Origin of the sequence: Nocardiopsis sp. CNR-923, from assembly GCF_001942255.1 — a bacterium.
In the GTDB taxonomy this organism is placed as follows: Bacteria; Actinomycetota; Actinomycetes; order Streptosporangiales; family Streptosporangiaceae; genus Nocardiopsis.
Genome location: NZ_MKKC01000131.1, coordinates 1 through 57,671 on the forward strand (window position 1 = coordinate 1; position 57,671 = coordinate 57,671).

Genomic DNA, 57,671 nt, shown 5'->3' on the forward strand with positions numbered 1-57,671 from the left:
AACTGCTCGCTGCGCGGTCCATCCCCGCGTTCGCGGGGCCCACAAGTGCGGGGTGTGCAACAACCCCTACTATCACGGTCCATCCCCGCGTTCGCGGGGCCCACTCGTGGACCGCCGGTCTGCTGAGGTTCCGAGCCGGTCCATCCCCGCGTTCGCGGGGCCCACAGCAAATGACCTGCAACAACGCCAAGCGTTATCTTCCCGCAACATCAGATAGCGATGAAGGACCGCGCACCACTCGGGTTCGCCGTTGCACAGCGCGAAACTCGAACATGTGCAACGACGTTGACCCATCGTGACCAACGGGAGGACTCTATCCCCATCACCCTTTCCTGGTGACCGGGGGATCTCCACGGGGCGGGAGCCACCCTTCCGGGAAGGGTGGGAGACACCCGTCTCCCACCCCGGCTTGGGAGATTTCTGGGAGACGCGAACCTCTCCCAACGGCTCCCAACCGCCGTGAAGATCCCTCAAAGAAAGCCTCTGCACTGCACGGATACCGGTTTGCGCAGTCCGCCGCGACCCTCGAACTACCCTGACACGGTAGAGGTCACAGGTTCAAATCCTGTATCGCCCACTCGCTCGCGAGGCGGCCCTGCTCGCGCGTGACCGCGCCCGCCGACTCGCCTCGTCGTCTTCCCACGGGGTCGGCCCGAGCCTCCCGGTGCACCACTCGTCCTTCGGCCGCCGCTCTGTGCTGCACCGTCCTCGTCCCGGCCGGCGCGATCGCTTGCTGCCTCGGGGACCCACCACGTTTCACCGGTTCCGGAGGATCCGCACGTGCCCTTCGCCGTGTCCGGGTGCCCACCGGGCTCCGGGGTGCCGATCAGCCGCCGGGCGTTTCGACGCGTCGTCCGAGGAACCTCAGCCCCGCCACGACCGCCGCCCCGGACACGGCGAGCGCCGCCCACCAGGGAAGGCCGAGTCCGATGGGCAGCAGACCCAGGACGATCACCACGACGGCCACGAAGAGCGCGTAGGGCAGCTGCGTGCGCACGTGGTCGATGACGTCGCACTGCGAGGCGAGCGCGGAGATGACCGTGGTGTCGGAGATCGGCGAGCAGTGGTCGCCCCACACCGCTCCGGCCAGGATCGTCGAGACCGAGGCGAACAGGACGGGGTGGCCGTCGGGCGCGGCCAGTCCGTTGGCCTCCAGGGCGGTCCAGGCCAGCGGGACCGCCAGCGGGGTCAGGATCCCCATGGTCCCCCAGCTGGTCCCGGTGGCGAAGGCGACGGCGGCGGAGATGACGAACAGCAGCGCCGGAAGGAGGAAGGGCGGGATCGCCTCGCCGAGCGCGCCGGCGATGAACTCGGCGGTGCCCAACTGGGCGGTGAGGGCGGACAGCGCCCAGGCCAGGGTCAGGATGATGACCACGTACAGGATGGACTTGACGCCCGCGAACCAGGCGTCGACGAGTTCGCCCATCGTGAGGATCCGCTGGCCCATGCTCATCGCCCCCGCGACGATCAGGCCCAGCAGGGAGCCCCACAGCAGAGACGAGAACGGGTCCCCGTCACCGACCACCTCGATGACGCTCTCCCCCTCGCCCGTCGCGAACAGGCCGACCACGGTGGCGCCGACCAGGACCAGGATCGGGACCAGCGCGTTGACCAGCCTGCGCGGCGCCTCCTCGGCTGGCGCCAGTTCGTCGACCCCGCCCTCCCCGGCACCGAGGTGCGATCCCTCCCGCAGAACCTCGCCCGTGGTGCGCGCCCGGCGCTCGGCGGCGAGCATAGGCCCGAAGTCGCGACCGGTGAGGGCGACCGTGAAGACGAGGACGATCGCCAGGACCGGGTAGAGCGCGTACCGCAGGGACTCGACGAAGACCGCGAAGCCGTTCATGGCCAGTCCGCTCCCGGCGACGGCGTCGTCGATCAGCGCCACCTGGAATCCGATCCACGTGGACAACAGCGCCAGCGTGGCCACCGGTGCGGCCGTGGAGTCGACGATGTACGCGAGCTTCTCCCGGGACACGTTCAACCGGTCCACGATCGGGCGCATCGTGTTGCCGACCACCAGCGTGTTGGCGTAGTCGTCGAAGAACACGGCCACGCCGAGTCCCGCGGTGGCGGTCTGTCCGCCGCGCGGGGTGCTCGCCCACCGGGTCACCACGCGCACGATGCCGTCGGTGCCGCCGTTCTTGCGGATCACCCCCACCAGGCCGCCGATCATCAGGGTGAACACCACGATCATGACGTGTTGGGGATCGGCGAGCGCCTCGACGGTGTACACGCCGGCCGAGTCGAGCAGCGAGGTCAGGAGGCCGATCGGCGACAGCCCCTCCAGGAACCAGGCCCCCAGCCAGATGCCCGCGAACAGCGCGGGCAGGATCTGGCGGGTCGCGAGTGCCAGCCCGATCGCCAGCACCGGCGGCAGGATCGACCACCAGCGCCCCGTCCCCAGGCCGTCCGCCCCCTGCGCGGTGTCGGCGAGCCCGGGGGCGGCGCCCGCCGCGGAGACGAACGCGCCCAGGACGACCACCGCGACGGCCGCGGCGGCCAGGACGCCGGCCCGGCTCCACCAGCGTCCGGTGCGCGGCACCCGCGCCCGGGGCGTCGCCCTCCGTGGTCGGTCTGATCCGCGTCATGGTCGTTCCTTCTGGTGGGCAACGCGGCCCAAGTGTTCTCAGGGACCCCTTGAGAAGTCGGGGACTGCTGAGAAGTAAGGTCACCCACCGTGACACGAGGGGCACCGAACGACCGCCCGAGTTGTGCGGTTCGGGGCTGATCTTTACCTGACGCGCCCAACGTGCACGAGTTCGCTACCGACAAGTAACCGATTGGTGCCCGGATAGCGTCCTGGACTGACCAGGCTGTGCCCTCGTGAACAGACTCATCGCCCCCATGATTCTCGCCGCAATCATCCCCCTCCTCGCCACGGCCGCCCCGGCCGCGGCCGACGACGGGCAGGCACCCCGCATCGCCACCTACAACGCGTACCTGCTACCCACAGCGCTGTACCCGAACTGGGGCCAGTCGATCCGGGCCGATCTCATCGCGCGGGACGGCGTCGTGTCCGGCCAGGACGTGGTCGTCCTACAGGAACTCTTCGACAACTCCTCCGCCGCGGTCCTGCGCGGGGGGATCGCCCAGGAGTACCCGCACGGCACCCCCGTGGTCGGACGCTCGCGCGACGGCTGGGACAGGACGACCGGATACCGTCCCTTCACCACGACCAACGGCGGGGTGAGCATCCACAGCACCTGGCCGATCACCCGCCAGGAGCAGCACATCTTCTCCCGCTCCTGCGGGTCCGACTGGTTCGCCAACAAGGGCTTCGCCTACGTGGAACTCGACACCCCGGACGGCCCCCTGCACGTCCTGGGCACCCACATGCAGTCCGAGGACAGCGCCTGCTCCGACGATGAGGACGAGGAGATCCGCACCCACCAGCTGGGGCAGATCCGCGGTTTCATCGACGCCACCGTTCCCGACGACGAGCCCGTCTACCTCGCGGGCGACCTCAACATCGTCGGTGGCGGCATGGAATGGGACCAGGCGCTCAAGCGGCTCGACGCGGTCGAGCCGACCCACGCCGGCGCCCCCTTCTCCTGGGACACCGAGACCAACTCCATCGCCGAGTACAACTACCCGGACTGGTCGCCGGAGCACCTCGACCACGTTCTGCCGATCCGCAACGCCGCCGCTCCCGAGTCCTACGTCAACGAGACCCGTGACGTGCACAGCGAGCCGTGGACGGTCTGGTCGTGGGGCCGCTCCTACACCTACGACGACTACTCCGACCACTACCCCGTCTTCGGCGGCTAGCACGTACCGCCGCGGGACCGGAGCCGCGGAGGGGGCACGTACCGGAGGACTCCGCACGTCGCCCCTGTGCGCCCCGCCGACCGGTCCGGTCAGGGCCGCTTGGACCTCCGCCAGGGCATGAGTGCCTCGGCCAGCGGCCCGGACAGCGGGGCGGCGAGGTCGGCGAGCTCCGCGCAGCCGTCCGCGCCCAGCGCCGCGTAGGGCGCGAGCGCCAGGCGGTCGGTGGTCTCCTCGATCCGCTCGCGGTGCCGCCGCCCCTCGGGCGTCAGCTCCGGGTCGGACGCGCCGGTGAGCCAGCCCCTCTCCCGCAGCCGGTCCACGGCCCCGTCCCACTCCTGGTCCGACCACGCCCGGGTGGCCCTCAGCACCTTCGCCGGCGGGGCGGTCCCGGTCAGCGCGTGCGTGACCAGCGCCTCCAATCCGCTCAGGCCCTCGGTGACGAGCGCGGCGACGTGGCCGTCGCCGCGGTACTCGCGCAACCGCGTCTGCGCGTGCCACAGGACCATGTGCGGTTCCTCGGGCCAGGGCAGGGCGGCGTGGGCGGCGTAGAGCGGTCGGCCGCTGACGTCCTCCGCCACGGCCTCCGCGGCGCGGCGGGCGAGTTCGGCCGCGCGCGCCGTCTCGGGCGAGTTCACCGCCTCGCCCAGGACACGGCGCACGGTCGCGTCCACGGCCGTGTGGCGGGCGGCGAGCAGCCGCTCGGGCGGGGCGGAGTCCCAGAGCCCGAGGACGGCCGCACGGACGGCGACGGGGTTGAAGTTGTAGAAGGTGGCGACCACGACCTCGGCCGACACCGGCCCCATCGCGGCGGCCCGAGGACCGAAGTAGGCCGCCCAGTCCTTCACACCCAACTCCTCGTAGGCCGCCATGGCCTCGGGCGAGAAGTAGATCATGGCGTGGTAGGGCTCCAGGGCCTGCCAGGCGCGTCGTGCCTGGCCCGCGCCCACCGACCCCCCGGCGGTGTCGTGGTGGTTCATGGAACGCGCGTCTCCTCTCGGCACGGGCTGGGCCGCACCGGAACGCAAAATACCGACCGGCGGCTATGGCGGTCAACGGGACGAAGGACCCTCGGTGATTGGCCGGGGACGGCCCGCCTAACCGACGATCGGCCGCTCCTCGGGGAGATCGTAGCGGCGGGGGTGGCGGCGCAGCGCCAGGGCCGAGGCGAGGGTGATCGGACCGATGCGCCCCGCGAACATGAGCAGTACGAGGAGCACCTCACCGGTCGGCGGCAGCTCCGCCGTGATGCCCGTGGACAGCCCGACCGTGCCGAACGCCGACGTCACCTCGAACAGGATCTGGTCCAGTGTGAACGGGGTGATGACCGTCAGCGCCAGGGTGCAGGACAGGATCAGCCCGAGGGAGAGCAGCACCACCGTGATGGCCTGCTCGGCGACCCCCGCGCCCAGTCGCCGCCCGGCCACGTGCACGTTCGGCTCCCCGCGCACGTTGGCGTAGACCACGAAGGCCAGCAGTGCGAAGGTGGTCACCTTGATGCCGCCCGCGGTTCCGGCGCTGCCGCCCCCGATGAACATCAGGACGTCGGTGACCAGCAGCGTCGCGGTGTTCATCTCACCGAACGGGAGGCTGTTGAACCCGGCCGTGCGGGGCATGACCGCCTGGAAGAACGCCGCGAGCAGCTTCCCCCGCAGATCGAGCCCGCCCATGGTCGCCGGGTTGCGCCACTCCAGTGCCAGGAAGGAGACGAACCCGACCGCCAGGAGCACCGCGGTGGTGGTCAGCGTGATCTTGGCGTGCAGCGACCACGCCCACCGCGACCGCGCCCCGGAGCGGCGGGAGAAGCGCCACAACTCCAGCCAGACGGGGAAGCCCAGACCGCCCGCGACGACCGCGAGCGCCACGGGTACGCAGATCCAGGGATCGGCCGCGTACCTCTCCAGGCTGTCGGGGAACAGGGCGAAACCGGCGTTGTTGAAGGACGACACCGAGTGGAAGACCCCGAGGTAGGCGGCGTGGCCCAGGGACTGCCCGTAACCGATCCACCAGCGCGCCGTGAGGACGGCGGCGAGCGCGACCTCGGCCACGACCGTCACGAGGAGGATGCCCGTGGTCAGCTGCCGCACGTCGCCCAGGGTCACGGCCTTGGCCTCCGACCCGGTGCGCACGGCCATGCGCAGGCCCAGTCTCCGGCCGACCACCAGGGTCAGCACCGTGGCCAGCGCCATGATGCCGAAGCCGCCGACCTGGATCAGCGCGAGGATCACGACCTCACCGAACGTGGACCAGTGTTCGGCGGTGTCGACGACCACCAGCCCCGTCACGCAGACCGCCGACGTGGCCGTGAACAGCGCCCTGGCGAACGGGGTCGCCTCCCCCGTCTGCGAGGCGATCGGCAGGCATAGCAGGACCGTCCCGACCAGGATGGCCAGGGCGAACGCCCCGGCGGTCAGCTGGGGAGGCCTCGCCCAGCCGGACAACCCCTGGAGGAGTCGGTTCATCCGGGTGACGAGCCTTCCGCCAGCGGAGGAGGGACGCGACCGCGCCCGCCCCTCCCGCGCCTGCCTCACGCCCGACCTCCGATGGGACCCTGGGTGGCGCCGACACCACACACGCTCGGTCGATGGTACGCCCAGCCGCGGTCGGCGCGTGCCGGGCAACGCGGCTTGACCTGGAGCGCGCTCCAGCTCCTAACGTTGCCGGCATGACGACACGACAGCAGACGATCGGATCCGGGTTCGGTGCGCGCAGCACCGCGAGGGAGGTGCTGGGGGGATCGACCTCTCCGGACGGACGGCCGTGGTGACCGGCGGATACTCGGGCATCGGACTGGAGACGACCCCTGGTTCACGGGGGCTACGACCGGTGGAAGGCCTACGGCCAGGCCAAGACGGCCAACGTGCTCTTGGCCGTCGAACTCGACCGGCTGGGCGCGCCCTTCGGGGTCCGGGCCCTCTCCCTGCACCCCGGGGCGATCCTCACGCCGTTGCAGCGGCACATGACCACGGAGGAGATGGTCGCGGCCGGGTGGATCGACGAGGAGGGGAACACCGTCAACCCCGTGTCCAAGTCCCCCGAACAGGGCGCCGCCACCCAGGTGTGGGCGGCCGCCTCGCCGAGGCTGGCCGGGATGGGCGGCGTGTACTGCGAGGACTGCGAGGACTGCGACGTCTCGGTGCCCGCCGGGACCGACGACACCCGTCCCGGGGTGAAGCACCACGCTCTCGATCCCGCTCAGGCCGCGCGGCTCTGGGCCTTCTCCGCCGAACTGACGGGGGTCGACCCGTTCGCCTGAGCCCGTCCCGGTGGGAGCGTCCGCGTGCCGCGGCCACCGGGAACACCGCCGCGACGACTTTGCCGGATCGGTGACGGACTCAGGAGTCCCCGTGACCGACCCTGTTCGATGATGATCGGGGGCACGCGTCGTGCGCGCCCGGCTGTGACACCCGTGGAGCCGTGCCCGGGGTCCGACATCCGCCCGGAACGGCCGGTTAGGAGCACGCCATGCGGACGACATCCGCCAACGGCTGGCAGTTCTTCGTCGCGACGCTCATGATCGTCATCGGCGCCGTCAACATCGTGCAGGGCCTGGTCGCACTGCTGACCCCAGGTTTCTACGTGGTCACGGAGACCGGCATGCTCGTATGGGAGTACGCGGGCTGGGGAGCCCTGCTCGCGCTGTGGGGCGCCGTCCTCGTCGTGGCCGGCCTCGCCGTGCTGTCGGGCAGCACCTGGGCCCGGGTGTTCGGCGTCGTCCTGGCCTCGTTGAACGTCCTCGCCCAACTCGTCTTCCTCGTCGCCATGCCGATGTGGTCGATCGTCGCGATCGCCGTCAACGTGCTGGTGATCTACGGCCTGACCGCCGGTTGGCCGTCCGAGCGGGAGATGCTGGAGCACGAGCGGCAGGAGGCCGCCTACCGCAGCGGCTACCAGGCCGCGCACGAGGCGCCGCGCGGCGCCAAGTCGGCGCAGGGGTCGGCCGACAAGTCCAGCGGCCACGAGCAGACCACCGGTTGACCGGACACCCCCGACCGCCCGCCCGCGCACGTGCGCGGGCGGGCGGTCGCGCGGGCGGGAGTGCGGGGCGTGTGGGCGGCCGTCAGTCGCCGTGGAGCCGGTCCAGCGCGTCGCGGTGGCGCGCGACCACCACCCGGCGCCGGAGTTTGAGGGTGGGGGTCAGCTCCCCCGTCTCCGGACCCCACTCCTCCGCCAGCAGCAGGTGGCGACGGATGCGCTCGGGACGGCTGAGCCGCCCGTTGGCCGCCTCGACCGCGCGCGCCACCTCCGCGACCACCGCCGGATGCTCGGCAAGCAAGCGCACGTCGCCCCCGGAGTCGATCCCGTGCGCCCGCGCCCAGACCGGCGCGGTCTCCGCGTCCAGGACGAGCAGGGCGACCAGGTAGGGCCGGCCGTCGCCGTGCGCGAGCGCCTGTCCGACCAGGGGGTGTTCCTTCAGGGCGTTCTCGACCAGGACGGGCGACACGTTCTTGCCCCCGGAGGTGATGATCAGCTCCTTCTTTCGGTCAATGATCCACAGGTACCCGTCCTCGTCCAGAGCGCCGACGTCGCCCGTGGCGAACCACCCGTGCCCGTCCGTGGCCGCGACGACCTCTCCGTCCGCCCGGAGGTAGCCGCGGAACAGTGACTCCCCCCGGACGAGCACCTCGCCGTCCGCGGCGAGCCGGATCCGCGTACCGGGGGTCGGTCGGCCGACCGACCCCACCCGGAAGCCGGTGCGGAAGCTGTTGACGGTGGCCACGCCCGTGGTCTCGGTCAGCCCCCAGGCGTCCATGACGCACACCCCCAACCCCGCCCAGAAGCGCAGGACCTCGACGGGCATCGGGGCGGAGGCGCACGATGCCCAGGTCAGGCGATCCAGACCCACCTGGGCGAGGATCGGAGCCAGGACCTGTGCACGCGCCCGCTCGAAGCGCTCGCTCAGGTCGGCGGGGACCTCCCCGCCCCGTTCGAGTCGGTTCGCGTGCTCGACAGCCACGGCTCGCGCTCTCTCCAACTCCTCCCGCCGCTCGGCCGGCAGCCCGGACAGACCGGCGCGGACCGCCGAGGCCAGTTTCTCCCACACGCGCGGCACCCCGAAGAACTGGGGCGGACGCACCTTGCGCAGGACCGCGGGCAGGGTCGTCGGGTCCTCGCACATCCACACGTGGGAGGCCCGGAACAAGGGCAGGTACAGCCCGAGCATGCGCTCGGCGATGTGCGCGAGCGGCAGGTAGCAGATGTGGGCGGCGTGTTCGGGCGTGTCGACGATGCTGTCCAGGGCCCTCGCGTTGCTGAGGACGCAGCGGTGCGTCACGGCGACGCCCTTGGGTTCGCCGGTGGTCCCGGAGGTGTACATGACCGTCAGCAGGTGGTCGGGGGTCAGGTCGCGCCAGTGCTCGACGGCGTCGGGCACCGGCTCGGCCGAGGGGTCGGTGAGCGGGGTGTGGCCCCGGTCGGGGTCCGCGCCGTCCACGACGACGAGCCGCGCGAGCGGGGCGTCGGAGGCGAGCAGGCCCTCCCACGCGGTCGCGGCGGTGGCGGCGTCGCCGACCACGGCGAGCCGGGCGCGCTGTGGCGGGCGATGTAGACGATCTGGTTGGGAGCGGAGGTTCCGTAGACGCTGGTGGTGACGGCGCCGAGATGGACCAGGGCGAGGTCGCAGAGCCAGTGTTCGGGGCGGTTGCCCATCATGAGCAGGACGCGGTCGCCGGGTTCGACACCGAGGGCGGCCAGGCGTCTGGCGATGGCGGCGACGCGGTCGCGGACTCCCGACCAGGTCAGGGTCGACCAGTCGGAGGCTCCGGGGTCGCGCCAGGACAGGGCGGGGAGATCGGGGTGGTCGTCGGCGTTGCGCTGGAGGAGGGAGCAGATCGTCTGGGTGTCACCGGCCAGGTCGGAGGTCATGCGGCACTCCCGGAGGTCGTCCCGGCGATGCCGGGAAGGGAACCGACTTCGTCGGTCCCACTGTCACACGGGCGTCTGCTCTCCGGGAGGGGGTTGTCGGCTCTTCGTTGCCGCGCGCGGACCTGCGCGCCCACGGGTGCGGGACACGTGGGGCGCCGTCGGCGGATCCCGCCGAGCCGGACGCGGCTCAGCGTCTGCGCGGGTGCAGGCCGCTGGTGACCGCCAGCCGGTTGTAGAGGTTGATCATCGCGACGGCCGTCATGAGCGCGGCGACCTGTTCCTCGGAGAAGTGCCCGGCCACGGCGTCGTAGGTCGCGTCGGACACGCCGCCCTCGCCCATGCGCGTCATCTCGTCGGTGAGGGCCAGCACCGCGCGTTCGGCGTCGGTGAAAACCGCTCCGGCCTCGTGCCAGGTCGACACCTGGAAGAGGCGCTGGTGGGTCTCCCCCGCGTCGAGCGCCCGGCGCGTGTGCAGGTCGACGCAGAACGCGCAGCCGTTGAGGATGGAGGAGCGCAGCTTCAGCAGCTCCAGGAGGGTGAGGTCGAGGTGCCGGCCGACCAACGCGTCGACCTCGTCGAACTTGCCGTACACCTCGGGCAGCTTCTTGGACCATACGACACGCCTGCCAGCCATGGGAATCCTCCGTGGGTTGTCGAGCGGCCGAGGGCCGGGTGTGGCGAACGGATTCTCGTCCTCAGTGACTCGTCAGGAGTGGCCGCCCGCTCCTGCGGGGCGCTCCGGTCGCTGACTGGGATCGGCGCCCACGCTACCAACCGGCGGGACGCTGGCACCCGTCGCCCGGCGCCGTCGCGTGTCCGGGTGGGGCCGAGACGGGAGCAGGACCCCTCACGCCTCCACGCGCACGCGCTCGAAGAGGGGGGCGAGGCCGTCGAGGAAGGAGGACAGCGCCAGCTCGAAGCTCGCCTCGTCGATCTCGGCCGCGTGGTCCGGGAGGCGGTGCGCCTGGGACAGGTTCGGGTAACGGTCCCGGTAGACGCGCACGTCGGCGTCGAAGCCGCGCGCGAAGGACTGCGTAGCCGCGCCCACCACGAGGTACTTGGTCGAGGCGCCGATCATCGTCGCGTAGCGCGGCGGCCAGCCCGCCCGCACCAGGCCCCCGTGGACCGCGTCCGCCCGGCGCAGCGCCTCCTCGCGGCGCCCCGGCCCGGCGGCGATCACCGGCACCAGGTTGGGGTGTGCGGCGAGGGCGACGCGGTAGGAACGGGCCCACCTGGTGATCCCCTCGCGCCAGTCCTCCTTCGCGAAACCGGAGACGTCGATCCCGGAGACCACCGCGTCGGCCACCGCGCCGAGCAGCTCCTCCTTGGTCCGGTAGTGGCTGTACAGGGACGCGGCCCGCACGTCGAGCTCCTCGGCGAGCTTGCGCATGGACAACCCCTCCAGCCCCTCCCGGTCGATGAGGACCAGGGCGGCGGCGCGGATGGCGTCCCTGTTCAGGATCGGCGTCTTGGGTCGGGCCACGGACGGCTCCCCTTCCTCACTGTCGCGGCGGACGTTTCACCCGCCGCCGCCCGATCATCCCACGCCCCTTCGCGTCCCGCGTCGTGGTGCGTCGTCCTCTCTCTCCCACCGCGTTGTTCGACCCTCCGATCACGGACCGGGACCGAAGGCGAGGGGCAGTGTCCGGAGAATCCGGGCAACCCCGCCCGGGAGGCGTCGTGTCCCCGCGCACGCGTTGGGGGATGAACGTTCGCCCAGCGAAGCCGGTCTTCCTTGACAGCTCACGGAACGGCCGACAGCCCCTTGCACACCGGGCCGGTGTGGACGTACTCTCCCGTTAACCGAACAGCGTTAGGTTAACGGGAGCAGGCCGTGATCGACTTCTCACTGAGCGACGAACAGCGTGCCGTCCGCGACTGGGTCCGAACCTTCGTGGAGCGGGAACTCATGCCCCTGGAGAACGAGGTCCTGCGCCGTGAGCGCGAGGGGCACGTGCCCGGCCTCACCGCGAAGGAACGCGACGGCCTGCGCGCACTGGCCCGCAAGTCGGACTTCTGGGGCGTGGAGACACCCGTGGAGTACGGGGGGATGGGCCTGGACCCGGTCACGGCCGCGATCATCGAGATCGAACTGGGCCGCTCCTTCGTCTCATTCCGCTTCGGCGGCGAGGCGGACAACATCCTGTACCACGCCAACGACGAGCAGAGACAGCGCTACCTGGTCCCCACGATCGAGGGCGAGCGCCGGTCCTGTTTCGCCATCACCGAGCCGGGCGCGGGATCGGACGCCAAGGCCATCCGCGCCCGCGCGGTCCGCGACGGCGACCACTGGGTGATCAACGGCGAGAAGACCTTCATCACCGGCGGCAACGAGGCCGACTTCGCGCTGGTCTTCGCCGTCACCGACCCCGACAAGGGCGCGAACGGCGGGGTGACCTGCTTCCTCGTCGACCGCGACATGGGCTGGACCTCCGAGCCCATCGACACCATGGGCGAACGCCGCCCCGCCGCCCTGGTCTTCCGCGACGTGCGCGTCCCGCACGACAACATCCTCGGCGAGGAGGGACACGGTTTCGCGTTGGCGATGCAGTGGATCGGAAAGGGGCGTTACCTGCTCCCCGCCCGCGCCCTGGGCGGCTGTGAACGGCTGCTGGCCATGGCGATCGACTACGCCAAGACCCGGGAGACCTTCGGCGCGCCCATCGCCGACCGCCAGGCGATCCAGTGGATGATCGCCGACTCCCAGACCGACATCGAGGCGTTGCGGCTGCTCGTCCTGCACGCCGCGTGGCAGGTGGCCGTGGGACGCGACTCACGGCACGCGCAGTCCGTCGCCAAGCTCTTCGGCGGTGTGAAGGCCAACGAGATCGTCGACCGCGTCCTGCAGATCCACGGCGGCATGGGTTACACGCGCGAACTGCCGATCGAACGCTGGTACCGCGACCTGCGGCTGCTGCGGATCTTCGAGGGCACCGACGAGATCCAGCGCCGCACGATCGCCCGCGACCTGCTCAAGGGCCACGTCACGGTGGGCGCAACCCTGGGCTAGGCGCGGGAACGGGACGGGTCCCGGGGCGCGCCTCCACGCGCGGCCCGAGACCCGTCTGCGTGTCCGGTCACGGCGCGAACGCGGCGCCCCGAACGCGGCGCCCTACGTGACGGTCACCAGGTCGACGACGAAGATCAGCGTCTCGTTCGGCTTGATGGGGCCCACGCCGGTGGATCCGTAGGCCAGGTGCGGCGGGATGACCAGCTTGCGGCGGCCGCCCTCGCGCATGCCGAGCACACCCTGCTCCCAACCGGGGATGACCCGGCCGGCGCCGAGCTTGAAGCCCAACGTCTGGCCGCGGTTCCAGCTCGCGTCGAACTCCTCGCCCGTGGAGTGGGCGACGCCGACGTAGTGGACGTCGACGGAGCTGCCGTGACCGGCCTGCGTGCCCTCGCCGACGGTGATGTCGGTGATCTCCAGCTCCGCGGGCGGCGGGCCGTCGGGCATGTCGACGTCCGGACGCTCAAGCGCCATGGTGGTACCCCTCGTGTCTTGACTGCTCCCCTCCCTGAGGGGAAGGGGATTCTCGGATGAGTTCCCTCCCGCCAAGGGTAATGCGGGGATTCCTGGCTCGGGCCGCCCGAACGCCCGGCGGACGTGCGGGTGCCGGGCCCCGTCGCCTACCGGGTGGAAGGCGGCCGTACCAGGCGGCGCACGTCCCGACCGTGCCACGGCCAGGACCATGCTCGGCCAGATACGGTCGTCCGTCCTTGACGGAAGGCACCCGGTCCTCGGGCGCGTGGTGCGGGCGGTGGCCAGGTCGGGGCCGCGATTCCTTCCCGGCCCGAAGGCCGGAGCGTCGAAGGCCGGCGACGGACGGGCCGCACGGTGCGTCAGCCGCCCGGGCCTCCGGTGGAGGCGGCGACGACGTGGCCGTGCCCCTCGACCTTGATCGGGCCGCTGTCGGCACGGACGAACACCGACTCGCCGCGCTGGAGCGTGACGCCCTGACCGACCTCGGCCACCAGATCCACCTCGCCCCGCAGCGCGAGGACCACGGTCGGGCCCTGACCGGGCAGGTGGGCGGCCATGCGCCCGGGGCCGATCTCGTGCAGCGCGAACTCGGGAGCGGGCGGGCGGAACTCGCGACGCCCGTCCAGGAGGCGGGGCCGGCGTAGGGGATCGGCAGGACCGAGAAGTCCACCACGTCGAGCAGTTCGGGGGCGTCCACGTGCTTGCAGGTGAGTCCGGCTCGCAGCACGTTGTCCGAGCTGGCCATGACCTCCACGGCTGTGCCCCGCAGGTAGGCGTGCATGTTCCCGGCGGGCAGGTAGAGCGCCTGGCCGGGCCAGAGGGTGACCCGGTTGAGGAGCAGGGACGCCACGGCGCCGGGGTCGCCCGGATAACGGTCGGCCAGCTCGGTGAGGACCCGGGCGTGGGCGCCGCGACCCCCGGACGCGGCCCACTCGGCGACGAAATCGCCGATCAACCGCTCACGGTCCGTCTCGGGCAGGGTGAGCAGGCGGGTGAGGGCGCGGCGCAGGGCTTCGCCGGCGTCGGGGGCGGAGAGGTCGTCCCGGAGGAGGTGGGCGAGCGCGCAGTCCAGGCCCGCCAGGTCGGCGCGGGCTGCGGTGGGTTCGCGGAATCCGCACAGGGCCTCGAAGGGCTCCAGGGCCAGGAGGAGTTCGGGTTTGTGGTGGGGGTCCCGGTAGTTGCGGTGCGGCGCGTCGACGGGGATGCCCGCGCGCTCCTCGGCGGCGAAGCCCGACCGCGCGCGCTCGGCGTCGGGGTGCACCTGGAGGGACAGAGGCGCCTCGGCGGCGAGGAACTTGAGGAGGAAGGGCAGGCGCGGGCCGAAGCGTTCGGCGGTGTCGCGGCCGAGGAAGCGGCGGGGGTCGTCGGCGATGAGGCGCGGCAGGGGACTGGGACCGTCGTCGCAGTGCGCGGTGCTGGGCGCGCCGTGGTGGGCGCCCAGCCACAGCTCCGCCTGGGGCGTCCCGTCGGGCTCGGTGCCCAGGAGCCGCGGAATCGCGGTTCGCGCACCCCAGGCGTACGGTCGTACCTGGTTGGTGAGCCTGTGCATCGGCTCGCCGCCTTCCCGTCTGCGTGATCTCACCCCGTGGACGCTCCGGCGAGGCGGGACCAGTCTCGCGAAGCACGGCGCCCGGGTCGACCTGGCGCACCCCACTCACTGAGGTAGTGCACACCTCACCTCGCCAGGTAGGCGGGCGCCCGACAACCGCGGGGCCCGACGGCGGCCACGAAGTTACTGGGAAGTAAACCACGATCGCCGCGCTGTGAACAGCACAACGGGGTCACCTCCCCGGCGCGGGCCGGGGACGGCCTCGACACGGAAGCGACCGGCGGGCCCACGTGGGTCGTCATTCCCGGTGAGAGGCGTCGAACACACGAACTCGCCGCTGGTCAGGGCGCACGGCGCACCTTGTCGGAGGCCTCGACCAGGCGGTCGAACATCCGCTGGCGGAGTTCGGGGTCGGGCTGGGGGAGGCCGGCGATCGCCGCCATGTACAGGCCGTCGCCCGCGCGGAGGATGATCTCGGCCAGGACGGGGTCGGCGAGCTCCTCGTGCAGGAGTTCGCCCCACCGCGTGAAGAGGCGCTGGACGAGGCCCGCGGCCTCCTCGGACAGGTCCTCCCGGCCGCGCAGCGCGGCGATGACCGCCCAGTACAGCTCGCGCTCCTCCGGACTCTGCGGCAGCGAGGTGCGCAGGAAGACGCGGACCACGCCCTCGCCCCCTTCCCGGGCCTCGCGGAACTCCTCCTCGGCCAGCGTGCCCAGTCGGTCGATCAGGCCCGTGAGCAGAGCGGTCTTGGACGGGAAGTGATAGAGGAGCCCGCCCTTGGACACCGAGGCGGCGCGGGCCACGGCCTCCAGGGTCACGGCGGAGTAGCCCTCGTCGATGAGGATGCCCTGGAGGGCGTCGAGGATGCGGTCGCGGGTGTTCGATGCGTTCACGATTGACACTGTACCGGCCGGACGGTACTGTACCGTCTGGACGGTTCAAAAGTCGCGGAGTGCGTCCTCCGGTCGACCGCCCTCCCCCGCCGGGCCCGGAATCGGCGCTCCCGCCCGGCGGCACTGCGCCCTCGTGACCGTGCGGCGCGCCACCCGCGAGACCTAACGAGGAAACATGAGTTCCGCCCGCCCCATCCCCACGCTCGGCCCCCGGGGGGCCGCCCCCGGGCTCGCGGGCCCGCGTGAATGGGCCGCGCTCGCCGTTCTGGTCCTGCCCGTCATCCTGATCTCCGTCGACATGACCGTGCTCGGGTTCGCGGTTCCCCAGCTGAGCGAGGAACTGCGGCCGAGCGCGGGCCAGCTGCTGTGGGTCATCGACATCTACGGCTTCATCCTGGCCGGCCTTCTGATCACCATGGGGTCCCTCGGGGACCGTGTCGGCCGCCGCGGGCTGCTCCTGGTCGGCTCCGCCGCGTTCGGCGCGGCGTCCCTGGCAGCGGCGTTCGCACCCAACGCCGAGGTGCTCGTCGTGGCCCGCGCCCTGTTGGGTGTGGCGGGCGCCTCGCTGATGCCCTCGACCCTGTCCCTGCTCCGCAACACCTTCCTCGACGCGCGACAGCGGCTCCTGGCCATCGCCATCTGGGCGTCGGGCTTCTCTGCGGGCGCCGCGCTCGGCCCGATCCTGGGCGGGTGGCTGCTGGAGCACTTCTTCTGGGGCTCGGTCTTCCTCATCAACCTGCCGGTGATGGCGCTGATCCTGGTGTTCGTGCCGATCCTGGTCCGCGAGTCGCGCGACCCGCGGCCGGGACGGATGGACCTGCCGAGTGTCGTGCTGTCGATGGCCACGATGCTGCCCGCCGTGTACGGGATCAAGAAGCTGGCCACGGAGGGGTTCGCGTTCGTCCCGGTCGTGTCCCTGGTGGTCGGCCTGGTCCTCGGCGCCGTGTTCGTCCGCAGACAGCTGCTCCTGGAGGACCCGCTGATCGACGTGGAGCTGTTCCGGTCCCGTGTGTTCAGCGTGGCGGTCGTCACGAACCTGATGATCGTGTTCTCGTTGGTCGCGTCGTTGTTCTTCCTGACTCAGTACCTCCAGCTCGTGCTGGGGGTCTCGCCGATGCGCGCCGGGTACGTGCTGCTGCCGGGACTGGTGCTGTCGGTGCTGGCGAGCTTCGTCGCCGTGCGGGCCGCGCGCCGGCTGAGCCTGGCAGCGGTGATCGGTTCGGCGCTCGTCGTGACCGCGGCCGGGTTCGCGGTGCTGGTGCTCACCTCCGAGCAGGACGCGGCGAGCGGAGTGCTGGTCGTGGCCGTGGGCTTCGGACTGATCGCCACCGGCGCCGGGTTCGCCGAGACCCTGACCAACGGGGCCATCATGTCGGCCGCCCCTCCGCGGCGAGCCGGAGCGGCCTCGGCGATCTCCGAGACGGCCTACGAGTTGGGCGGCGCACTCGGCGTCGCGGTCCTGGGCAGCGTCCTGACCGGCTACTACCAGTCCGCGCTGACCAGCGTCGAAGGGGTTCCCGCGCCCGCCATGGACCGGGCGTCGAGACCCTGGGCGGCGCGGCCGACGCCGCGGCCGGCCTGGGCGGCTCGGTCGGCGCCGACCTCATGGACGCGGCGCGGACCGCGTTCACCGACGGCATGCACGTCACGAGCGCCGTCGCCGCGCTGATCGTCCTGGCCGCCGCCGTCCAGGCGTGGGTGCTCCTGCGTGGGGAGACCTCCCAGGCCGTGGCGGCACGGCGGGACGAGGCCGAAGGTCCGGTCACGCAAGCGCGTGAGCGGTCCGAGGAACGGGCGCGCGGATAACGCACGGGGCGCCCGTCGTCGGCCCCGGGGAACCTCTCCGGGCGACGCGTGTCGTCAGGGCAGGCGCACCAGCTCCACGTCGACGCCCTCCCAGCCCGGGGGCACCACGGCGTAGGCGTCGGCGAGCGCGGCTCCGCGCAGGCTGCCCGGCCGGTCATGGCCCACCGGGCGGGCGTGCCCCTCCGCCACGCGCACGGGTACGAGGCGGGTGTCGCGGTGGTGCGGGCGGACGTCGCCCTCCAGAACCGCGCGGACGGCGACCCGGCTCGGGTCCGGCCGGTCGGCCATGGCACTGACCAGCGGGACCAGCACGGTGAGAGCGGCGACGAGGGCCGCACCGGGGTTGCCCGGCAACCCCACGAAAGCGGTGCCGCCGACACGCGCCAGCATTTGGGGGTGGCCCGGACGGCAGGAGACACCGTCCACCGTCACCGTGGCACCGACCTCGTCCAGCACCGCGCGGAAGTGGTCGGCTGGCCCCTTGGACGACGAACCGCACACGGCGACCACGTCGGCCTCCTCCTCCGCTACGGCCGCGCGCAGGTCCTGCCGGTCGTCGCCCAAGCGGCGCACCCGCCGGACCCGCGCCCCAGCCCACCGCGCGACCCCCGGCAGGACCGGACCGATGGCGTCGCGCACGGTGCCCTCCCCGGGCAGCCCGGAGTCAGCGATCTCGTCACCGGTGACGATGACGCTCACGCGGGGCCGGCGGACGGGCAGGGTCTCGTGTCCGAGGCTGGCGGCCAGGCCGAGCACGGCCGGGGTGACCACGGTCCCCCGTGTGAGAACGGTCTCGCCCGGGGCGGTCTCCTCGCCCGACCAGCGCACGTGCCGCCCGGGGGCGGCGTCCCCCTCGACCCGCCCCCCAGCGACCGTCGCCCGCTCGTAGGGAAGGACCGCCTCAGTGCCCTTGGGCACGTGGGCTCCGGTGGCGATCTCCACGGCCTCGCCGCGACGCAACCCCGTGTGCGCGGTGGGCGCACCGGCCAACTGGGTTCCGATCAGCCGCCAGGGCCCCTCCCCCGCCACGGCGAACCCGTCCATGGCCGAGGCGTCGTAGGCGGGCAGTCCGACCAGGGCGCGCAGGTCGACGCCGAGGACGGCGCCCAGGGCCTCCTCCAGGGGAACCTCACGCGAGGGGACGGCGAGTGCCCGGCCGAGCCGTCGCGCCGCCTCCCGGGCCTCCAGCCACGACCGCTGTGCGCCGTGCCCCGGGTCTTCGCCCTCGGTCCCGTCCATGCCGCCTCCCCGTCGTTCGCGCAGGTTCCCTCCATTGTTCACCCCTCGGTACGACGTCGGCGTCAACCACCGCTCACACGGCGGTGCGGGCGCGGCCGGGGCGAGGGGCACCTGCCACGCGCTGGGCCGATTTGCCGTCTGCCGACTTTCCGCTAGAGTTCTTACCAGCAGCACGGCGGAGGCCACCGGGAACGGAGCCCAGCCAAGCAGCAAGCGGACGTGGCTCAGTTGGTAGAGCATCACCTTGCCAAGGTGAGGGTCGCGGGTTCGAATCCCGTCGTCCGCTCGGAGGAGACGCGGGTCGCCACGGTGCCCCGCGTGTCTCGGTGGAGTGGCCGAGAGGCGAGGCAGCGGCCTGCAAAGCCGTCTACACGGGTTCAAATCCCGTCTCCACCTCCCATGCTTCACGCGGGCGGTTAGCTCAGTTGGTTAGAGCGCTACCTTGACACGGTAGAGGTCACAGGTTCGAATCCTGTATCGCCCACCAGCATCACCACAGGACAGGTCAGACAGGTTTTCTGGCATGCCAGTGCGGACCGATCATCCCAGATTGGGAGATATCCGGGAGATCATCTTCGAAGCGGGCTCCTCCGGGAACCCGCTTTCGTTGTGTCCACGGTAGTGCTCTGCGAACTCCGGCACCAGAGCGAACAGTCTGTCCCGCGGGGTCACGCGCCCATAGCCCCGGGCCGTCCCCGCACCTTGCGCCCCAGCCGCCCCGCGCGGGCGATCGCGGGAATCCCGTCCTCGGCCAACCAGGTGCGCAGGATGTGACGGCCTTCGTTGAACGTGAACACGCGCAGGATCGGGCTACGCAGCGGACTTCCCCGAGTGTCCCACTTGAACCTGACACAGCTGGGCACGACGGGCGCACTCGAAAGTCTGCCCGCGGGGCTCACGCGGATGACACGTGCGAGGCCGAAGAAGAGGTCGGTCCATCCCCGCGTCTGCGGGGCTCACTGCGGCATCACTGCTTTCACATGCGGACAGATCGGTCCATCCCCGCGTCTGCGGGGCTCACCCGCAAATGACCTCTGCAACAACGCTAAGCGTTATCTTCCCGCAACATCAGATAGCGGTGACAGGACCGCGCCCCGCTCGGGTTCGCCGTTGCGCAGCGCGAACTCGAACATGTGCGAGCTGAACACCACCGCTACGCTCCCCTACGGGCAGAGGTTGAGGTCACGGCGTCGACCTATCGTGGCCATCGGAAGACTCCATTCCAATCACCCTTTCATGAAACTCAAGGGATCTCCACGGAGAGAGCCACCATGCCAGGCGGTCTGCGGGATCTCTGGGAGACGCGCACCTCTCCCAACCGCCATGAAGATCCCTCAACGCAAACCTCCGAACCGCACGGATACCTGGCGGCGCAGGTCGCCGCGACCATCGAACTGCCTTGACACGGTAGAGGTCTCGGGTTCGAAACCTGTGTCGCGCACTCACCTTCGAGTCGACCCTGGGGCGGCCCTGTTGTTCACCGCGCTCCCGCGCGGCTACGAGGCGCGGGCGGTCACCCGCGATGTGGGCGGCCCGACCCTACGCCGACACGGCCGCCGGCGAAGCCGTCAGGCCCCGGAAAGTCCGCCGGTAGGAGAGCGGGGAGACACCGATCGCGGCGCGCAGGTGCTGGCGGAGGGATGTGCCCGTGGCGAACCCCACCAGCCCGGCGATCTCGTCGACCGGCAGATCGGTGGACTCCAGCAGGTGACGGGCCCGGAGGACGCGCTGCTGGATCAGCCACCGCCCCGGGCTCACGCCCACCTCCTCGTTGAAGCGGCGGGCGAACGTCCGCAGGCTCATGCGGGCGTGGCCGGCCAACTCCGGGAGGGTGAGCGGCTCGTGGAGGCGCTCCAGAGCCCACTGCCGGGTGGGGGCCGTGCCGTGGCCCGGGTCCTCGGGCACCGGCCGTTCGATGTACTGGGCCTGACCACCGTCCCGCCACGGCGGGACCACGCAGCTCGCGCGGCGGCGTTGGCGACCTCGCTGCCGTGGTCCCGGCGCACCAGGTGCAGGCACAGGTCGACCCCCGCGGCGGCGCCCGCCGAGGTCAGCACGTCGCCGTCGTCGACGAACAGAACGTCCGCGTCCAGGTCCACCGCCGGGTACCAGGAGCGGAACACGTCGGCGAGCCGCCAGTGGGTGGTGGCGGGTCTGCCGTCGAGCAGGCCCGCCCCCGCCAGCACGAACGCCCCGGTGCAGATCGACACGAGTCGTGTTCCGGGCGCCACCGCCGCCAGCGCCTCCCTGACCGCCGGAGACGGTTCGCGGGAGACACGGGCCATGTCGACCGACGGGATCACCACGGTGTCGGCCGTGGCCAGGATCTCCGGCCCGTGCTCGACGGTGATCGAGAAGTCGGCGTTGCCGCGCACCGGCCGCCCGTCGACGGTACAGGTGGCGACCTCGTAACGGCCGGGAGCGGCGCCGAGGACACGGCTCGGGATCCCCAGTTCGAACGGGTAGACGCCCTCCAGGGCCAGGACGGCGACGCGATGGAATCTGGTCATGGCAGAATCCTATCCAAAGATGGCAATCATGCCATGGCGCGCCCGGGGCGGAGGCGCGCAGAATGGGAGCATGAAGACGAACGACACCATCGACGGCGCCCCGACCATGCTGGCGATCAGCCAGGACGCCCACGGTTCACCTGAGGTCCTCACCGAGGTCCGGATTCCTCGGCCCTCTCCCGGCCCCAGCCAGATCCTGGTCTCCGTCCGCGCCGCGGGGATCAACCCCACCGACTGGAAGCACCGGGCGCACCGCCTGTTCCTCGACCGGTTCCCGCTCGTCCTGGGGTGGGACGTCTCCGGGGTCGTCGAGGAGGTCGGCTACGGCGTCACCCTCTTCAAGCCGGGCGACGAGGTCTTCGGCATGCTGCCCTATCCGCACGGTGTCGGCTCCCACGCGGAGTTCGTGACCGGCCCCGCACGCGCCTTCGCGCACAAGCCCGCCGGGATCGACCACGTCCAGGCGGGCGCTCTCCCCCTCGCGGCCCTCACCGCGCACCAGGCGCTCGTCGACACCGCCGGCGTCGCCTCGGGGCAGCGGGTGCTCGTCCACGCGGCGGCCGGCGGCGTGGGCCATCTCGCGGTGCAGATCGCCAAGGCGCACGGCGCGTACGTCATCGGCACCGCGAGCGCGCCCAAGCACGACTTCCTCCGGGGGATCGGCGCCGACGAGGTGATCGACTACCGGTCCGTCGACTTCGCGGAGGCGGTCCGGGACGTCGACGTGGTACTGGACCCGCTGTCCGGTGACACCCGGGCCCGCTCCCTGGACGTGCTGCGGCCCGGCGGAACCCTGGTGTCGTTCCTTCCGGGCGGGTCGCCTGAGGAGGCGGAGAAGGCGGCGCGGCTGGGCGTCCGGGTCGAGACGATGCTCGTCGAGGCCGACCACGCCGGGATGACGGCGATCGCGGACCTTGTGGAGAAGGGAGCCCTGCGCGCCCACGTCGAGGCCTCCTTCCCTCTCGCGGAGGCGGCCAAGCGCACGAGCTCGGCGAGGCCGGGCACGTGACGGGCAAACTCGTCCTCGTGGTCGGGCAGGACTGATCCGCGCGCCCCGAGCGACGGACCGGGGCCGGGGCGCGTCGTCCCGGCCCCGGTCCGTCTGCGGTCAGATCCCCGCCAGCACCGACTCGACGGTGATCGGTAGATCGCGGAACCGCCGCCCGGTCGCGTGGAAGACCGCGTTGGCGATCGCCGCCGCGGCCCCGACCAGGCCGACCTCGCCGACACCCTTGACCCCGAGCGGATTGACGACCCGGTCCTCGATCTCGACCATCTCGACCTCGACGTCCGGCGTGTCCGCGTTCACCGGCAGCAGGTACTCCGCCAGGCTCGCGTTGGCCCAGCGCCCCTGCCTCGGCTCCATGTGGGTGGCCTCCAGCAGCGCCTGGCCCACGCCCCAGAGCATGCCGCCCATCAGCTGGCTGCGCGCGGTCTTGCGGTTGAGCACCCGCCCGGGGGCGAACACACCGGTCATGCGGCGCACCCGGACCAGCCCGAGGTCGGGGTCCACCCCCACCTCCGCGAACTGGGCGCCGAAGGTGGCCATCCCGTACCCGGTGTCCTGGCCGGGTGGCTCCCACTCGCCCAAAGCGTCGGCGTCGAACATCATGTGACGCCGCAGCAGGTCGGTGTAGGACTCGCCGTTCGTCGGCTTCTCGCTCAGAAACATGCGCCCCTCGGACACCTCGACCCGGCTCGGATCGGCCCCGTGCAGCGGCGACCGCAGATCCGCCACCGCGTGCGCGACCAACTGTTCCCGCAGCGCCCTGGCCGCTGTGTGCACGGCCGCGCTCACCGCACCGGAACCGGCCGAGCCGACCGCGGCCACGGTGTTGGGCAGGTCGGTGTCGCCGTAGCGGACGGAGATCGCCTCGGTCGCCATCCCCAGGCGTCGGCCGCGACCTGTCCCATGATGGTGCCCACCCCGGTACCGAAGTCGGACGCGCCGGTCTCGATGACCGCCCGCCCGTCCGCGTACACGCGGGCTCGGGCGCGCTGCGGGCTCAACGGCGTGTAGACCGGGTAGAGCGCGCTGGCCATACCCGAGCCCACGAGCCAGTTCCCGTCCCTGCGCGAGCGCGGGATCGGGTCGCGCAGGACCCACCCGAACAGCTCGGCGCCGCGCTCGTAGCATTCCCGCAGTCCCTTGCTGGACCATGGCTGGCCGGTCTCCGGGTCGGTGTCGGCGTGGTTGCGCAGCCGCAGTTCGATCGGGTCGATGCCGAGCTCGTAGGCGAGTTCGTCCATCGCGGTCTCCAGCACGAAGACGCCCGAGGCCTCACCGGGCGCGCGCACGAAGGTCGGCGTCATGGTGTTGGCCCGGATCAGGTTGTACACGCCGTGGAAGTTCGGGCAGGCGTACAGCCGCGAGACGGGGCTGATCGACGGCTCGGCCCAGTCGTCGTAGGGCGAGGTCGGCGACAGCTTGCGGTGGCGGAGCGCGGTCAACGTCCCGTCCTGGCGGGCTCCCAGGGTCAGTGTGTGCTCCTGCTCCTCGCGGTGCCCGGACCCGGTGAACATCTGTTCCCGGGACAGCGACAGGGTGACCGGTGCGCGCACGTACTGGGCCGCCATCGCCGCCAGGGTCGGGTGCGACCAGATCATCGCCTTGGAACCGAAGCTCCCGCCGACGAACTCGCTGACCACCCGGATGTCCGACGGCGGGATCCCCAGCAGTTCGGCCACGCTGAGGCGGGTCGCGGTGGGGCCCTGGGTGGTGTCGTACAGCGTGAGTTTGGCGTCCTCCCACACGGCGGTCGTTCCTGAGGTCTCGATCGGGTTGTGGTGGTTGGCCGCGAGGTGGAAGACGCGTTCGAGGACCACGTCCGCCTCGCGCAGTCCCTGGTCCGCGTCGCCGCGCTCGGTGCGGCCCGGAACGATCCCGCCGAAGACCCGCTCCGGCTCGAACGCGTCCCCGCGGCCCTGCTCGATCGTGGTGACCGAGGGTTCCTCGGCGTAGTCCACCTCGACCAGTTCGGCGGCGTGCTCGGCCCGTTCGAAGGTGTCCGCGACGACCAGTGCCACGGGCTGGCCCGCGTAGTGCACGCGGTCGTCCTGCATCGGGAACAGGCTCTGTCCGTGCGCGCTGGTGCCCGCCAGCGAAGGGACCACGACCGGCTTCGTGGCGATGCGCGGCAGTTCGCGGTGGGTGAGCACGGCCAGTACGCCGTCGACGGCCAGGGCCGCGGACGCGTCGACGCCGGTGACGCGTCCGTGCGTGATCCGCGCGCCGACCAGGACCGCGTACGTCGTTCCCGGCGGGTGGTGCTCGGCGGAGTAGCGGGCGCTGCCGGTGACCTTGGCGTGGGCGTCGACGCGGTCGACGTCCCGTCCGATCTGGGGTCCGGTGCTCATGCGATCCCTCCCTGCCCGGCCGCCACCGTGCTCAGCGCCCGCACCATGGCGCGCTGGGCGAGGGTGATCTTGAAGGCGTTCATGCTCTGGGGCACGGCCTGCGCCATCTCCTCGGAGGCCGCGTCCTCGAAGACCTCCGAGCGTGCCGGGGCGCCCGTGAGGTGTGCCTCGGCCCGGCGGGCGCGCCAGGGTTTGGTCGCGACCCCGCCCAGGCCGATCCGGGCCTCGGTGACGATCCCGCCCTCCACGCGCAGGATCACCGCGGCGGCGGCGAGCGCGAACCCGTAGGACTCCCGGTCGCACACCTTGAGGTAGTGCGAGGTACGGGCCGCGGTGTCGGCGGGGACCTCGACGGCGGTGATCAGCTCCCCGTGCGAGATCGGGTGCTCGTGTTCGGGTGTGTCTGCGGGGAGCGGGAAGAAGTCGTCGACGCCGACGGTCCGCGCGCCGTCTGGACCCTGGAGGTGGACGACCGCGTCCAACGCGGTCAGAGCGACCGCGACGTCGGACGGGTGGGTGGCGACGCAGTGGTCGCTGGTGCCCAGGACGGCGTGGGTGCGGTTGAAACCGCCGATGGCCGAACAGCCGGTGCCGGGGTCGCGCCTGTTGCACGGCTGGTGCACGTCGCGGAAGTAGGAGCACCGTACCCTCTGCATGAGGTTGCCGCTCATGGTGGCCATGTTGCGCAGCTGCGCCGAGGCGCCCTTCTCCAGGGCCTGGGCGACGACGGGGAAGCGCTCGCGCACGGCGGGGTGCGCGGCCACGTCGCTCATCCTGGCCAGTCCGCCGATCCGGAGCCCGCCGTCGCCGAGTTCCTCGATCGCGGCGATGGGCAGGTCGTTGATGTCGACCACGCGGCGCGGCCGGGCGACTCGGAGCCGGAGCATGTCGACCTCGGTGGTGCCGCCGGCGAGGAACTCGCTGCCGGGGTCACCGCTGACCTCGGCGATGGCCGAGGCGATGTCGGACACGCGCTTGTAGGCGAAGGGACGCATCACCGACCGCCTTCCCGGGCGCCGCCGTCGCGGACCTGCCGGATGGCGGACCGGATGTTGGCGTAGGCGCCGCAGCGGCAGATGTTGCCGCTCATCCACTCGGCGATCTCCGTGTCGTCGGAGACGTGCCCCTCCTCCATGAGGCGACCGCCGACATCAGCTGGCCGGGCGTGCAGTAGCCGCACTGGAAGGCGTCGTGGTCGGCGAAGGCCCGCTGCATCGGGTGGAGCCGGTCGCCGTCGGCCAGGCCTTCGACCGTGGTGATGTCGTGCCCCTCGCACGCGACGGCGAGGGTCAGGCAGGACACCACGCGGCGGCCGTCGACCAGGACGGTGCAGGCCCCGCAGCGCCCTGGTCGCAGCCCTTCTTGGTGCCGGTGGCGTCGAGGCGCTCGCGTAGCGCGTCGAGCAGGCTCACGCGGGGCTCGACGCGGAGCGGGCGCGGCTCCCCGTTGACGGTCAGGGTGACCTCGACCGGTTCCGGCCCGATCTCGGCCTCCCTCGGGCGGACTCCCCTGGCCTGTTCCGGGATGCTCGGTGCGGAGGTTCCGGTCTGGTTGGTGCGCGGCTTCATCGGAGCCCCCTCGGGAGCGGTGTGTGGTGCGTGCTCATTGCGATCCCCCCGGTCACGCTGGTGCCGTGGCGCCACGGACGACTCCCGAGGATGCTCTCAATCCAATGTGTCGCGCGCGCGTGGGCGATGCCCAGTGGATGGCAATATCCCGCAAAGATCGGCTGGGGCCGCTCCGGGTGGGAGCGGTCGCCGCGGGTCGGAGGGCTTCGGCCAGACCGTGGGGGCGGAGCGGAGCCGCGCCCACGGTCTGGTGGCTGGTCTCGGCCGCCTGCGGCGGGCAGGTCCGCACGATCGGTCGCACACCGGTCGGGGCCGCGAAGTCCGTCGCGGCCTCGCTGTCCTTGGCGTGGCCGCTGTACCAGCCGCCCGCCGACCGAACACCAGCGGGTCCGGGTTCGGGGTGGGGGCATCCGGTGAACGGACCGTGCGGGCGGTGGCTCTCATGGACCAGTCCGTGGACTCGCTGGTGGCCCAGGGTCCAAGCAGGCGCTCCGCTCAGGTGGTGTCAGCGGTACGGCATCGACCTCACCAGGGGTGGAGAGTCTGCGTTGACGATATTCCGTCAGGGCCGAAATCCCCAGGGCGGCGGGTTCACGGCCACCGCCGGGGCGGCCGGGTCAGGGTTTGCGGCCCACCCCGCCGTACTGGGCGATCTCGCGGCGCACGCCCACCTCGGCGGGGTCCGGGCGCCAGAACGGGATCGAGCACACGCCCGGCTCCAGGAGCTCCAGGCCGTCGAAGAAGGCCTCGATCTCCCTGACGCTGCGCAGGTGGTAGGGGACGGCCGCACCCTCGTTCCAGGCTTCGCTGGCCTCGATGATCGCCTGCCCCGTGTTCGTGCTGTCGCACATGGCGAAGAAGCTCCCCGAGGGGAGCGCGTCCTGGTAGACGCGCACGATCTCGTAGGTGCGCTCACCGATCGGCTGGTGGCCCAGGGTGCCCAGTATGGTCAGCGCGATCGGCTGCCCGAAGTCCAGGCGTTCGCGCACCTGGGCGAGGAGCGGCTCGGGTTCGCCCAGGTCGGCGTCGATGTAGTGGGTGCTTCCGGGTGCGACGCCGGTGAGCAGGGCGCGCGCGTGGGCGAGCACCATCGGGTCGTTGTCGACGTAGACCACCCGGGCGTCGGGCGCGACCGACTGGGCGACCTCGTGCGTGTTGTTGACCGTGGGCAGCCCGGTGCCGATGTCCAGGAACTGGCGGACTCCGTGGTCCCGAGCCAGGTGCGTGACCACCCGGATGAGGAACTCCCGTTCGGCCCGGGCGATCTCGACGATCTCGGGGAACGCCTGCTCGATCTGCGCCCCCAGTTCACGGTCGACGGGGTAGTTGTCCTTTCCGCCCAACCAGTAGTTCCAGACGCGTGCCGAGTGGGCCGCGCTCGTGTCGATGGGGGGAGTGTCCGTCATGGGCGCCCTTCGAGAGGTTGGGAGTGGTCAGGGCTGCATTCTCGTGCCCCCGGACCACGGCACGCAAGCTGGATCCCTCACCGTGTCGGGCTTTCCGACGCGACGCACGTCGCCCGGGGGTGCGTGCGACGACTCCCCGGGGCCGACGTGCGGGCTCTCATTCGACCCGGTCGACCCGCACCGCGTCGCCGTCCCCGACCGCCGTGAGCGCGCGGTGGTCGCCGTCGATCCGGCCCAGCACGTTGGCCGCGCTGGCGAGCCTGCTCTCCGGCCCGACGGAGATGGGGGTGCGGCCGAAGGGCAGGGCGAGCGCGGAACCCGCCAACCAGTAGCAGACCGTGCCGGGGGCGACGGTGTCGGTGGCGCCGTCCTCGCGGTCGGTCTCGACGGGGACGCCGAAGTAGACCTCCTCGCCCCAGGTGTTGGCGGACGCCTCGACCGGCAGGGCGTCCCAGAGCGCCCTTGAGGTGGGGGTGTCGTCGAGCGTGGCGGTCACGGAACCGCCGGTCCAGGAGATGCTGATCCTCATGTGACCTGTGTATCGCGCGCCGATGTGGCGGGCTCCAGCGGGGTATCCGCAATGCAGATTTTTTATTCCGAATCACGGAATCATGCCAGTCTCGTGGCGGTTACCGCGGTCCCGCACGGCCCGACCCCCGCCGGTCAGTCCGCGGCGGGTCCCGGCGGCCCGGCGCCCCCGGACGGCCAGGGCCGGTTCCGGGTCGAGGCGCCTGCTCGTGGTGCGCCCGCCCGTCGCCCTCCACCACCTCAACCGACGCCTACGGCACGGACCTGAACCCGTGACGGGCAGTATCCACCGCACACGCACCAGCACCCGACCGGCCTGGCGGCGGGGCGCGGCCACCTGCTCCGACCAGTGCGAACAACCGACCGCACACGTTTGACCCACCCGGGAGCGGCTACGTGTCCAGTGCAGGGCACACACCGAACGGAGGGAGACAGATCATGGCGAGGACCATCTCCGAGCTGATGAGCAGCCCCGCCCGCACGGTCGGGCCGGACACCACCCTGCGCGCCGCGTCCCGGATCATGCGGGACAACAACGTCGGCGACGTGGTCGTGACCAAGGAGGACGGCTCGCTCATGGGCATCCTCGCCGACCGCGACATCGTCGTGCGCTGTCTGGCCGCCGGGGGCGACCCCGACGCCATGACCGCGCGCACGGCGTGCAGCGAGCACGTGGCGACGGTGCCGCCGCAGTGCCGCGTCTCGGAGGCCGTGGACATGATGCGGTCCAAGGCGGTGCGCCGCCTGCCCGTCGTGGACAAGGACGACATCGTGGGGATCATCTCGATCGGCGACCTGGCCCAGGCGGTCGACGAGCACTCCGCGCTGGCCGACATCAGCTCCGCGCACGCGAATCGATGAGTTCCCGGCGCAGGCTCGCGGCCCGGCCAGGGCCGCGCGTCCCGCGTGGTGAGACGGCCGCCGCGTCTTCCGGGTCGCCCACGGGGGACGGCCCGAGGGCGTGGCGGTCCGCACACCGTTCCTTCCCTGACTCCTCCCGCCCGCGCGCCCGCTCCGTCGTGGTCCGATCCTCGTCGCGCGTGCCTTACGATAATGATTATCGTTTTCACCAACGAACGGAGGTCGACCCCCATGGAGCCGACAAGCCCCATGCGCGTGCTCGTGGTCACCGGGCTGCACCGCGCGGCCCGCGGACGGACGGTGGACGCGCTGCTCGCCGCGGTGCCGAGGTCGGTGGCGGTCCACCACGACCTCGGCGAGATCAGCGAGGGGAACGTCCACCGCGTCACCCGCGACCGCTGGGGTCCACTCGACCACACCCCCGTCCACCTCGACCACCTGTGCGCGTCGTGCACCCTGCGCGAGGACCTCGTGCCCGCCCTGCTGCGGCTGGCCGCCGAAGGCGAGCACGCCCTGTGCGTCGTGGAGGCCTGGGACGTGGTCGAACCCCGGCAGGTGGCCGAGATCATCGCCGCCCAGCGGGAGCTGGAGTTGGCCGCGGTCGTCGCCGCGGTGGACGCCGACCGCCTCCTGCCCGACCTCGCCACTCTCGACGACCTGCGCGACCGCGCGCTGGACATCGCCGTGGAGGACGACCGCACCGTCGCCGAGGTCCTGGCGCACCAGATCGAGTACCCCACCGCGATCGCCTTGCACGGCACCCGCCACCGAAGCGAGGCGCGGTCGCTGCTGGAGCAGTTCAACCCGGCCGCCGCCGTGGTCGTGCCGGGCGCGGCCCTGGCCCAGCTGGCGCACGGCCGGTTCGACCCCGAGGCCGCCGCGAACCGCACCAACCCGGCCTGGGCCCGGTACTGCCCGCGCACGGACGGCCGGGTGACCACCGTGACCTGGTCCCGTCGGCGTCCGCTGCACCCCGAGCGCACGCACGGGGCCCTGGAGCGGCTGGTCTCGTCGGGCCTGCGCAGCCGGGGCCGGATCTGGCTGGCCGGCCGCCCCGACACCCTCCTGGTCTGGGACGCCCACGGCGACGCCCTGGTCCTGGAGAGCGGCGGCCCGTGGCTGGACGCGCTGCCCGGGGCCGCCGTGGAGATGGTCTCCGAGGCCCGGCGCGTCTCCGCCCTCCTGGACTGGCATCCGGTCGTGGGCGACCGCTGCCAGCACCTCGCCTTCACCGGGATCGACATGGACGTCCAGGGACTCGTCGCGCTCCTGGACTCCTGCCTGCTGACGGAGGAGGAGGCCGGTCGGCCGCTTCGGACCGACCCCTTCGCCGACGCACTGTGAGAGAGGAACGCCGATGAGCGCCAAGCCTCGACGGTCGGTCGGACGGAACACGTCCCGCGGGTTCGCCGACCCTCGCGGCGACGCCGACCGCGTCGACTACGAGGACGCCGCACTGCTGCGGCGGTTCGTCTCCGAGAAGGGCAGGATCCGAAGCCGCCGGGTCACCGAAATGACCGTCCGGCAGCAGCGGTCGGTCGCCACCGCGATCGGGACGCCCGCGAGACGGCCCTGCCGCCCGACCCGTCCAACACCCCCCTGACCGCGCATCCATGAGGAGGAACGCCGTGTCACGTGTCTGCCAGGTGACGGGCCGGGCCCCGAGCTTCGGGAACGCCGTCTCGCACTCCCACCGGCACACACGCCGCCGGTTCGACCCCAACATCCAGACGAAGCGGTACTGGCTGGCCAGCGAGAACCGGCACGTCCGGCTGCGGGTCAGCGCCAAGGGCATGCGGATCATCGACGCGCGGGGCATCGAGCGGGTGCTCGCCCAGATTCGAGCGCGCGGGGAGAGGAACTGACATGGCCAGGAGGAGCAAGATCGTCCGGAACGAACACCGCGTGCGGGTCGTGGCCCGCCACGCCGAGCGGCGCGCCGAGCTCAAGCGGACCATCTCCGCACCGGGGACCGGTCGGGCCGAACGCGAGGCCGCCGTGCGCGAACTCCAGCGACAGCCCCGGGACGCCAGCGCGACGCGGGTGCGCAACCGCGACTCGGTGGACGGCCGTCCGCGCGGCTACCTGCGCCGGTTCGGACTCTCCCGGCACCGGTTCCGCGAGGCCGCCCACCGGGGGGAACTGCCGGGCGTGACCAAGTCGAGCTGGTAGGACGCCTCCGGCTCCGGGGCCCGGAACGGCTGGGCCCCGGAGCGGTGCCGGGCGTCAGGTCCGCACCCTCAGGAGACGCTGTGCCCCCAGGGCGGCCAGACCCGCCAACGCGCCCACGATCGTCCCGGTCACCAGGCTGCTGAGCACCGAGAATCCCCGAATGATGAGGGCCTGGGCGCCGGGGGCCAGGTCGGAGAGGTTGCCGCCGAGGGTGGGCGGGTCGTCCCCGAACGCCTGGCCCCAGAGCAACTGGTGTCCGAGCGCCAGGAGGACCCCGTAGATGATCCCGACCACCAGCAGGGTCACGAACGGGTTGGGCACCTTCCAGATGAGGACCACGGCGATCCACACCAGCGGTGGCACGACGACGAGCAGCCAGTTGACGAAGGTGGCCGGCGCGATGACGGACAGGTCGTGCAGAACCACGCGCGGCACCGCGAGCAGGGCCAGGAGAACGAGCACGGGGAGCGGCAGGCCGAGGGCGGCTTTCTTCGGATCGGTCATGGCCCCAAGGTAGGAACCGGCTCCCCGTCCACGCATCGTCTCCAGGACGCGTTCCGCTACGTCGGGAAGCGGTTCGCGCGACGCCCCTCGACGTAACATCCGCACCATCGGGGACGCTATCCGCCCAGAACGAGCCGGATGCCGAGCGTCACCATGACGGCGGCGATCACCCCGTCCAGCACGCGCCAGGCTCCCGGCCGGGCGAACACCGGGCGCAGGAGCCGTGCGCCGAAGCCCAGGGCGAAGAACCACAGGAAGCTTCCGGCCACCGCACCGCGCGCCCACCACCAGCGCGCCTCCCCGTCCTGCTGGTTGGCGACGGAGCCCAGGAAGACGACCGTGTCCAGGTACACGTGCGGGTTCAGCCAGGTCAGCGCGAGGGCGGTGGCGACCGCGGGCCCGAGTCGGCGCGAGCGCGGCGCCCCGTCTGCGGTGAGCGCGCCGGGGCGCGCGACCCTGACCGCGGCGAGCAGACCGTACACCACCAGGAACCCGGCGCCGAGGAGGCGGACGGCGACCAGGGCGGAGGGCATGGCCTCGACGACGGCGCCGACGCCGAGGACTCCGGCGGTGATGAGGACGGCGTCCGACAGCGCGCAGACCAGGACCACGGCCAGGACCGTGCGGGGGCGGCCGTCGATGCCGAGCCGGAGGACGTAGGCGTTCTGGGCTCCGATGGCCACGATGAGGGCGAGCCCGGTCCCCAGACCGAGCACCGCCGCGAGCAGGGATGCGTTCACGTTCGGAACGTTAGGAGGACGAGCATTTTCAGTAAAGCTAAACTTTCTTAGATCCCTTAAGAAAGGCTTAAGATGCCCTTTCAGTTCGACCACCTGCGCACACTCACCGCTCTCGTGGACGAGGGCACCTTCGAGGCCGCCGCCCGGAGGCTGCACGTGACCGCGTCGGCGGTCTCCCAGCGGGTCCGGACGATGGAACAGACCGCGGGCAAGGTCCTCGTGCGGCGCACCAACCCGGTCACGCCCACGCCGGCGGGCGACGTGGTCCTGCGCTACGCCCGCCAGGTGGTGCTGCTGGACGGGGACGTCCTCGCCGAACTGCGGGCCGACGGGGGCGAGGGCGCACCGGTGTCGGTACCGCTCGCCGTCAACGCCGACAGCCTGTCCACGTGGTTCCTGGAGGCGCTCGCCGGGCTGCCCGAGGATCTGGGCGCGGTGTTCGACATCCACCGCGAGGACGAGGAGCACACCACGTCGCTGCTGCGCTCGGGATCGGTGATGGCCGCGGTGACCTCCACCCCAGAAGCGGTCCAGGGCTGCGCGGTCGAGCCGCTCGGGATCATGCGCTACCAGGCGGTGTGCGGCCCGGCGTTCGCCGCGCGGCACCTCGGCGAGCCCGTCGACCCGGCCCGGCTCCCGGCGGCCCCCGTGGTGAACTTCGACCGCAAGGACGAACTCCAGGACGAGTTCCTCCGGGAGTTGACGGGGCGCGGGTGCGAGGCTCCGCGCCACTTCATCCCGGCGTCGGCCGACTTCGCCCAGGCCATCCAGCTCGGTCTCGGTTGGGGCGTGGTGCCCGAGCGGCAGTGCGGGGACGACATCGCGCGGGGGCGGCTGGTCGCGCTCGCCCCCGACCGGCCCGTGGACGTGCGCCTGTACTGGCAGCGCTGGAACCTGCGGTCGCCCCTGCTGGACCGGCTCTCGGAGGGGGTGCGCACGACGGCGGCCACCCGGCTCGCACCCCCTGTAGCCGCGGGGGCCGGGCCGCCCCCGCGGCCGATCGCGCCCGAGCGTCCGGGGTTGTCGGCGGGGCGGTGCTCTGGTGGGATGGGACGGCGGTCGCCGGGGGCCGGCGGGCCGCGCCAGCGGCGGGGACTCCCCGGCGCACGGGGCACGCGCGGGTGTGCCGCGACCGGATTCGCCGCGCGTCCGCGCCGGAGGTGACATGTCGTATCCGCTGTGGGAGGAATCCCCGACGGAGCCGTGCTCCGGATTCCCCCCGGACGTGGGCGCACGGCTGAGGCCCCTGGTCCCGGGGCTGGCAAGGAGCGCCGTCGAGGCCGTCCGACGCCGCGCGCAGTCGCACGGCCCGCCCTTGGAGCCGGGTGACGCCGAGGCGTGGCGCGAACTGATCGTCTCGGCGGTGTACGCGTTCATCGAACGGGTGGAGGGCGACCGCCTCCTCGGCGACCCGACCCGCGTCGCCGAGGAGTTCCGCGCGTTCGGGGCCGACGAGGCCCGCCAAGGCCGGACGTTGGAGCGCCTGCACGCCGGGACGCGCGCGGCCGTGGCGATCGCGTGGCGGCGGTTGGCGATCACCGACACGTTCACCCGGCGGGAGGTGGCGGTTCTGGGCGAGGCGCTGTTCGCCTTCCAGGAGGAGCTCATCTCGGCGGCCGCCGAGGGGCACTCCGAGGCGCGGGGCGCCGAGGGGGACCGAAGGCAACGCGCCCGGTCGCTCCTGCTGGAGGCGCTGCTCGACGGGGCGGACCCGGCGTCGGTGCCGCCGCTCGCCCAGGCCGCGCGCTGGCGGGTCCCCGAGCGGGTGGCCGTCGCGCTCCTGCTGCCCGAGGGGACGGCGTGGGTGCCGGCCCCGCCGTCCGACATCCTGGTCGACGCGGAGCGCGACGACCCGCACGCGGTGGTCCCCGATCCGGACGGACCCGGACGGACGCGCCTCCTGGAGCGTGCGCTGCGCGGGTGCACGGCCGTCCTGGGACCGAGCGTGGACCCGGGGCGGGCGCCCGTGTCACTGGCGCGGGCCCGGCGGCTGGCGGCCCTGGTTCGCGCGGGGGTGGTGCCGGGCGGGGGCGTCGTGCGGTGGAGCGACCACCTGTCGACGCTGCTGTTGGCGCACGACACGGCCCTGGTGGCGGAACTGGCGCGCGAGCGGTTGGCCCCGCTGGAGCGGCTGCGCCAGCCCCAGCGCGACCGGATGGCGGACACGCTGCTGGCCTGGCTGGAGTCGGGGTTCAACGCCAACGGGGCGGCCGAGCGGTTGCGGGTGCACCCGCAGACGGTCCGGTACCGGATCCGCCGGTTGGAGGAGCTCTTCGGACCGCGCATGCGTGAGCCCGACGCCCGGTTCGAGCTGGAACTGGTGCTGCGGGCCCGCCGCCTGCTGGGACCCCTGGAGTCGATCTGAGCTCGGACGAGGGGCCCGCGCTCCTCAGTCCCTCGGGGCGAGCGCGCGGACGGCGGCCACCGGGTCGCCGGGCACGATGGGTGCGACGACGGGGGTGCTCACCCCGGCGTCGACGTAGGCGCGGATCCGCTCGCGGCAGTACTCGGCCGGTCCGTGCACGACCAGCTCGTCCACCACCGAGTCGGGGATGGCCTCCAGCGCGCCCTTGCGGTCGCCCTCGTCCCACGCCTTCCACATGGGGGTGAGCTCCTCGCGCCCCAGCCACTCGTGGAAGCCCGGTAGACGGGCACGTTGAGGTAGGCGGAGACGGCCCAGCGGCCGATGCCCCGGGCGGTGTCCGGGTCGGTGTCGGGGATCGCGAAGATCCGGGCGACCACTTCGCGATCCCGGCCGTCCCCGGCGGCGTCGCGCACGTGGGGGACGACCCTGCGCACGTCCTCGGCGGAGAGCCAGTTGATGATGGCGCCGTCGCCCTCGCGGCCAGCAACCGCAGCATGCCGGGGCGCAGCGCCGCGACGAGCAGCGGCGGGGCGTGTTCGGGAACCGTGGCCAGGGTGAAGCCCTGGACGGAGAAGGTGTCGTAGTCGGCTCTGACCTTCGTCCCGGTCAGCGCGGTGCGCAGGAAGCGCAGGGTGTCGCGGATCCGCTTGTAGGGCTCCTCGAAGGGGATGGCGTTCCACCGCTGGACGATGACGTCGGAGGAGGTGCCGATGCCCAGGGCGAAGCGGCCGGGCGCGGCGGAGGCCAGTGCGGCCGCGCTCATCGCCAGCGTGGCCGGGCCGCGCGTGTACACGGGGACGATGGCGGTGCCAAGGCGCAGGCTCGGCGCCCACACGCTGGCCAGGGCGAGGGGGGTGAAGGCGTCGGCTCCGTTGGCCTCGGCCGACCAGGCGTCAGTGTAGCCGAGGTCCGGCAGCTGTTCGATGACGGACCGCTGTTCCAGGAGGGGGACCCCTTCCAGGGGGATGGTGATGCCCCAGCGACTGGTCATGGCGACTCCCAGTGGGTCGATCGGGTGGGTGTGCGTCGGCTGTCGCCCCGACCATACCGCGCGGTCGGTATGTCGTCTCCCCGGGCGACCCGTCCGACAGGCCGGTTCTGCGGACGCGACGGAGTGCCTCCCTGGGGCGTATGTTCGTAGAGCTCGACGGGACGCGGTTCCCGGTGCGGACCGACGTGGCTGGACGACGCCGTGCCCGGCGGGCACCGGACCCACACCCGCGAACGAAGGAGGACCCCGATCGTGGCCATGCCACCCTCCCCCTACGACTTCCTGCCCGAACTGCCGGCGTTCACCGTGACCAGCGACGACGTGGCCGATGGGAAGGCTTTGCCCGAGCCCCAGGTCAGCGGGATTCTGGGGGCGGGCGGCGAGGACGCCTCGCCGCACCTGTCCTGGAGCGGTTTCCCCGAGGGGACGCGGAGCTTCGCCGTCACCTGCTTCGACCCCGACGCGCCGACCGCCAGTGGATTCTGGCACTGGTCGGTGTGCAACATCCCGGTCGAGGTGACCGAGTTGGCGACAGGCGCCGGGGACGGTTCCGGTCTGCCGGAATCGGCCGTCACCGTGCGCAACGACGCCGGGGGCCACCGCTACGTCGGCGCCGCTCCGCCCCCCGGCCACGGACCGCACCGCTACATCTTCGCGGTCCACGCCGTGGACGTGCCCCGCCTCGACGTGGACGCCTCGGCCAGCCCCGCCTTCGTCGGCTTCAACCTGTTCTCGCACGCCATAGCGCGTGCGCTCATCACGCCCGTGTACGAGCGGGCCTGAGGACGGGCCGACACGGCCGGGGGCGGTTGCGCGGCGGCGCCGGGGCACCCGCCCCCGCATCCCGGCGGGTACACGCGCGAGCGTCCCCTCCGGTTGACGCGGCAGCCGGATTCGGCCATTTCCGGGGCCCGACCGGCCGTGGGCGTCTAGGCTCGGCGCACGGTCCTCCGACCGCCCCCACGCCCACGGGAGGGATGCGCGGTGCCCCAGCGAACAGCGACGCGACCGACGGTCGTGGTGACGACGGCGGGCTCGGCCCCCACTCCCGGAACCATCCTGCACCTGCGCGCCTCGGGTTTCCGGGTGATCGCCACCGACGTCGATCCCGAGGCGCCGGGGCTGTACCTGGCGGACCGGGGGTACCTGGTCCCCGCGGGTGACAGCCCCGATTTCGCGTCCCGGATGCGCGAACTGTGCGCGCGGGAAGGCGCGGTCGCGGTGGTGCCGCTGGTGGACGAGGAACTCACGGCCGTGGCGGCGCTCGCCGAAGACGGGGTGGCCGTGCTGCTGCCCCGCCCGGACTTCGTCACCGCCTGCCTGGACAAGGCGGTGCTGATGCGGCGGCTGGACGCGGCCGGGATCGGCGTGCCGCGCACCTGGTCGGCCGCGGACGGGCCGCCCGAGGGCGCCCAGGCGCCGGACGGGTTCGTGGTCAAGCCCCGCAGCGGCCGGGGAAGCCGTGGCGTGACGGTCGTCGGCTCCCGGGACGGCCTGCCGCGCGCGGTGGCCGAGAGCGGGTACGCGGCCAAGGAGCTGATCGTCCAGGAACGCCTCGCCGGACCCGAGTTCACGGTGTCGGTCGTGGTGTGGCGGGACGGGGAGGCGCAGGCCGTCGTGCCCAAGGAGGTCGTCCTCAAACGGGGTGTCACGCGGTTCGCCGTGACACGGCGCGCCGCGGCGGTCGTGCGGACCTGCCTGACCGTGCAGAGGGCCCTGCGCGCCGACGGACCGTTCAACGTGCAGCTGCGCCTGGACCGGGAGGGGCGGCCCCGGATCTTCGAGATCAACCCGCGGTTCTCCTCGACGGCGGCTCTCACGGCGGCGGCCGGGGTCGACGAGATCGGCGGGCTCCTGCGGCAGGCGGTCGCGGGCGGGCCGCGGCTGACCGACACCTGGCGCGAGGGCGTGGCGATGGTCCGCCGGTGGACGGACGAGTTCCTCACCGAGGAGGAGTTCACCGCGCACGGACTCTCCCCGGCGAGCGAGCTGGTGGCCCGTTGAACGGCGTCCACGCGCTGGCGGAGGCGGCGGAGCAGGCGGTGACCGAGGTCGGCGCGCTGCTCCGGCAGTGGCGCACCGACCCCTCGGTGCTCGGCGGGGTCTGGGAGGGGAGCCAGTTCAAGGCGCGTGCGGACGCTCTGGCGCACCGGGCGCTGGCCGAACGGCTGGCGTCGGCCGACGAGTCGATCCCGGTGGTCAGCGAGGAGGATCCCGCGTCACTGGTCGGCGAGCGGCCGCCGCGCTACTGGCTGATCGACCCCATCGACGGTACCGCCAGCTACGCCCACGGGTTCCCCGGCTACGTCACGCAGGCCGCGCTGATGGTCGGCACACGCCCGGAGGCGGCGGCGGTCCACGCTCCGGAGACCGCCACGCTGTTCACGGCGGTCCGAGGCCACGGGGCCAGGCGTGACGGGCTCCCTCTGGAGCGGTGCGCGGCGCCGCCGCCCGGGACGGGCGTGCTCACGGACAACACCCCCGAGCCCGAGGGGATCGCGCGGCGGGTCCGCGACCACTTCGGATATCGCGGATACCTGGAGAGCGGGAGCATCTCGTTGAAGCTGTGCCGGATCGCCGAGGGAACGGCGCACCTGTTCGTCAAGGACGTTCCGGTGCGGGACTGGGACGTGGCGGCTCCCGCGCTCGTGCTGGAGGAGGTGGGCGGGTCGGTGACGCGGTTGGACGGCGCCGGGTTCGGCTATCGCGGGAGCTACGAGCACGCGGGGCTGGTGGGCGCCGCCGACCCCGCTACGGGCCGCGCCGTCAGCCGCTGGGCAGCGCTCTGACGTGCGACGACCACGACTGTCACCGGATCGCCGCCGACGGTCGCGAACGGGTCCGCGAAGACCCTTCCCTGGGCCCGGAGCGACGCGTAGTGTGTGGTCACCGACCGCGCCTGTGGGGGTGCGATGTGGAAGGCCGGCGTCTGCCGCTGCACCGGATGCGCGTTTCGGACGCCGAACGCGACCGGACCGTCGACCACCTCGCCGTCGCGTTCGTGGAGGGCCGCCTGGACCTGGACGAGTACGACCGCCGCGTGGGACTGGCTCTGTCCTCGGTCCTGCTCGGTGAGCTGTGGTCGTTGACCGCGGACCTCCCGAGGATCGGGGACGGTGTCCCGAACCCCCGCCCGGCGCCCGACCGGGAGCACCGCTCCGCCGGAGAACTCTCCCTGCCCGTGTCCGCGCACCGGTGGGGGGACGAATGGCGTTGGTGGACGGGTGTCGCGGTCATCCTCACGGGCGTGTGGGCGGCGGTGAGCCTGATGGTGGGCGAACTCGTTCCGTACTGGCCGCTGGTGCCGCTGGGCATCTGGGGCGCCGTGCTGCTGGCGGCCACCATCTGGCCCAGCGGAGAGGGGCCGCTGGGATCACGCTGAGGCGGCCCGAACCCCGGGACGGTTGGTCGGCGGGGCGAGCCGACGCCGAGGAGCGGTCCACAGGTCGACGGAGGGCCGGGGCCGAGCCTGACCGGGGAGGCCGGAAACCGGGGCCCCGGGCCGCGTGCGTCGGCGTGCCCGGAGGCGACCTCAGCCCACCGCGTGCAGCCAGCGGACCGGGGCGCCGTCGCCCGCGTAGCGGAAGGGCTCCAACTCCTCGTCCCACGAGCGCCCCGTGAGGCGTTCGATCTCGGCGGCCAGGTCCGTGCCGCCCGACGCCGTGCGCGCCATCGCCTCGCGCAGACGCCCCTCGGGGACGAGCACCTCCCCCGCGGCACTGGTGATCGCGGTGAACATGCCCAGGGACGGCGTGTAGCTGTACCGCACGCCGTCGCACCCGGGCGACCCCTCCTCGGTCACCTCGAAGCGCAGGCGCTGCCACGAGTTCAGCGCCGAGGCCACCTCGCCCGCGGTCCCCGGCCTTCCCTGCCAGTTCAGCTCGGCACGGTGGTGGCCAGGGGCGGCCGGCTGTGCGACCCAGTCGAGTTTCACGGGCACGCCGACGACGCCCGCGACCGCCCACTCGACGTGTGGGCACAGCGCCGCGGGCGCTGAGTGGACGTACAAGACGCCACGTGCGGACACCGAACCTCCTGATACGAACGAGTGCGCTTCCCCGACGCCCTCGTATCCACGAGAAGGTTGCAGACCCGCCTGAATACCTTCGCCCCATTGTGCCCCAAGGGCACCCTGGGAACCAGCGGTAACGCCGGCATTTGCGGTGTTCCCACCGCGCACGGGACACCCGGACACTAGCGTGAGCCCCAGAGCGGACAGGGAGTCTGATCATAGTGGGGGCGGGTGTGACAGACCAGCCGGATGAGTGCACGAGCAGGCCTTCTCCCCCTCGGGGAACCGTGCCTCCGACCGATACCGGGCGTGAAACCTCTTCCGCGTTGCCGGTTCCGGCCACTTCGGGTCCGGGTTCCACTTTTCCCGAGCACACCGACGCGACCTCGTCCACCGCGCCCGCGGTGGGGACGCCCGAGCCTGGGAGGGCATCGTCGACCGCCATCTCCCGCTCGTCAACGCGATCGCCCGCTCGTACCGCCTGTCCGCCCCGGACCGCGAGGACGCGGTCCAGACCGTCTGGCTCACCCTCAACCAGCACCTTCCCCGGCTCCGTGCCCCCGAACGCTCCGCGCCTGGCTGCGCCGGGTCACCAACGACGTCTGCGCGCGACAGCGCCGCCACGCCGCCCGGCAGAGCCCCGTCGACCCGGTCTCCCTCACGCGGCTGCCGTTCCCCGACACCCCCGATCTGGAATCGCAGTACCTGGAGCGGGAACGAATCGAGGGACTCTACCGCGCGATCAGCCACCTGGACCCCCAGGACCGCCTCGTGGCCCTGAGCCTGCTGGAGGACGCCCCGCACGATCCGAACACCCCCACCGCCCCCCGCGTCGCCGCGAACCAGCGCCGCCGTGTCAAGCGGCGGCTTCGCCGCATCCTGGAGGACCAGCAGTGAGCGAACAGACCGGGCCCCTCCCACCGTGGGCCATGGACGGGCGCGCCGCGGCCCTGGCCGCGTTCGACCGCCGCGACGACGACGCCGAGCTGGCCGCCCCGACCGCCCAGACACCGCCCGTCCCCGAGGACTCCCGCGCCGACGGAGGAACCCTGCTGACCACCCTGCGGTTCGACCACGACGGACTCGTCCTGGACCTGCGCGTTCGCGCCGACGGCCCCCACCGGTCGCTGTCGGGTCTGGTCAGGGGAGAGTTCGGGTTCGCGACCGTCGACCTGCGCCGCCCGGCCGCGACCGTCCGGCTGCGTGTCGGCGCGGACGGGCGCTTCCTCGCACCCGACCTCGCGCGCGGCCCGGTCAGCCTGGCCCTGCGCCGGGACGGGCGACCGCCGGTGGTCACCGACTGGTTCACCGTCTGAGCACCGACCGCCACAGATCGGGACACTCCGAATGCGGGTTCGGAACGCTCATCAACCCGGCCCGACGCACCCGTCTTCACCCCCCTTCGTCCGTGTTCGCGCCCGCGCGAGGACCGTGAATCGACGACGGGGACTGCCGTGCGCGCCCGGCCCCTGCTATCTGTGGTCCGAGCGTTCTCCTGGCGAAAGGCGGGCACGTGACCCCAGTCGTCCCACTGTCCGGCCGTCTCCTCCTGGCCCGGGTCAGCGCGGGGTGCGGTTGGCCCGCAGCGGTCTGTTCGAGACCACGGCCGACCTCCTCGCCGACACCCACCGCCGCATGCGCGGCCACCCCGTCGCCGAGGCCGCGCCGGTCCTGCCCGGTGTGCTGGTCAACCTCGGACTGGCCCAGACCATGTGCGGCCGGTTCGGCCAGGCCGGCGACCACCTCGCCGAGGCCCACGCGCTGACCCGCGAGCACGGCCTCCCGCTCCTGGGCATGGTCGCCCGCCAGAACCAGGGGTGCCTCGCCCTCTACCGGGGCGACACGGCCACCGCCATCGACACCTTCCTCGCCCTGCTGCCCGAACTGCCGCCCGACCGGAGCGAGGCCCTGCACGTGGACCTGGCCGAGGCCCTGCTCTCGGAGGGGCTGGTCGAGGAGGCGGCGGCCGCGCTGGACGAGGGCCCCTGCACCGAGGACGGCTCGGCGACCGCCACCGCGCTGCTCGTGGAGGCCAAGCTGCGGTTCCTGGAGGGCGACCGCCGACGCGCGGCCGAACTCACCCGGCGCGTGCGCGGGACCTTCGGGCGGGGCTCGCTGTGGTTTCGGCTGGCGACCCGCCTCGAAGGCGTCGTCCTGGCCTCCGGCCCGCCGGGGCGTGCGACCACGGGGCCCGTCAGTCGGGCCAGGGACCGACTGCGGATCCGGCTCCCCGGCACCGCGAACGACACCGGGTGCCCGGCCTCGCGGCGGGCGCTGGACGTGCTGGCGGGCGGCGCCGCACGCGACGCCGTGCCCGTGCCCGGCCGGTGGTTGGGCGCCGCGGCCCACGACCCGCACGTCGTCCGCGCCGGCCTGGAGAGCGCCCTGCGCGCGGGGGCGCCCGCGACCGCGCTGGAGTGGGCGGAGCTGACCCGGACCTGGGCCGCCCCGCGTGTGCCCGGTCCCCACGAACCCGACACCCCGACGCTGACCGCGCTCGCCGGGGACTACCGCGCCGCCCTGGCCCTGGGTCGGGGACCGGCCACGGCTCGCCGCGCGCGGCTGTGGGAGGCGGCGCGGTGGCGTGCGTGCCGTGCCGCCTCCACGGCGGCGCCCACGGCGCCGCCCGGGCCGGTGGCCGGGGCCCTGCTCGCGCGGATCGGGTCCGATCGGGCCTTCGTCCACCTCACATGGGCCGGAGACGACGCGGTCGGGCTCGTCGCGGTGGCCGGCCGGATCCACGCCCGCCCGCTGGGCCCGGTCGGGTACGCCGTCCGGGCGCTGGCGCGCTTCACGCACGCGCTGCCCGAACCCGCGTGCCGCTCCCGTGCGGCGGAGGTGCGGGCGGCCGCCGCCGAGGTCTCGCGGGTCCTTGTGGCCCCACTCCTGCCCCTGGTCGGGGACCGGCCGCTCGTGCTGGCCGCAGACCCGCGCCTGGGCGACCCGCCGTGGGGCATGCTGCCCGCGCTGTGCGGCCGTCCGGTCAACCTCGTGCCCACCGCCCGGTTCTGGGTGGAGCGCGCCGACCGGTGGCGGCGGACGCGCACCGGTTCCCCGCGACCGCCGACCGGGCGCGTGCTGCTCGTGGCCGCCCCCGCGCCCGAAGGCGCTCGTCGGGAGGTGGCCACGCTGGCGCGCGTGTACCCGCGGGCCCGGGTGCTGGGCGGGGACGAGGCCGGGCGGACGCGGGTGGTGGAGGGGTTCGCCGACGCCGACGTCGTCCACCTCGCCGGGCACGGCCACGTGCCCGACCGCGTTCCCCTCCTCGCGTCGGTCGACCTCGTCGACGGGCCCCTGCTCGCCCGGGACCTGGGCGTGCTCACGGCCGCGCCCGACCTGGTGACGCTCTCCACCTGTTGGAACGGGCGCGGCTTCGGCGGTGTCACCGGGACCCCCTCGGGGTTCGTCGGCGCGCTGCACGCGCGTGGCGTGCGCACGGTGGTGGCCAGCCCGGTCCCCGTGCGGGACGCCGAGGCGGAGGGGGCCATGGTCAGCTTCCACCGGGCCGTGACGGAGGGGGTTCCGGTGTCCGAGGCGGTGGCACTCCACCTCGGACGGGCCGGTTTCTGCTGTTTCGGAGCCTGAGGGGCGGCCCGCGGACGATCGCGTCGGGTCGGGGACCGACCGGCGCGGAGCCGGAGGTCGGTCCGGCTACCAGCCGCGTTCGCGCCACTCCGACAGCTTGGGGCGTTCCGCGCCCAGGGTGGTGTCACGGCCGTGCCCCGGGTAGATCCAGGTGTCGTCGTCCAGCTCGCCGAACACACGCTCCTCGACGTCGGCGACCAGCGTGCGGAAGTCCTGGTCGCTCCACGTACGGCCGACTCCGCCGGGGAAGAGGCTGTCACCGGTGAACAGGTGCGTGCGCCCCTCGGGATCGTCGTAGCGCAACGCGATCGACCCGGGTGTGTGCCCGCGCAGGTGGACCACGGTCAGCACGCACTCGCCCAGCGGCACGCGCGTCCCGTGCTCGACGGGTTCGTCCACCGACACGGGGAGCTGGTCCCCGTCTGCGGGGTGGGCGACCGTGCGGGCGCCCGTCTGGCCGACGACCTCGGCCAGAGCTTGCCAGTGGTCCTGGTGGCGGTGGGTCGTGACCACGCGGGCCAGTCCGCGCTCACCGATGAGGTCGAGGATGCGGTCGGCCTCGGCGGCGGCGTCGATGAGGAGTCCCTCGCCCGTGGCGGTGCAACGCAACAGGTAGGCGTTGTTGTCCATGGGGCCGACGGCGAGTTTGGCGATCGTCAGGTGCGGTAGTTGGCGCAGGTCGGCGGGGCCGCCGACCCTGGTATCTCCGGAGTAGCTCACGTCTCCATCATGCCCCGTCCGCCGACGGCCGTGTACCGGGGCGACACGGGTCGGCCACCGGGATCACCGGGCGTACGGCGGTCGTGTCCGAAAGGCCGGGGGCCGCGGGCGCCGAGCGCCCCCGGACCTTCGCTACTGGGCCCAGCGGGGCGGGCGCTTGTCGAAGAAGGCCGCCCGGCCCTCGGCGGCGTCCTCACCGGCGAAGAACTCGGCGGACAGCTCGCCCATCCGGCTGAAGGCCTCGGTACGGCGCTCGGACGCCGCCAGGGCGCCGGATCCGAGCTCGTCGAGGAGCTGCTTGGTGCGCGAGAGGGCGCGCGGCGCCGAACCCCGGATGCCCTGGAGGACGGCGTCCACGGCGTGCGCCATCTCCCGGTCCGGGACGGCCTGGGTGATCAGGCCCGCCTTGGCCGCGGCGGAGGCGTCGAACAGCTCCCCGGTGAGGAAGTAGCGGCTGAGCTGGCGCGAGTGCATGCGCGCGGACACCGGGACGGAGATGATCGCGGGGACGACGCCGATGCGCACCTCGGTGAAGGCGAACGTCGCGCTCTTGGGCGCCAGGGCGATGTCGGCCGCGGCCACCAACCCGATCCCTCCGGCGCGGGCGGCGCCGTTGAGCACCGCGACGACGGGTTTGGGGGCGCCCATGATCTGCTCGAAGACCGTGGGCAACTCGGGCGCGGGTTCGACCGGCTCGCCCCGGAGCGCCGCACCGACCTCCTTCAGGTCCGCGCCCGCGCAGAAGACCGGTCCGGTCCCGGTGAGAACGACGCCGCGCACGTCGTCGTCGGCCATCGCGTCGGACAGGGCCTGGGACAGCTCGGAGCGGAGCCGGGCGGACAGCGCGTTGCGGTTGCGGGGCGAGTCGAGGGTGACCGTGGCGATGGCGCGGTCGACGGTCAGGTGTACCAGGGGGCCGTCGTCCGGGGACGTCGGGGACGGGTGCTGCGTCATCGCAGACTGACCTTTCTCCGTGAGATCGCGCGCGGGTCCTGACGACGCGGCGCGCCCGCGCCGGGCTCGTGGCCTGGCACGTCTCGCTTGTGGCGGTATGCACGAATCCGGTTCAACCTTAGACGGCCGGATCGTTTCGGCACCACGCCTGCCGACACCGTGTTCGTTAAGTCCCCGTCACGCCCGTGTTCCGCGCTGGCACGGAGTCCGGTAGGCCACTGGCCCGAGACGGTTACCGGGCCGTCACCGCCGAGAGCGCGTCCGCGAAGCGCATCATCGCCGCGACCGCAGCCGCGCCGTCCGCGGCCTCGCTCACGCGCAGGGTGAGGGGCTCCGCGGTGATCGCGCCGGTGTAGCCGTGGTCGAGCTCGCAGGTCTCGTCGCGCAGGCGGCCGGTTCGAGGTCGATGTGGGCGGCCGTGCCCCAGTTCACGGACAGGTTGACGCTCAGCACCAGCTCACTGGGCAGGCTGCCGGGCGTGTACTGCGCGGGGTTGGCGACCACCCGGGTGAGCGCGACCGACTGGACGTTGCCGATCTGGATGCTGTCGGTGGTGGTCGAGGCGTGCGAGGCGCCGCCGGGATCGGTGGGCGGGTGCTCGTCCGTGTGGCACACCACGAGCCGGGTCGCGGTCAGCAGCATCACGGTGATGTGCCGTCGCATCTCCATCGCCGGGTCGAACGTCGCCTCGTGGTGGACGATGAAGGCCTCGGCGTCCTCGTCCCCCAAGGCGGTGGCGACGGCGTCGATCACCAGAGCGGGGTAGTACCCGCTCCGCTCGATCTCCATCCGCCAGTCGGTGGACACGGCACGTGATTTCCTCATGCCCCTATCCTGCCCTCTCCGGGCGACACCTCGCGACCGGGACGGCCAACGCGCGGGCCAGCCCATGATCAGAAGGTCACCCCTCCCAGGCGGCGGGGACCCGCGTCGGGCCGGACCTCGGGGGCCTCGCGCAACCACATGCGCGCGCCGAGCACGTGCGCACCGGTGGCGTTCACCAGGACCGGGTCCAGGTCCACGTAGCCGATCTCCGGGAACGCCTCCACCAGGCGCGAGACCCGGATCAGCAGCTCCTCCAGCGCCTCCACGTTGGGTTGCTCGGCCAGCGAGGTGGCGCCCGCGGGCAGCCCGAACAGCAGGGGCGCGGCGCGCACGGCGTGGATGAGGTCGGCGGCGTCCATGTCGGTCAGGGGGGCGAGCCGGAACGAACGGTCATCGAGCAGTTCGGCGGTCACGTCGCCAGGCCGAAGGAGACGACCGAGCCGAAGGACTGGTTGTCGCCCGCACGGACCACCGTGGGCACACCGGGCGCGGCCATGCGTTGGACGACGAGCCCCGCCTCCGCGCCGAACCGGTCGTGCAGGGAAAGGAAGGCGCTGCGCACGTCGTCCGGGGTGCGCAGGTCGGCGCGGACGAACGTGCCCCCCGCGCGGACCCGCAGGTCGGGAGCGTCGGCCTTCACCACGACGGGGTAGCCGAGCTCGCCGGCGGCCACCACGGCCTCGTCCGCGGACGTGACCGGTATGTCGGGGTAGGCGGCGATACCGTAGCAGGCCAGGAGTTCGCGCGCGTCGGCGCTGGAGATCGCCGTGTCCTCGTCGTAGCGGCGTTCGCCGCCGAACCACGCCACGGAGTTCTCCGCGGGCGCGCACTTGAGCGCGCGGGTGATGGCGGCGCGGGCGCGGGCGCGGTCGATGTCGGGCAGTTCGGGGTGCCGGCCGGGCTTGCGGTTGCGCCACTGGGCGTACCGGGTGGCGTGGGCGAGCGCCCGCACCGCGTCCTCCGGCGACGGGTAGGAGGGCACCGATCCGCGCAGGGTCTCGCCGCGCTCGCCGACGTGGCGCAGCTCCTCCGGGATGCCCTGCCGGGCGAGGTAGGTGGCGACCACCGGCTTGTCCGAACCCAGGGAACGTGCGCGCAGCACACGGGCGACGTCGTCGCCGATGGGGTGCAGGGCGGGCACGAACACGACCACGACCGAGTGCACGTCCTCCGCCGCCAACGCGGTCTCCAGGGCCAGGTCGAAGTCCTCCGCGGTGGCCTGGGGCCCAAGGTTGACGGGCTCGTGCGGTTTGAGCCCCTGACGCACGGCGGCGTCCTTGACCAGGAGCTCCAGGGAGTCCGAGTTGCCGATGACGCCGACCCGGGGGCCATCGGGCAGGGGCTGGTAGGCGAACACCTGCGCGGCGTCGAACATCTGGGTGATGTCGTCCACGCGCACCACGCCCGCCTGCTGGAACAGCGAGGTGACCGCGTAGTCGGGCAGGGCGAGCCCGCCCGCGGCGTGCCCGGTGGGTGTGGTCTGGGCCGAACCCCCGCTGCGCACGGCCACGACCGGCTTCTGCTTGGCCAGGCGGCGGGCCAGGCGGGTGAACTTGCGTGGATTGCCGAGCGACTCCAGGTACTGGAGCACCACCTCGGTGGCGGGGTCCTCCTGCCAGTACTGGACCAGGTCATTGCCGGACACGTCGGCGCGGTTGCCCGCCGAGACGAAGGTGGACAGGCCCATGCCGCGCTCGGCGACCCGCTGGAGGATGGCGCGGCCGAGGGCGCGACTGGGAGAAGAAGCCGATGGGGCCGCGCGGAGGCAGGTCCGGGGAGAGGGTCGCGTTGAGTGAGACCGTCGGATCGCTGTTGGCGATGCCGAGGCAGTTGGGGCCCACGACGCGCATCCCGGCGGCGCGGGCGGTGCGTACCAGTTCGTCCTGCCGGGCACGTCCCTCGGGACCGACCTCGCCGAACCCGGAGCTGACCACGACGAGCCCGTGCACGCCCTTCTCCGCGCACTGCTCGACAACCTCGGTGACGGCCTCGGCCCGTACCGCGACGACGGCGAGGTCGACCTGGTCGGGGATGTCGAGCACGGACGGGTAGGCGCGCACGCCCACGACCGCCTTGGCCTCGGGGTGGACGGGGTAGACCGGGCCCTGGAACTCCCCGGTGAGGAGGTTGCGCAGCGAGGTCTGGCCGATCGTGTGCGCGGTCCGGCTGGCACCGATCACGGCCACGGACTCCGGGAAGAGCAGGCGGGCGATCGATCGCGACTCGGCGCGCTGCTCGCGGGCCTGCATGACCTCCCTGGCGTCGTCGGTGGGTTGAAGGTCCAGGGTGAGCCGGATGACACCCTCGTCGAAGGTCTGCTGGGCGGTGTACCCGGCCTCGCGGAAGACGTTGATCATCCGCCGGTTCTCGGGGAGGACGTCGGCGACGAAGCGGCGCACCCCGCGTTCGCGCGCGGCGGCGCCGATGTGCTCCAGCAGGACCGAGGCCAACCCGCGGCCCTGGTGGGAGTCCTCCACGACGAAGGCGACCTCGGCCTCCTCCGGGGCGACCTTGTCGTAGCGCACGACGGCCACGAGGGCGTCGGAGATGGTGGCCACCAGCGCGACGCGGTCCTCGTAGTCGACGGTGGTGAAGCGCCGCACGTCCCGGTCGGAGAGCCGGGGGTAGGGAGCGAAGAACCGGTAGTAGATCGTCTCCGGGGAGAGGCGGGAGTGGAAGTCCCGCAGCAGATCGGCGTCGTCGGGGGTGATGGGGCGCAGGTGCGCGGTGCTCCGTCGGTGAGGACGACGTCGGCTTCCCAGTGGTTCGGGTAGGACTGCACGACAGCGAGACTAGACGACATTCGGTCGAATCCGGGGAAAGTCCATGCGGGAGGACCCGGGGTGCCCGGTGGCGGTGTGAGCCGTCCGGCGGCCGGGGCGCGGAGCGGACGCGGAGCGGCACCGCCCGTACCCGGCCACGTACCCGTGGAACCGTCACTTCGTTACACGCCGCTGATCGTTAACCTGTTAACGTCGTGCGGGCACGGATTCTCATAACTCGGTGGTGGCTGGCGAAATGACACGAGTGGTCGTAATCGGTGACCTCATGACCGATGCCGTCGCGCAGGCGTTCCACCCCCTGGCCCGTGGCAGCGACACGCCTGCGTCCGTGGTCATGTACGGCGGCGGTTCCGGGGCGAACATCGCCTCGTGGCTGGCCGTGGAGGGCGTCGACACCACGTTCGTGGGACGCCGGGGCTCCGACATCACCGGCAGGACCCGTGAGATGGAGCTCATGGGGTACGGGTTGGACTCGCGCATGGTCATGGACCCGGAGCGGCCCACCGGAACGTGTGTGGTCATGATCACGCACCGCGGTGACCGCACGATGCTGAGCGATCCCGGCGCCAACGCCCGGCTCCAGCCGGAGGACCTGCCGCGCGACGTGTTCGCGCCGGACTCCCATCTGCACGTGTCCGGGTACACCCTGATCAACCCCGACTCCCGACGCGCCGCCCGGGTCGCCCTGCGCATGGCCCGCGAGAGCGGCATGTCCATCTCGGTGGACGGCGGTTCCCACGCGCCGCTGGAACGCGCGGGAGCGGAGAACTTCGTGGAGTGGACGCAGGGCGCACGGCTGCTCTTCGCCAACCTCGGCCAGGCCAGGGTGCTCTCCGGCCGGGACGAACCGGAGGCCGCCGCCAGGGTGCTGACCGCCCAGTACCCGAACGTCGTGCTCAAACTCGGTGAGGAGGGTGGCCTGTGGGCGTCCAGGACCCGCGAGGGCGTGGTGTCCGCGCCCGCGGAGCCGGTCGACCCGAAGCCGGGTTCAGTCGGCGCGGGTGACGCGTTCATCGCCGGGTTCCTGCCCGAGTGGCTGGCGGGCCGCCACCCCAAGGAGGCGCTGGGCCGGGGGCACCGGCTCGCGGCACGCGCCCTGCACCAGCCGGGCGCCCGCCCGGAACTGGGCGACGGACAGCCGGTCCGGCGCGGCGCCCCGCGCGGGCAGCGGCTGCGCTGACGCTCCTGGGTGCGCTGCCCCGGGTGCGGGGGACGGCGTGCCCGGCCCACGGCTCGCGTGCGCGCGGCAGGCGCGCGGCCCCGTGCCCGAACCGTCGAGCCGACCCCATGATCCCGGTGGCCGAACAGACCGGTGGCTCCGCGCCCGACGCGGCACCGGTACCCGACGCCGCACCGCGACGGCCCGCCGCACCTCGGCGTCGACCGGGCCGCACCCCCGTTCGCCGCCCCGTCGGGCTCGGTCACCCGCCCATCGTGGCCAGGGTCAGTGGCAGCACCTCCGGGGCGCCGGCCCGGCGCAGGAGCGCCGCGCCCACCGTCAGACTCCACCCGGTGTCGGTGTAGTCGTCCACCAGCAGCACCGGCCCCGGTGACCCGGCCTGGAGTCGCGCCAGTCGGTCGGCCGCGTCGTCGCCGAGGACCAACTCCGAGTACACCTGATGCAGACGCAGCGCGCTGTTGTGCCGACGCGGTCCCGGCCCGGCCTCCGAGCGGTATCCCAGCGCGCCGACCGGGGTGAGCCGGCCCAGATCGCACAGGCGTCGCGCCAGATCGGTGACCATCGTCGGCCGGGTGCGCGAGGGCATCACGACCACGCCGACCGGTCGGGTCTGCCACCCCCAGGCGGCGAGCACCCGGACGACCCCCTGGAGCACACGTTCGCTCACCGGCTCGTCGGGGGCGTCCTCGGCGAGGATCCGGCGCAGCTCGGTACCCCAGCCGACATCGGTGAACCGTGCCAGCGCCCGTCCCTCGCCCGCGCGGGAGCCCTCGGCGATCCGCCCGGACAGGTTCACCCCCAGGGCGTCCATGCCGGTGGGCCACTGGCGCCGGGGGGAGACCGGGGCGCCGGGGCGGTCGAGGTGGTCGGCGGCGGCCTCGCGCCTTGCGGGGTCCGTCTCCGTGGGCCAGTACTCCCCCGTGCACACGTCGCACCGGCCGCACGGCTCGGCCGCGCCGTCGTCGAGCTGGCGGCGCAGGAACTCCATCCGGCAGGTGTCGGTGGACAGGTAGTCGAGCATGGCCCGCTGCTCGCGCTCACGCGCCGCCGCGACGGCCGCGTACCGCTCGGCGTCGTACTCCCAGGACCGCCCGGTGGCGACCCAGCCCCCGCGGACGCGCCGGACCGCGCCGTCCACGTCCAGGACCTTGAGCATCTGCTCCAGCCGGGTCCGGCGCAGGTCCACCCGGGTCTCCAACCGGGCGACGGACATCGGCGCCCCCTCGGCGGCCAGGACGTCGAGGGTCTCCCGCACGGTGTCCTCCTCGGGGAAGGACAGCCCGGCGAAGTACGCCCAGATCTGCCGGTCCTCGCGGCCGGGCAGCAGGACCACCTCGGCCCGCTGCACGCCTCGCCCCGCTCGTCCGACCTGCTGGTAGTAGGAGATGGGCGACTGGGGCGCCCCCAGGTGGACGACGAACCCGAGGTCGGGCTTGTCGAAGCCCATCCCGAGCGCGCTCGTGGCCACCAGGGCCTTGACCCGGTTGGCCAGCAGGTCGTCCTCGGCCCGTCTGCGCTCGTCCGGGTCGGTCTGACCGGTGTAGGCCCGCACGTCCAACCCCTGCTCGGAGAGGAAACGGGCGGTCTCCAGGGCGGCGCCGACGGTGAGCGTGTAGACGATGCCCGAGCCCTGGATCCGGGGCAGGTGCTCGGCCAGCCAGCTGAGCCGGGCGGTGGGGTCGGGCAGGTTCACCACGGCCAATCTCAGGCTCTCCCGTTCCAGGGAACCGCGCAGGACGAGGGTGTCCTGGCGGGTTTCCCCCGTCTGGAGCTGTTCGGCGACGTCGCGGGTGACCCGCTCGTTGGCCGTGGCGGTGGTGGCCAGGACGGGGATTCCGTCGGGCAGGTCGTGCAGGAGGGATCGGATCCTGCGGTAGTCCGGGCGGAAGTCGTGCCCCCAGTCCGAGACGCAGTGCGCCTCGTCGATGACCACCAGCCCCGCACCGGCGGCGAGTTCGGGCAGGACTCGGTCGCGGAACTCGGGGTTGTTGAGCCGCTCGGGGCTGACCAGGAGCACGTCCACCTCCCCGGCGGCCACGTCGGCGTAGACGGTCTCCCACGCGGTGGTGTTGGCGCTGTTGACGGTCCGCGCGCGGATCCCGGCGCGTTCGGCGGCGGCGATCTGGTTGCGCATCAACGCCAGCAGTGGGGAGACGATGACGGTGGGGCCCGCCCCTTCGGCCCGGCGCAGGGCCGTGGCCACGAAGTAGACCGCGGACTTGCCCCAGCCGGTGCGTTGGACGACCAGGGCCCTGCGGTGTTCGGCGACCAGGGCGTGGATGGCTGTCCACTGGTCCTCGCGCAGCCGCGCGGACTTCCCGGCGAGCGCACGCAGGTGTCGTTCGGCCGCCTCGCGCAGGGCGCCGCCGTGCGCCCGCCCATGGGGACGCGAGCGGTCGTGGGGGGCGTCGTGGGCCGTGGAGTCGTCCGGGTGGGTCGCGGTGGCGTGCGCGCCGCCAGCAGATGTCGCCATGCGTTCCTTGGTATCAGAGCGGAGGGGGTCGCGGCGGATGTCCACAGGGCGGACTTCGTCGGAACCCTCTCGCGCCGGAGGCGTCGACCGGGACGGGCGAGGCTCTGCGCCCGCGACCGCGCACGGGCGGAAACCCCCACACGCGCGCCCAAAACTCCCTCAGTCGCACGGGTCACACCGCGCCAACCACCGGCCTACGTACGTTTCAGTCTCTGGAACAGGCCAGAATTACGGTCATGGCCCGTACAACTTCCCGTCCCCCCGAGGATCTCGCCGAGAAGATCATCGACATCGACGTCTCCGAGGAGATGCGCGGCAGCTTCCTGGAGTACGCGTACTCGGTCATCTACCAACGCGCGCTGCCCGACGCCCGCGACGGCATGAAGCCGGTGCAGCGGCGGATCCTCTACCAGATGAACGAGATGGGGCTCCGCTCCGACCGCGGACACGTCAAGTGCGCCCGCGTCGTCGGCGAGGTCATGGGCCGACTGCACCCTCACGGCGACAGCGCCATCTACGACGCCCTGGTCCGTCTCAGCCAATCCTTCGCCATGCGCGTCCCGCTGGTCGACGGGCACGGCAACTTCGGTTCGCTCGGCGGCGACGACGCCCCCGCGGCCATGCGCTACACCGAGGCGCGCCTGGAGCGCAGCGCCGAACTCCTGGTCTCGTCCATCGACGAGGACGTCGTCGACTTCAAGCCGAACTACGACGGCCAGGAGACCGAGCCGGAGGTGCTCCCCGCGGCGTTCCCCAACCTCCTGGTCAACGGCGCCTCGGGCATCGCGGTCGGCATGGCCACCAACATGGCCCCGCACAACCTGGGCGAGGTCGTCGCAGCGGCGCGCCACCTCATCGCCCACCCCGACGCCACCCTGGAGGAGCTCACCGACTTCGTCCCCGGACCCGACCTGCCCACCGGCGGCGCCATCGTCGGCCTGGACGGCATCCGCGACGCCTACCGCAAGGGCCGGGGCACGTTCAAGACCAGGGCCACCGTCTCCATCGAGAAGGTCTCCGCGCGGCGCACCGGACTGGTGGTCACCGAACTGCCCTACAACGTGGGTCCGGAGAAGGTCGTCAGCCGCATCAAGGAGCTGGTGCAGTCCAAGAAGCTCCAGGGCATCTCCGACCTCAAGGACCTCACCGACCGCAACCAGGGTCTGCGCCTGGTGATCGAGCTCAAGAACGGCTTCAACCCCGAGGCGGTCCTGGAGGAGCTCTACCGGCTCACGCCGATGGAGGAGTCCTTCGGCATCAACAACGTCGCCCTGGTCGACGGCCAGCCGCAGACCCTCGGCCTGCGCGAGCTGCTCCAGGTCTACGTCGACCACCGCCTCGACGTGGTCCGCCGCCGCAGCGAGTTCCGCCGCCGCAAGCGCCAGGAGCGCCTGCACCTGGTGGACGGCCTGCTCGTCGCACTGCTCGACATCGACCGCGTGATCGCCCTGATCCGCGCGGCCGACGACACCGCCGCCGCCCGCGAGTCGCTCATGGGCGCCTACGACCTCTCCGAGATCCAGGCGCGCTACATCCTCGACACCCCGCTGCGCCGCCTGACCCGCTTCGACCGGCTGGAGCTGGAGACCGAGCGCGACCGGCTCAACAAGGAGATCGACGAGCTCACGTCCATCCTGGAGTCGGACAGGAAGCTGCGCCGCGTGGTGTCCAAGGAGCTCGCCGAGGTCTCCAAGCAGTTCGCCACACCGCGCCGCACCCAACTGCGCGAGAGCGACGGCGCCGCCCGGGGCGCGGTGATCCCGCTGGAGATGGCCGACCAGCCCTGCCACGTCCTGCTCGGCGTGGACGGCACCGTCGGCCGCAGCCGGGGCGCCACCCCGCCGCCGATGTACGAGGGACTGCGCACGAAGCACGACGCGATCGCCGCGTCAGTGCCCACGACCTCGCGGTCGGACGTCGGCATGGTCACCGACCTGGGCCGGATGATCCGCGTGCCGGTGGTCGAACTGCCCGAACTCCCCGACGAGGGCGAGGAGCGCCCGCCCCTGGCATCGGGGTTGGACGTGTCCGAGTTCGTCCAGCTCGACGGGGACGAGCGGGTGGTCTCGGTGGTCGCGATGGACCCCTCGGGCGCGGGCTTGGTTGTGGGCACCGAGGGCGGCGTGGTCAAGCGGATCGCCCCCGACTACCCGCCCAACAAGGACGACTTCGAGATCATCACGCTCAAGGACGACGACCGCCTGGTCGGCGCCGCGCAGCTGTCCAGCGGCGACGAGGACCTCGCGTTCATCACCTCCGAGGCCCAGCTGCTGCGGTTCTCGGCGGGCGCGGTACGCCCGCAGGGCCGCCCGGCCGGCGGTGTGGCGGGCGTGCGCCTGTCGGAGGAGGCGCGCGTCCTGTGGTTCGGCGCCGTCCCCTCCCCCGAGGACTCGGTGGTCGTGACCGTCTCGGGCGCCAGCAACGCCCTGGAGGGCACCCAGGCCGGATCGGCCAAGGTCACACCGTTCGAGGCCTACCCCGCGAAGGGGCGCGCGACCGGCGGGGTACGCTGCCATCGGTACCTCAAGGGAGAGGACACGCTGCTGTTCGGCTGGATCGGCCGGGCGCCCGCCCGCGCCGCCCGCGAGGACGGCAGGCCGGTGCGCCTGCCCGACGCCACCGACCGCCGGGACGGATCCGGTGAGACCCTGCCGCGCGCGATCACCACGGTGGGCACCGGGCGCACCGACGTGGGACTCACCGGCCCCGGACAGAGCGTTTGAGAGTAGTGCGACGTGCCGTGTACACGGGCCCGGTCGCGTGTACACGGCCCATGGCCATGGAGACAGGGAGTGAACCCGCGTGAGTGAGTCCATCGACCCCGGCCGCGCGCCGGGCGCCTTCGACGACGTGTTCGCCGCCAACGACGAGTACGCGGCCCGCTTCGCGCTTGAGGGCCTCAAGCCGATGGCCGCCCGGGGGTTGGCCCTGGTGACCTGCATGGACTCCAGGATCGAGCCCCTGGACATGCTGGGTCTCCAGCCCGGCGACGCCAAGATCCTGCGCAACGCGGGCGCCCGGGTGACCGATGACACCCTGCGTACGCTCGTCCTGGCCGTGTACCTGCTGGGCGTGGAGCGGGTCCTGGTCCTGCCGCACACGCGCTGCAAGATGGCCTCGGTGGACGACGACGGCGTGGTGCACGACCTCATCCAGGAGGAGTACGGGGTGGACACCCGCAGCCTGGAGTTCCACACCAACAGCGACCAGCTCGGCGCGCTCAGGCACGACCTGGAGCGGATCCGCCACCACCCCCTGCTGCCCGCGGGGCTGCCCGTGGCGGGGGCGTCTACGACGTGGACTCGGGTCGGGTCAACCCGGTCGACCTCTGACACCGCCGGGCGGCCCGGTCGCCGGACGCCGGTGACCGGGCCCGCGTGTGTGCGCACCGCGCGGTCCGGGGATCCCTATGTATGGGGGCGGGTGCGGTGCGGTGTTCCACGAGTGCGCGCCGAGTCCCTCCCGGCCCCGTGTCTCGCCTGGGAATGCGGTCACTGCGGTGGCCGTTGTGATGCGGGACGGCAGCGCCGTCGAGAGGAGCACCGTGGAAGAGAGCACCTACGAGACCTTCAACCGCGCACGCATGTTCATGGAGCTGGGCGACCCGATCTACGCCGCCCGCACCCTGGAGCCCCTCGTCGAACACGAGCCGAACAGCCGCTCCCTCCTGGAACTGCTCGGCCGCGCCTACTTCTTCTCCGCACAGCTCAACAAGGCCGAACGTACCTTCCGCAGGATCATCGAACTAGACCCGGTCGACAACTGGGCGCACATCGCCCTCGCCCGCACCCTGGAACGCCAGAGCCGCCACGAGGAGGCCGCGACCTACCGGCGCATGCACGCCGCGATGTCCGGCGGATCGCTCGACTGACCGTTCCGGACCGCTCCGGCGCGGTGATCGCCGCGCGTCCTCCCCGGGCGTCCGTCGGGGACGGACGCTCCGGGTGGCGGCGCCCGGGTCCGCCCCGGTCCGGGTCATGGCGCCGGCAGGCAACGGCTACGCTGCTGCACATGCCACCTCCCTCAGCAGCCGACGGCCCCGACCCCTCAGACCGCTCCGCGTGCGTGGACCGCACCAGTGAGCGCGCCCGGGCCTGGGCCGACGAGGCGGTTCGCAAGGTGGTCGCCGACGCCAACCGTTCGGCCGACACCCACCTGCACGTCTTCCCGCTTCCGTCGGAGTGGGGTATCGACCTGTACCTCAAGGACGAGTCGGTGCATCCCACCGGCAGCCTGAAGCACCGCCTGGCGCGATCACTGTTCCTCTACGGCCTGGCCAACGGCTGGATCACCGAGGACACCACGATCGTGGAGGCCAGTTCGGGCTCCACCGCCGTGTCCGAGGCCTACTTCGCACGGCTGGTCGGACTGGGCTTCGTCACGGTCCTCCCCCGCCGCACGAGCCCGGAGAAGATCGCCCTGATCGAACGGTACGGGGGGCGTTGCCACTTCGTCGACTCCCCGCCCGACATGTACACCGAGGCCGAGCGGCTCGCCCGGGAGACCGGCGGCCACTACATGGACCAGTTCACCTACGCCGAGCGCGCGACCGACTGGCGGGGCAACAACAACATCGCCGAGTCCATCTTCGAGCAGCTCTCCATGGAGCGCTACCCGTGCCCCGAGTGGGTCGTGGTCGGCGCCGGCACGGGCGGCACGTCCGCCACCATCGGCCGCTATCTGCGCTACCGTCGCCTGGGCACCCGCCTGGCGGTCGTGGACCCGGAGAACTCGGCGTTCTTCCCGGGCTGGGTGACCGGCGCCTCGGACTACGCCACGGGGATGCCGTCGCGGATCGAGGGGATCGGCCGCCCCCGCATGGAGCCGAGCTTCGTCCCGTCGGTGATCGACCTGATGATGCCCGTGCCCGACGCAGCGAGCATCGCCGCGATGCGCCACCTGCACGACGTCACGGGTCTGAGTGCGGGCGGCTCCACCGGCACCAACCTGTGGGGCGTGTGGCACCTGGTGGCCAGGATGCTCCGTGAGGGGCGCAAGGGCAGCGTGGTCACCCTGATCTGCGACGGCGGCGAGCGCTACCAGCACAGCTACTACGACGACGCGTGGGTGGCCGAGCGGGGGCTGGACCCCGCGCCGTACCGGGCGGCGGTCGACCGGTTGCTCGACAGCGGGGACTGGGACCCGCCGCCCCCGCCCGGGAACTAGGTTCCCGAGCGGGCCGAACCGGAGCGCGGGCCCGAAGGGGCACAGTCAGGCGTCGATGCGGGCGACGTCCAGTTCCTGGGCGCCCTCCTGGATGAACTTCCGGCGCGGCGCCACCTCGTTGCCCATGAGCAGGTTGAACACCGAGGCGGCCTCCTCGGCCTGCTCCACGCGGATCCGGCGCAGGGTCCGCCGACGCGGGTCCATGGTGGTCTCGGCGAGCTGGTCGGCGTCCATCTCACCCAGACCCTTGTACCGCTGGACCGGCTCCTTCCAGGAGATCTTCCGCTTCTCCAGGTCGAGCAGGGTGCGCGTCAGCTCGGCGTCGGAATAGGTGTAGACGTAGCGGTCCTCGGGACGGGCACCGCGCTTG

The 57,671-nt window shown here is 72.6% G+C and carries 43 protein-coding genes, 3 tRNA genes, 12 pseudogenes and 1 CRISPR repeat array (1 of these 59 running past the window's edge); of the genes and pseudogenes, 30 read left to right on the forward strand and 28 right to left on the reverse strand.

Annotation, left to right across the window (positions count from 1 at the left end):
- Positions 1-14: 14 nt before the first annotated feature.
- Positions 15-166: direct repeats of the CRISPR family, unit length 29 nt; unit sequence CGGTCCATCCCCGCGTTCGCGGGGCCCAC.
- Positions 167-826: 660 nt separating this feature from the next.
- Positions 827-2,542, reverse strand: coding sequence for a Na+/H+ antiporter NhaC family protein (locus tag BJF83_RS22760; protein ID WP_083678672.1), 1,716 nt, complete (start codon positions 2,540-2,542; stop codon positions 827-829).
- A gap of 302 nt (positions 2,543-2,844) precedes the next feature.
- On the opposite strand from BJF83_RS22760, the gene sph reads away from it, so the two are divergent.
- Positions 2,845-3,768, forward strand: a complete 924-nt coding sequence (gene sph, locus BJF83_RS22765; RefSeq protein WP_075927928.1) for a sphingomyelin phosphodiesterase — start codon at positions 2,845-2,847, stop codon at positions 3,766-3,768.
- A gap of 89 nt (positions 3,769-3,857) precedes the next feature.
- On the opposite strand, the gene BJF83_RS22770 is transcribed toward sph, so the two are convergent.
- A complete protein-coding gene (locus BJF83_RS22770) occupies positions 3,858-4,745 on the reverse strand; it encodes a hypothetical protein (protein ID WP_075927929.1) in 888 nt (295 codons plus the stop codon).
- Between the two features lie 117 nt (positions 4,746-4,862).
- Positions 4,863-6,227 (reverse strand): TrkH family potassium uptake protein, encoded by a 1,365-nt coding sequence (locus BJF83_RS22775; RefSeq protein ID WP_075927930.1) that lies wholly within the window; start codon positions 6,225-6,227, stop codon positions 4,863-4,865.
- A gap of 398 nt (positions 6,228-6,625) precedes the next feature.
- On the opposite strand from BJF83_RS22775, the gene BJF83_RS22780 reads away from it, so the two are divergent.
- Together BJF83_RS22780 and BJF83_RS22785 are read left to right on the forward strand one after the other, a co-directional pair.
- Positions 6,626-7,021: a hypothetical protein gene (locus BJF83_RS22780; RefSeq protein ID WP_394329375.1), complete on the forward strand. Its 396-nt coding sequence runs from the start codon at positions 6,626-6,628 to the stop codon at positions 7,019-7,021.
- 209 nt (positions 7,022-7,230) lie between these two features.
- Complete coding sequence (locus BJF83_RS22785) at positions 7,231-7,743, forward strand: hypothetical protein (RefSeq protein WP_075927931.1); 513 nt, start codon at positions 7,231-7,233, stop codon at positions 7,741-7,743.
- 82 nt (positions 7,744-7,825) lie between these two features.
- On the opposite strand, the pseudogene BJF83_RS22790 reads toward BJF83_RS22785, so the two are convergent.
- From BJF83_RS22790 to BJF83_RS22800, 3 genes and pseudogenes are all read right to left on the reverse strand, one after another.
- Positions 7,826-9,630: pseudogene (locus BJF83_RS22790) on the reverse strand (AMP-dependent synthetase/ligase).
- Positions 9,631-9,817: 187 nt separating this feature from the next.
- Positions 9,818-10,264, reverse strand: a complete 447-nt coding sequence (locus BJF83_RS22795; RefSeq protein WP_075927932.1) for a carboxymuconolactone decarboxylase family protein — start codon at positions 10,262-10,264, stop codon at positions 9,818-9,820.
- Between the two features lie 213 nt (positions 10,265-10,477).
- Positions 10,478-11,113 (reverse strand): TetR/AcrR family transcriptional regulator, encoded by a 636-nt coding sequence (locus tag BJF83_RS22800; protein WP_075927933.1) that lies wholly within the window; start codon positions 11,111-11,113, stop codon positions 10,478-10,480.
- A 351-nt stretch (positions 11,114-11,464) separates the two neighbouring features.
- Between BJF83_RS22800 and BJF83_RS22805 the strand changes: the two genes are divergently transcribed.
- Entirely contained in the window at positions 11,465-12,640 is a 1,176-nt protein-coding gene (locus tag BJF83_RS22805) for an acyl-CoA dehydrogenase family protein (protein WP_075927934.1), read from the forward strand.
- 102 nt (positions 12,641-12,742) lie between these two features.
- Here the strand turns inward: BJF83_RS22805 and BJF83_RS22810 are convergent, their stop codons facing one another.
- The 3 genes and pseudogenes from BJF83_RS22810 to BJF83_RS22820 all read right to left on the reverse strand — a co-directional run bounded on the left by BJF83_RS22810 (position 12,743) and on the right by BJF83_RS22820 (position 15,556).
- On the reverse strand, positions 12,743-13,114 hold the full coding sequence (locus BJF83_RS22810) for an FKBP-type peptidyl-prolyl cis-trans isomerase (RefSeq protein WP_075927935.1): 372 nt from the start codon (positions 13,112-13,114) through the stop codon (positions 12,743-12,745).
- Positions 13,115-13,473: 359 nt separating this feature from the next.
- Positions 13,474-14,663 (reverse strand): annotated as a pseudogene (manA, locus tag BJF83_RS22815) (mannose-6-phosphate isomerase, class I).
- Positions 14,664-15,004: 341 nt separating this feature from the next.
- Positions 15,005-15,556, reverse strand: a complete 552-nt coding sequence (locus BJF83_RS22820) for a TetR/AcrR family transcriptional regulator (protein WP_075927936.1) — start codon at positions 15,554-15,556, stop codon at positions 15,005-15,007.
- A 298-nt stretch (positions 15,557-15,854) separates the two neighbouring features.
- On the opposite strand from BJF83_RS22820, the gene BJF83_RS22825 reads away from it, so the two are divergent.
- Together BJF83_RS22825 and BJF83_RS31325 are read left to right on the forward strand one after the other, a co-directional pair.
- Complete coding sequence (locus BJF83_RS22825; protein ID WP_394329378.1) at positions 15,855-17,225, forward strand: MFS transporter; 1,371 nt, start codon at positions 15,855-15,857, stop codon at positions 17,223-17,225.
- Positions 17,195-17,362: a hypothetical protein gene (locus tag BJF83_RS31325; protein WP_394329376.1), complete on the forward strand. Its 168-nt coding sequence runs from the start codon at positions 17,195-17,197 to the stop codon at positions 17,360-17,362. Before BJF83_RS22825 ends, BJF83_RS31325 begins: the two co-directional genes overlap by 31 nt.
- Positions 17,363-17,416: 54 nt before the next feature.
- Here the strand turns inward: BJF83_RS31325 and BJF83_RS22830 are convergent, their stop codons facing one another.
- Positions 17,417-18,601, reverse strand: coding sequence for a molybdopterin molybdotransferase MoeA (locus BJF83_RS22830; RefSeq protein ID WP_075927937.1), 1,185 nt, complete (start codon positions 18,599-18,601; stop codon positions 17,417-17,419).
- 213 nt (positions 18,602-18,814) lie between these two features.
- Between BJF83_RS22830 and BJF83_RS22835 the strand changes: the two genes are divergently transcribed.
- The 3 genes from BJF83_RS22835 (at position 18,815) to BJF83_RS22845 (ending at position 19,088) form a co-directional block, all read left to right on the forward strand.
- Positions 18,815-18,887: transfer RNA gene (locus tag BJF83_RS22835), tRNA-Gly, on the forward strand.
- Between the two features lie 39 nt (positions 18,888-18,926).
- Positions 18,927-18,997 (forward strand) — tRNA-Cys (locus BJF83_RS22840).
- Between the two features lie 14 nt (positions 18,998-19,011).
- Positions 19,012-19,088, forward strand: a tRNA-Val gene (locus BJF83_RS22845).
- Positions 19,089-19,269: 181 nt separating this feature from the next.
- Here BJF83_RS22845 and BJF83_RS29910 read toward each other — a convergent pair.
- Complete coding sequence (locus tag BJF83_RS29910; protein ID WP_262391790.1) at positions 19,270-19,398, reverse strand: hypothetical protein; 129 nt, start codon at positions 19,396-19,398, stop codon at positions 19,270-19,272.
- A gap of 742 nt (positions 19,399-20,140) precedes the next feature.
- Positions 20,141-21,111: pseudogene (locus BJF83_RS22850) on the reverse strand (GlxA family transcriptional regulator).
- A 106-nt stretch (positions 21,112-21,217) separates the two neighbouring features.
- Between BJF83_RS22850 and BJF83_RS22855 the strand changes: the two are divergent.
- Positions 21,218-22,155, forward strand: a pseudogene (locus BJF83_RS22855) (NADP-dependent oxidoreductase).
- 64 nt (positions 22,156-22,219) lie between these two features.
- Here BJF83_RS22855 and BJF83_RS22860 read toward each other — a convergent pair.
- The 6 genes and pseudogenes from BJF83_RS22860 to BJF83_RS22885 form a co-directional block, all read right to left on the reverse strand.
- Positions 22,220-24,468, reverse strand: a pseudogene (locus BJF83_RS22860) (xanthine dehydrogenase family protein molybdopterin-binding subunit).
- A complete protein-coding gene (locus tag BJF83_RS22865; protein ID WP_075927938.1) occupies positions 24,465-25,463 on the reverse strand; it encodes a xanthine dehydrogenase family protein subunit M in 999 nt (332 codons plus the stop codon). The pseudogene BJF83_RS22860 and the gene BJF83_RS22865 overlap by 4 nt, the downstream one beginning before the upstream one ends.
- A gap of 98 nt (positions 25,464-25,561) precedes the next feature.
- Positions 25,562-25,683: pseudogene (locus tag BJF83_RS31330) on the reverse strand (2Fe-2S iron-sulfur cluster-binding protein); the annotation flags it as partial.
- 74 nt (positions 25,684-25,757) lie between these two features.
- Positions 25,758-26,036 (reverse strand): hypothetical protein, encoded by a 279-nt coding sequence (locus BJF83_RS31335; RefSeq protein WP_394329377.1) that lies wholly within the window; start codon positions 26,034-26,036, stop codon positions 25,758-25,760.
- A 617-nt stretch (positions 26,037-26,653) separates the two neighbouring features.
- Positions 26,654-27,442, reverse strand: coding sequence for an SAM-dependent methyltransferase (locus tag BJF83_RS22880; RefSeq protein WP_075927940.1), 789 nt, complete (start codon positions 27,440-27,442; stop codon positions 26,654-26,656).
- Positions 27,443-27,599: 157 nt separating this feature from the next.
- Positions 27,600-27,971 (reverse strand): cyclophilin-like fold protein, encoded by a 372-nt coding sequence (locus BJF83_RS22885; protein ID WP_075927941.1) that lies wholly within the window; start codon positions 27,969-27,971, stop codon positions 27,600-27,602.
- A 437-nt stretch (positions 27,972-28,408) separates the two neighbouring features.
- On the opposite strand from BJF83_RS22885, the gene BJF83_RS22890 reads away from it, so the two are divergent.
- From BJF83_RS22890 to rpsN, 5 genes are all read left to right on the forward strand, one after another.
- Positions 28,409-28,831: a CBS domain-containing protein gene (locus BJF83_RS22890; protein ID WP_075927942.1), complete on the forward strand. Its 423-nt coding sequence runs from the start codon at positions 28,409-28,411 to the stop codon at positions 28,829-28,831.
- Between the two features lie 249 nt (positions 28,832-29,080).
- Complete coding sequence (locus BJF83_RS22895; RefSeq protein ID WP_075927943.1) at positions 29,081-30,175, forward strand: GTP-binding protein; 1,095 nt, start codon at positions 29,081-29,083, stop codon at positions 30,173-30,175.
- A gap of 13 nt (positions 30,176-30,188) precedes the next feature.
- Entirely contained in the window at positions 30,189-30,434 is a 246-nt protein-coding gene (gene rpsR, locus BJF83_RS22900) for a 30S ribosomal protein S18 (protein ID WP_316042338.1), read from the forward strand.
- A gap of 25 nt (positions 30,435-30,459) precedes the next feature.
- On the forward strand, positions 30,460-30,696 hold the full coding sequence (rpmB, locus tag BJF83_RS22905; protein ID WP_075927944.1) for a 50S ribosomal protein L28: 237 nt from the start codon (positions 30,460-30,462) through the stop codon (positions 30,694-30,696).
- A gap of 1 nt (position 30,697) precedes the next feature.
- Positions 30,698-31,003 carry a 30S ribosomal protein S14 gene (rpsN, locus tag BJF83_RS22910; protein ID WP_075927945.1) on the forward strand — a complete coding sequence of 102 codons (306 nt, stop codon included), beginning with the start codon at positions 30,698-30,700 and terminating at the stop codon, positions 31,001-31,003.
- Between the two features lie 54 nt (positions 31,004-31,057).
- Here the strand turns inward: rpsN and BJF83_RS22915 are convergent, their stop codons facing one another.
- Both BJF83_RS22915 and BJF83_RS22920 read right to left on the reverse strand, forming a co-directional pair.
- Positions 31,058-31,507, reverse strand: a complete 450-nt coding sequence (locus BJF83_RS22915; protein ID WP_075927946.1) for a hypothetical protein — start codon at positions 31,505-31,507, stop codon at positions 31,058-31,060.
- 116 nt (positions 31,508-31,623) lie between these two features.
- Entirely contained in the window at positions 31,624-32,247 is a 624-nt protein-coding gene (locus BJF83_RS22920; RefSeq protein ID WP_262391793.1) for a LysE/ArgO family amino acid transporter, read from the reverse strand.
- Between the two features lie 72 nt (positions 32,248-32,319).
- Between BJF83_RS22920 and BJF83_RS22925 the strand changes: the two are divergent.
- Positions 32,320-33,210 (forward strand): annotated as a pseudogene (locus BJF83_RS22925) (LysR family transcriptional regulator ArgP); the annotation flags it as partial.
- A gap of 202 nt (positions 33,211-33,412) precedes the next feature.
- A complete protein-coding gene (locus BJF83_RS22930) occupies positions 33,413-34,612 on the forward strand; it encodes a CdaR family transcriptional regulator (RefSeq protein ID WP_075927947.1) in 1,200 nt (399 codons plus the stop codon).
- Between the two features lie 24 nt (positions 34,613-34,636).
- On the opposite strand, the pseudogene BJF83_RS22935 reads toward BJF83_RS22930, so the two are convergent.
- Positions 34,637-35,603: pseudogene (locus BJF83_RS22935) on the reverse strand (LLM class F420-dependent oxidoreductase).
- A gap of 252 nt (positions 35,604-35,855) precedes the next feature.
- Between BJF83_RS22935 and BJF83_RS22940 the strand changes: the two are divergent.
- From BJF83_RS22940 to BJF83_RS22955, 4 genes are all read left to right on the forward strand, one after another.
- Positions 35,856-36,386 (forward strand): YbhB/YbcL family Raf kinase inhibitor-like protein, encoded by a 531-nt coding sequence (locus BJF83_RS22940; protein WP_075928015.1) that lies wholly within the window; start codon positions 35,856-35,858, stop codon positions 36,384-36,386.
- A 234-nt stretch (positions 36,387-36,620) separates the two neighbouring features.
- Complete coding sequence (locus BJF83_RS22945; protein ID WP_075927948.1) at positions 36,621-37,607, forward strand: ATP-grasp domain-containing protein; 987 nt, start codon at positions 36,621-36,623, stop codon at positions 37,605-37,607.
- Positions 37,604-38,392 carry a 3'(2'),5'-bisphosphate nucleotidase CysQ gene (locus BJF83_RS22950; protein ID WP_075927949.1) on the forward strand — a complete coding sequence of 263 codons (789 nt, stop codon included), beginning with the start codon at positions 37,604-37,606 and terminating at the stop codon, positions 38,390-38,392. The genes BJF83_RS22945 and BJF83_RS22950 overlap by 4 nt, the downstream gene beginning before the upstream one ends.
- A gap of 125 nt (positions 38,393-38,517) precedes the next feature.
- Positions 38,518-38,985 (forward strand): DUF1707 domain-containing protein, encoded by a 468-nt coding sequence (locus BJF83_RS22955; RefSeq protein ID WP_075927950.1) that lies wholly within the window; start codon positions 38,518-38,520, stop codon positions 38,983-38,985.
- Positions 38,986-39,135: 150 nt separating this feature from the next.
- On the opposite strand, the gene BJF83_RS22960 is transcribed toward BJF83_RS22955, so the two are convergent.
- Positions 39,136-39,630: a DUF3145 domain-containing protein gene (locus tag BJF83_RS22960; protein WP_075927951.1), complete on the reverse strand. Its 495-nt coding sequence runs from the start codon at positions 39,628-39,630 to the stop codon at positions 39,136-39,138.
- A 466-nt stretch (positions 39,631-40,096) separates the two neighbouring features.
- Here BJF83_RS22960 and BJF83_RS30705 point away from each other — a divergent pair, with 466 nt between their 5' ends.
- The 4 genes from BJF83_RS30705 to BJF83_RS22975 all read left to right on the forward strand — a co-directional run bounded on the left by BJF83_RS30705 (position 40,097) and on the right by BJF83_RS22975 (position 43,200).
- Positions 40,097-40,396, forward strand: coding sequence for a hypothetical protein (locus BJF83_RS30705; RefSeq protein ID WP_316042344.1), 300 nt, complete (start codon positions 40,097-40,099; stop codon positions 40,394-40,396).
- Positions 40,387-40,512, forward strand: coding sequence for a hypothetical protein (locus tag BJF83_RS30710; protein ID WP_316042339.1), 126 nt, complete (start codon positions 40,387-40,389; stop codon positions 40,510-40,512). The genes BJF83_RS30705 and BJF83_RS30710 overlap by 10 nt, the downstream gene beginning before the upstream one ends.
- On the forward strand, positions 40,509-40,931 hold the full coding sequence (locus BJF83_RS22970; RefSeq protein WP_316042340.1) for a hypothetical protein: 423 nt from the start codon (positions 40,509-40,511) through the stop codon (positions 40,929-40,931). Before BJF83_RS30710 ends, BJF83_RS22970 begins: the two co-directional genes overlap by 4 nt.
- Before the next feature lie 253 nt (positions 40,932-41,184).
- Entirely contained in the window at positions 41,185-43,200 is a 2,016-nt protein-coding gene (locus BJF83_RS22975) for a CHAT domain-containing protein (RefSeq protein ID WP_262391794.1), read from the forward strand.
- Between the two features lie 66 nt (positions 43,201-43,266).
- Here BJF83_RS22975 and BJF83_RS22980 read toward each other — a convergent pair whose 3' ends face one another.
- From BJF83_RS22980 to BJF83_RS22995, 4 genes and pseudogenes are all read right to left on the reverse strand, one after another.
- A complete protein-coding gene (locus BJF83_RS22980; RefSeq protein ID WP_075927952.1) occupies positions 43,267-43,920 on the reverse strand; it encodes an MBL fold metallo-hydrolase in 654 nt (217 codons plus the stop codon).
- A 132-nt stretch (positions 43,921-44,052) separates the two neighbouring features.
- On the reverse strand, positions 44,053-44,874 hold the full coding sequence (locus BJF83_RS22985) for an enoyl-CoA hydratase-related protein (RefSeq protein WP_075927953.1): 822 nt from the start codon (positions 44,872-44,874) through the stop codon (positions 44,053-44,055).
- Positions 44,875-45,106: 232 nt separating this feature from the next.
- A pseudogene (locus BJF83_RS22990) lies at positions 45,107-45,699 on the reverse strand (DUF5998 family protein).
- 68 nt (positions 45,700-45,767) lie between these two features.
- A pseudogene (locus BJF83_RS22995) lies at positions 45,768-48,481 on the reverse strand (GNAT family N-acetyltransferase).
- A gap of 245 nt (positions 48,482-48,726) precedes the next feature.
- Between BJF83_RS22995 and BJF83_RS23000 the strand changes: the two are divergent.
- Positions 48,727-49,662 carry a carbohydrate kinase family protein gene (locus tag BJF83_RS23000; RefSeq protein ID WP_075927954.1) on the forward strand — a complete coding sequence of 312 codons (936 nt, stop codon included), beginning with the start codon at positions 48,727-48,729 and terminating at the stop codon, positions 49,660-49,662.
- 241 nt (positions 49,663-49,903) lie between these two features.
- Here the strand turns inward: BJF83_RS23000 and BJF83_RS23005 are convergent, their stop codons facing one another.
- Positions 49,904-52,135 (reverse strand): ATP-dependent DNA helicase RecQ, encoded by a 2,232-nt coding sequence (locus tag BJF83_RS23005; protein ID WP_083678677.1) that lies wholly within the window; start codon positions 52,133-52,135, stop codon positions 49,904-49,906.
- A 236-nt stretch (positions 52,136-52,371) separates the two neighbouring features.
- On the opposite strand from BJF83_RS23005, the gene BJF83_RS23010 reads away from it, so the two are divergent.
- The 4 genes and pseudogenes from BJF83_RS23010 to BJF83_RS23025 all read left to right on the forward strand — a co-directional run bounded on the left by BJF83_RS23010 (position 52,372) and on the right by BJF83_RS23025 (position 57,301).
- Positions 52,372-54,858: a DNA topoisomerase (ATP-hydrolyzing) subunit A gene (locus BJF83_RS23010; protein ID WP_075927955.1), complete on the forward strand. Its 2,487-nt coding sequence runs from the start codon at positions 52,372-52,374 to the stop codon at positions 54,856-54,858.
- Positions 54,859-54,949: 91 nt separating this feature from the next.
- A pseudogene (locus BJF83_RS29920) lies at positions 54,950-55,467 on the forward strand (beta-class carbonic anhydrase).
- 212 nt (positions 55,468-55,679) lie between these two features.
- Positions 55,680-56,006: a M48 family metallopeptidase gene (locus BJF83_RS23020; protein WP_075928018.1), complete on the forward strand. Its 327-nt coding sequence runs from the start codon at positions 55,680-55,682 to the stop codon at positions 56,004-56,006.
- Between the two features lie 140 nt (positions 56,007-56,146).
- Positions 56,147-57,301 (forward strand): PLP-dependent cysteine synthase family protein, encoded by a 1,155-nt coding sequence (locus BJF83_RS23025; RefSeq protein ID WP_075928019.1) that lies wholly within the window; start codon positions 56,147-56,149, stop codon positions 57,299-57,301.
- Positions 57,302-57,346: 45 nt separating this feature from the next.
- Here BJF83_RS23025 and BJF83_RS23030 read toward each other — a convergent pair.
- Positions 57,347-57,671: pseudogene (locus tag BJF83_RS23030) on the reverse strand (type IIA DNA topoisomerase subunit B); it runs 1,780 nt beyond the window's last position.

Coding starts and splice junctions, on each gene's coding strand:
- BJF83_RS22810 (WP_075927935.1), bottom strand. CDS start 13,114: ATGGCGCTTGAGCGTCCGGACGTCGACATGCCCGACGGCCCGCCGCCC.
- BJF83_RS22830 (WP_075927937.1), bottom strand. CDS start 18,601: ATGGACGGGACCGAGGGCGAAGACCCGGGGCACGGCGCACAGCGGTCG.
- BJF83_RS23005 (WP_083678677.1), bottom strand. CDS start 52,135: ATGGCGACATCTGCTGGCGGCGCGCACGCCACCGCGACCCACCCGGAC.
- sph (WP_075927928.1), top strand. CDS start 2,845: ATGATTCTCGCCGCAATCATCCCCCTCCTCGCCACGGCCGCCCCGGCC.
- rpsR (WP_316042338.1), top strand. CDS start 30,189: ATGAGCGCCAAGCCTCGACGGTCGGTCGGACGGAACACGTCCCGCGGG.
- BJF83_RS31325 (WP_394329376.1), top strand. CDS start 17,195: ATGCACGTCACGAGCGCCGTCGCCGCGCTGATCGTCCTGGCCGCCGCC.
- BJF83_RS23010 (WP_075927955.1), top strand. CDS start 52,372: ATGGCCCGTACAACTTCCCGTCCCCCCGAGGATCTCGCCGAGAAGATC.
- BJF83_RS22825 (WP_394329378.1), top strand. CDS start 15,855: ATGACCGTGCTCGGGTTCGCGGTTCCCCAGCTGAGCGAGGAACTGCGG.
- BJF83_RS23025 (WP_075928019.1), top strand. CDS start 56,147: ATGCCACCTCCCTCAGCAGCCGACGGCCCCGACCCCTCAGACCGCTCC.
- BJF83_RS22880 (WP_075927940.1), bottom strand. CDS start 27,442: ATGACGGACACTCCCCCCATCGACACGAGCGCGGCCCACTCGGCACGC.
- BJF83_RS22890 (WP_075927942.1), top strand. CDS start 28,409: ATGGCGAGGACCATCTCCGAGCTGATGAGCAGCCCCGCCCGCACGGTC.
- BJF83_RS31335 (WP_394329377.1), bottom strand. CDS start 26,036: ATGAAGCCGCGCACCAACCAGACCGGAACCTCCGCACCGAGCATCCCG.
- rpsN (WP_075927945.1), top strand. CDS start 30,698: ATGGCCAGGAGGAGCAAGATCGTCCGGAACGAACACCGCGTGCGGGTC.
- BJF83_RS22775 (WP_075927930.1), bottom strand. CDS start 6,227: ATGAACCGACTCCTCCAGGGGTTGTCCGGCTGGGCGAGGCCTCCCCAG.
- BJF83_RS22785 (WP_075927931.1), top strand. CDS start 7,231: ATGCGGACGACATCCGCCAACGGCTGGCAGTTCTTCGTCGCGACGCTC.
- BJF83_RS22895 (WP_075927943.1), top strand. CDS start 29,081: ATGCGCGTGCTCGTGGTCACCGGGCTGCACCGCGCGGCCCGCGGACGG.
- BJF83_RS22930 (WP_075927947.1), top strand. CDS start 33,413: ATGTCGTATCCGCTGTGGGAGGAATCCCCGACGGAGCCGTGCTCCGGA.
- BJF83_RS22985 (WP_075927953.1), bottom strand. CDS start 44,874: ATGACGCAGCACCCGTCCCCGACGTCCCCGGACGACGGCCCCCTGGTA.
- BJF83_RS22865 (WP_075927938.1), bottom strand. CDS start 25,463: ATGCGTCCCTTCGCCTACAAGCGCGTGTCCGACATCGCCTCGGCCATC.
- BJF83_RS22770 (WP_075927929.1), bottom strand. CDS start 4,745: ATGAACCACCACGACACCGCCGGGGGGTCGGTGGGCGCGGGCCAGGCA.
- BJF83_RS22915 (WP_075927946.1), bottom strand. CDS start 31,507: ATGACCGATCCGAAGAAAGCCGCCCTCGGCCTGCCGCTCCCCGTGCTC.
- BJF83_RS22885 (WP_075927941.1), bottom strand. CDS start 27,971: ATGAGGATCAGCATCTCCTGGACCGGCGGTTCCGTGACCGCCACGCTC.
- BJF83_RS22795 (WP_075927932.1), bottom strand. CDS start 10,264: ATGGCTGGCAGGCGTGTCGTATGGTCCAAGAAGCTGCCCGAGGTGTAC.